Annotated in this window: 59 protein-coding genes, 1 tRNA gene, 1 pseudogene and 1 riboswitch (1 of these 62 running past the window's edge); of the genes and pseudogenes, 32 read left to right on the top strand and 29 right to left on the bottom strand. The window is 57.4% G+C overall.

The genetic code is table 11. The annotated features are described in order from the left end of the window. From cobN to GOW16_RS17870, 4 genes are all read right to left on the bottom strand, one after another. Positions 1-1418, bottom strand: partial view of a cobaltochelatase subunit CobN gene (cobN, locus tag GOW16_RS17885; protein WP_170417646.1) — the start only. The gene continues 1876 nt to the left of window position 1, outside the view; the window shows 1418 of its 3294 coding nt (coding positions 1-1418); the start codon lies at positions 1416-1418; its stop codon lies beyond the left edge, outside the window. Positions 1419-1424: 6 nt separating this feature from the next. Continuing rightward, a complete protein-coding gene (gene cobW, locus GOW16_RS17880; RefSeq protein WP_170417643.1) occupies positions 1425-2480 on the bottom strand; it encodes a cobalamin biosynthesis protein CobW in 1056 nt (351 codons plus the stop codon). Further along, positions 2477-2866, bottom strand: coding sequence for a DUF1636 family protein (locus GOW16_RS17875; protein WP_170417640.1), 390 nt, complete (start codon positions 2864-2866; stop codon positions 2477-2479). Before GOW16_RS17875 ends, cobW begins: the two co-directional genes overlap by 4 nt. An 83-nt stretch (positions 2867-2949) precedes the next feature. Further along, positions 2950-3159, bottom strand: a riboswitch (cobalamin riboswitch). A 72-nt stretch (positions 3160-3231) separates the two neighbouring features. Then, complete coding sequence (locus GOW16_RS17870) at positions 3232-4116, bottom strand: LysR substrate-binding domain-containing protein (RefSeq protein ID WP_170417638.1); 885 nt, start codon at positions 4114-4116, stop codon at positions 3232-3234. 50 nt (positions 4117-4166) lie between these two features. Between GOW16_RS17870 and GOW16_RS17865 the strand changes: the two genes are divergently transcribed. After that, a complete protein-coding gene (locus tag GOW16_RS17865; RefSeq protein ID WP_368039934.1) occupies positions 4167-5186 on the top strand; it encodes an NAD(P)-dependent oxidoreductase in 1020 nt (339 codons plus the stop codon). A gap of 43 nt (positions 5187-5229) precedes the next feature. On the opposite strand, the gene GOW16_RS17860 is transcribed toward GOW16_RS17865, so the two are convergent. Next, a tRNA-Cys gene (locus GOW16_RS17860) sits at positions 5230-5303 on the bottom strand. Positions 5304-5530: 227 nt separating this feature from the next. On the opposite strand from GOW16_RS17860, the gene GOW16_RS17855 reads away from it, so the two are divergent. The 3 genes from GOW16_RS17855 to GOW16_RS17845 all read left to right on the top strand — a co-directional run bounded on the left by GOW16_RS17855 (position 5531) and on the right by GOW16_RS17845 (position 8537). Then, positions 5531-6184, top strand: coding sequence for a protein-L-isoaspartate O-methyltransferase family protein (locus GOW16_RS17855; RefSeq protein ID WP_170418001.1), 654 nt, complete (start codon positions 5531-5533; stop codon positions 6182-6184). A gap of 95 nt (positions 6185-6279) precedes the next feature. Further along, complete coding sequence (locus tag GOW16_RS17850) at positions 6280-7698, top strand: TolC family outer membrane protein (RefSeq protein WP_170417632.1); 1419 nt, start codon at positions 6280-6282, stop codon at positions 7696-7698. A 74-nt stretch (positions 7699-7772) separates the two neighbouring features. Then, positions 7773-8537 carry a hypothetical protein gene (locus GOW16_RS17845; RefSeq protein ID WP_170417628.1) on the top strand — a complete coding sequence of 255 codons (765 nt, stop codon included), beginning with the start codon at positions 7773-7775 and terminating at the stop codon, positions 8535-8537. 3 nt (positions 8538-8540) lie between these two features. Here GOW16_RS17845 and GOW16_RS17840 read toward each other — a convergent pair whose 3' ends face one another. Further along, on the bottom strand, positions 8541-10001 hold the full coding sequence (locus GOW16_RS17840; protein ID WP_170417625.1) for a cobyric acid synthase: 1461 nt from the start codon (positions 9999-10001) through the stop codon (positions 8541-8543). 60 nt (positions 10002-10061) lie between these two features. On the opposite strand from GOW16_RS17840, the gene GOW16_RS17835 reads away from it, so the two are divergent. Continuing rightward, positions 10062-10631, top strand: a complete 570-nt coding sequence (locus GOW16_RS17835) for a cobalamin biosynthesis protein CobQ (RefSeq protein WP_170417621.1) — start codon at positions 10062-10064, stop codon at positions 10629-10631. 67 nt (positions 10632-10698) lie between these two features. On the opposite strand, the gene GOW16_RS17830 is transcribed toward GOW16_RS17835, so the two are convergent. Beyond that, positions 10699-11019: a DUF6280 family protein gene (locus GOW16_RS17830; protein ID WP_008757056.1), complete on the bottom strand. Its 321-nt coding sequence runs from the start codon at positions 11017-11019 to the stop codon at positions 10699-10701. Between the two features lie 218 nt (positions 11020-11237). Here GOW16_RS17830 and efp point away from each other — a divergent pair, with 218 nt between their 5' ends. Next, positions 11238-11801, top strand: a complete 564-nt coding sequence (efp, locus tag GOW16_RS17825; RefSeq protein WP_170417618.1) for an elongation factor P — start codon at positions 11238-11240, stop codon at positions 11799-11801. Between the two features lie 58 nt (positions 11802-11859). On the opposite strand, the gene GOW16_RS17820 is transcribed toward efp, so the two are convergent. Together GOW16_RS17820 and ygfZ are read right to left on the bottom strand one after the other, a co-directional pair. Further along, positions 11860-12804, bottom strand: a complete 945-nt coding sequence (locus GOW16_RS17820; protein ID WP_170417616.1) for an ABC transporter transmembrane domain-containing protein — start codon at positions 12802-12804, stop codon at positions 11860-11862. A 106-nt stretch (positions 12805-12910) separates the two neighbouring features. Then, positions 12911-13648 carry a CAF17-like 4Fe-4S cluster assembly/insertion protein YgfZ gene (gene ygfZ, locus GOW16_RS17815; protein ID WP_170417613.1) on the bottom strand — a complete coding sequence of 246 codons (738 nt, stop codon included), beginning with the start codon at positions 13646-13648 and terminating at the stop codon, positions 12911-12913. Between the two features lie 74 nt (positions 13649-13722). On the opposite strand from ygfZ, the gene GOW16_RS17810 reads away from it, so the two are divergent. Further along, a complete protein-coding gene (locus GOW16_RS17810) occupies positions 13723-14397 on the top strand; it encodes a TIGR04283 family arsenosugar biosynthesis glycosyltransferase (RefSeq protein ID WP_170417610.1) in 675 nt (224 codons plus the stop codon). A gap of 7 nt (positions 14398-14404) precedes the next feature. Here GOW16_RS17810 and GOW16_RS23150 read toward each other — a convergent pair. Both GOW16_RS23150 and GOW16_RS17800 read right to left on the bottom strand, forming a co-directional pair. Then, positions 14405-15160 (bottom strand): annotated as a pseudogene (locus GOW16_RS23150) (hypothetical protein); the annotation flags it as partial. Positions 15161-15237: 77 nt separating this feature from the next. Beyond that, positions 15238-16125 carry a MurR/RpiR family transcriptional regulator gene (locus tag GOW16_RS17800; RefSeq protein WP_170417607.1) on the bottom strand — a complete coding sequence of 296 codons (888 nt, stop codon included), beginning with the start codon at positions 16123-16125 and terminating at the stop codon, positions 15238-15240. A gap of 136 nt (positions 16126-16261) precedes the next feature. Here GOW16_RS17800 and GOW16_RS17795 point away from each other — a divergent pair, with 136 nt between their 5' ends. From GOW16_RS17795 to GOW16_RS17750, 10 genes are all read left to right on the top strand, one after another. Beyond that, entirely contained in the window at positions 16262-17017 is a 756-nt protein-coding gene (locus GOW16_RS17795; RefSeq protein WP_217354667.1) for an N-formylglutamate amidohydrolase, read from the top strand. Continuing rightward, positions 17014-17598 (top strand): TRAP transporter small permease subunit, encoded by a 585-nt coding sequence (locus GOW16_RS17790; RefSeq protein WP_368039933.1) that lies wholly within the window; start codon positions 17014-17016, stop codon positions 17596-17598. Before GOW16_RS17795 ends, GOW16_RS17790 begins: the two co-directional genes overlap by 4 nt. After that, complete coding sequence (locus GOW16_RS17785; RefSeq protein WP_170417604.1) at positions 17595-18914, top strand: TRAP transporter large permease; 1320 nt, start codon at positions 17595-17597, stop codon at positions 18912-18914. Before GOW16_RS17790 ends, GOW16_RS17785 begins: the two co-directional genes overlap by 4 nt. A 50-nt stretch (positions 18915-18964) precedes the next feature. Next, complete coding sequence (locus GOW16_RS17780; RefSeq protein ID WP_170417601.1) at positions 18965-19999, top strand: TRAP transporter substrate-binding protein; 1035 nt, start codon at positions 18965-18967, stop codon at positions 19997-19999. 148 nt (positions 20000-20147) lie between these two features. Continuing rightward, complete coding sequence (locus GOW16_RS17775; RefSeq protein WP_170417598.1) at positions 20148-21833, top strand: Na/Pi cotransporter family protein; 1686 nt, start codon at positions 20148-20150, stop codon at positions 21831-21833. Between the two features lie 39 nt (positions 21834-21872). Further along, positions 21873-23234 carry a glutamine synthetase family protein gene (locus GOW16_RS17770; RefSeq protein ID WP_170417991.1) on the top strand — a complete coding sequence of 454 codons (1362 nt, stop codon included), beginning with the start codon at positions 21873-21875 and terminating at the stop codon, positions 23232-23234. A 94-nt stretch (positions 23235-23328) separates the two neighbouring features. Beyond that, positions 23329-24711 carry an aldehyde dehydrogenase family protein gene (locus GOW16_RS17765; RefSeq protein ID WP_170417595.1) on the top strand — a complete coding sequence of 461 codons (1383 nt, stop codon included), beginning with the start codon at positions 23329-23331 and terminating at the stop codon, positions 24709-24711. Positions 24712-24778: 67 nt separating this feature from the next. Further along, entirely contained in the window at positions 24779-25924 is a 1146-nt protein-coding gene (locus GOW16_RS17760; protein ID WP_170417592.1) for an iron-containing alcohol dehydrogenase, read from the top strand. 74 nt (positions 25925-25998) lie between these two features. Then, positions 25999-26838 (top strand): EamA family transporter, encoded by an 840-nt coding sequence (locus GOW16_RS17755; protein ID WP_170417589.1) that lies wholly within the window; start codon positions 25999-26001, stop codon positions 26836-26838. Positions 26839-26907: 69 nt separating this feature from the next. After that, positions 26908-27678 (top strand): alpha/beta hydrolase, encoded by a 771-nt coding sequence (locus GOW16_RS17750; protein ID WP_170417586.1) that lies wholly within the window; start codon positions 26908-26910, stop codon positions 27676-27678. Between the two features lie 18 nt (positions 27679-27696). On the opposite strand, the gene GOW16_RS17745 is transcribed toward GOW16_RS17750, so the two are convergent. From GOW16_RS17745 to GOW16_RS17730, 4 genes are all read right to left on the bottom strand, one after another. Further along, a complete protein-coding gene (locus GOW16_RS17745; RefSeq protein ID WP_170417583.1) occupies positions 27697-27978 on the bottom strand; it encodes a hypothetical protein in 282 nt (93 codons plus the stop codon). Positions 27979-28520: 542 nt separating this feature from the next. Then, positions 28521-28958: a hypothetical protein gene (locus tag GOW16_RS17740; protein ID WP_170417580.1), complete on the bottom strand. Its 438-nt coding sequence runs from the start codon at positions 28956-28958 to the stop codon at positions 28521-28523. Continuing rightward, positions 28955-30913 carry a DNA topoisomerase IV subunit B gene (gene parE / locus GOW16_RS17735; RefSeq protein WP_170417576.1) on the bottom strand — a complete coding sequence of 653 codons (1959 nt, stop codon included), beginning with the start codon at positions 30911-30913 and terminating at the stop codon, positions 28955-28957. Before parE ends, GOW16_RS17740 begins: the two co-directional genes overlap by 4 nt. 116 nt (positions 30914-31029) lie before the next feature. Then, the gene (locus tag GOW16_RS17730) at positions 31030-31872 is read right to left on the bottom strand and encodes an isocitrate lyase/PEP mutase family protein (RefSeq protein WP_170417573.1); all 843 of its coding nucleotides are present in this window, start codon (positions 31870-31872) and stop codon (positions 31030-31032) included. 211 nt (positions 31873-32083) lie between these two features. On the opposite strand from GOW16_RS17730, the gene GOW16_RS17725 reads away from it, so the two are divergent. Continuing rightward, positions 32084-32692, top strand: a complete 609-nt coding sequence (locus GOW16_RS17725; protein WP_170417570.1) for a carboxymuconolactone decarboxylase family protein — start codon at positions 32084-32086, stop codon at positions 32690-32692. A 6-nt stretch (positions 32693-32698) separates the two neighbouring features. Here the strand turns inward: GOW16_RS17725 and GOW16_RS17720 are convergent, their stop codons facing one another. Next, entirely contained in the window at positions 32699-33574 is an 876-nt protein-coding gene (locus tag GOW16_RS17720; RefSeq protein ID WP_170417567.1) for an alpha/beta fold hydrolase, read from the bottom strand. 126 nt (positions 33575-33700) lie between these two features. Here GOW16_RS17720 and ppk2 point away from each other — a divergent pair, with 126 nt between their 5' ends. Both ppk2 and GOW16_RS17710 read left to right on the top strand, forming a co-directional pair. Next, entirely contained in the window at positions 33701-34624 is a 924-nt protein-coding gene (ppk2, locus tag GOW16_RS17715; protein WP_254429838.1) for a polyphosphate kinase 2, read from the top strand. A gap of 123 nt (positions 34625-34747) precedes the next feature. Continuing rightward, positions 34748-36100 (top strand): MATE family efflux transporter, encoded by a 1353-nt coding sequence (locus GOW16_RS17710; RefSeq protein WP_254429837.1) that lies wholly within the window; start codon positions 34748-34750, stop codon positions 36098-36100. 11 nt (positions 36101-36111) lie between these two features. On the opposite strand, the gene GOW16_RS17705 is transcribed toward GOW16_RS17710, so the two are convergent. Both GOW16_RS17705 and GOW16_RS17700 read right to left on the bottom strand, forming a co-directional pair. Then, a complete protein-coding gene (locus tag GOW16_RS17705) occupies positions 36112-36513 on the bottom strand; it encodes a hypothetical protein (RefSeq protein WP_170417560.1) in 402 nt (133 codons plus the stop codon). A gap of 10 nt (positions 36514-36523) precedes the next feature. Continuing rightward, positions 36524-37726, bottom strand: coding sequence for a pyridoxal phosphate-dependent aminotransferase (locus GOW16_RS17700; protein WP_170417556.1), 1203 nt, complete (start codon positions 37724-37726; stop codon positions 36524-36526). A gap of 91 nt (positions 37727-37817) precedes the next feature. Between GOW16_RS17700 and GOW16_RS17695 the strand changes: the two genes are divergently transcribed. From GOW16_RS17695 to GOW16_RS17685, 3 genes are all read left to right on the top strand, one after another. Next, entirely contained in the window at positions 37818-38210 is a 393-nt protein-coding gene (locus tag GOW16_RS17695; RefSeq protein ID WP_170417553.1) for a helix-turn-helix domain-containing protein, read from the top strand. Further along, positions 38207-38464 (top strand): succinate dehydrogenase assembly factor 2, encoded by a 258-nt coding sequence (locus GOW16_RS17690; RefSeq protein ID WP_368039932.1) that lies wholly within the window; start codon positions 38207-38209, stop codon positions 38462-38464. Before GOW16_RS17695 ends, GOW16_RS17690 begins: the two co-directional genes overlap by 4 nt. A 78-nt stretch (positions 38465-38542) precedes the next feature. Then, entirely contained in the window at positions 38543-39040 is a 498-nt protein-coding gene (locus GOW16_RS17685; protein ID WP_170417549.1) for a MarR family winged helix-turn-helix transcriptional regulator, read from the top strand. Here GOW16_RS17685 and GOW16_RS17680 read toward each other — a convergent pair whose 3' ends face one another. From GOW16_RS17680 to GOW16_RS17670, 3 genes are read right to left on the bottom strand one after another with little or no spacing between them, the layout of a single operon-like run. Continuing rightward, positions 39041-39763 (bottom strand): DUF1194 domain-containing protein, encoded by a 723-nt coding sequence (locus tag GOW16_RS17680; protein WP_170417546.1) that lies wholly within the window; start codon positions 39761-39763, stop codon positions 39041-39043. It lies immediately after the preceding gene. Beyond that, on the bottom strand, positions 39760-40464 hold the full coding sequence (locus GOW16_RS17675) for a DUF1194 domain-containing protein (protein WP_170417543.1): 705 nt from the start codon (positions 40462-40464) through the stop codon (positions 39760-39762). Before GOW16_RS17675 ends, GOW16_RS17680 begins: the two co-directional genes overlap by 4 nt. After that, positions 40461-40889, bottom strand: a complete 429-nt coding sequence (locus GOW16_RS17670; protein ID WP_170417540.1) for a VOC family protein — start codon at positions 40887-40889, stop codon at positions 40461-40463. Before GOW16_RS17670 ends, GOW16_RS17675 begins: the two co-directional genes overlap by 4 nt. Positions 40890-41064: 175 nt before the next feature. Here GOW16_RS17670 and thyX point away from each other — a divergent pair, with 175 nt between their 5' ends. Further along, positions 41065-41976, top strand: a complete 912-nt coding sequence (gene thyX / locus GOW16_RS17665) for an FAD-dependent thymidylate synthase (RefSeq protein WP_170417536.1) — start codon at positions 41065-41067, stop codon at positions 41974-41976. Positions 41977-42202: 226 nt separating this feature from the next. Here the strand turns inward: thyX and GOW16_RS17660 are convergent, their stop codons facing one another. After that, entirely contained in the window at positions 42203-42409 is a 207-nt protein-coding gene (locus tag GOW16_RS17660) for a cold-shock protein (RefSeq protein ID WP_008758035.1), read from the bottom strand. 215 nt (positions 42410-42624) lie between these two features. Between GOW16_RS17660 and GOW16_RS17655 the strand changes: the two genes are divergently transcribed. Together GOW16_RS17655 and GOW16_RS17650 are read left to right on the top strand one after the other, a co-directional pair. Continuing rightward, a complete protein-coding gene (locus GOW16_RS17655; protein ID WP_170417986.1) occupies positions 42625-42942 on the top strand; it encodes an ArsC/Spx/MgsR family protein in 318 nt (105 codons plus the stop codon). 39 nt (positions 42943-42981) lie between these two features. Further along, positions 42982-43350, top strand: a complete 369-nt coding sequence (locus GOW16_RS17650; RefSeq protein ID WP_170417533.1) for a hypothetical protein — start codon at positions 42982-42984, stop codon at positions 43348-43350. Here GOW16_RS17650 and GOW16_RS17645 read toward each other — a convergent pair whose 3' ends face one another. The 5 genes from GOW16_RS17645 to thrS form a co-directional block, all read right to left on the bottom strand. Next, entirely contained in the window at positions 43351-43878 is a 528-nt protein-coding gene (locus GOW16_RS17645; RefSeq protein ID WP_170417530.1) for a DoxX family protein, read from the bottom strand. Continuing rightward, positions 43875-44636: an HvfC/BufC family peptide modification chaperone gene (locus tag GOW16_RS17640; RefSeq protein WP_170417527.1), complete on the bottom strand. Its 762-nt coding sequence runs from the start codon at positions 44634-44636 to the stop codon at positions 43875-43877. Before GOW16_RS17640 ends, GOW16_RS17645 begins: the two co-directional genes overlap by 4 nt. Beyond that, on the bottom strand, positions 44633-45490 hold the full coding sequence (gene bufB / locus GOW16_RS17635; RefSeq protein ID WP_170417524.1) for an MNIO family bufferin maturase: 858 nt from the start codon (positions 45488-45490) through the stop codon (positions 44633-44635). Before bufB ends, GOW16_RS17640 begins: the two co-directional genes overlap by 4 nt. Before the next feature lie 70 nt (positions 45491-45560). Then, positions 45561-45863 (bottom strand): BufA1 family periplasmic bufferin-type metallophore, encoded by a 303-nt coding sequence (locus GOW16_RS17630; protein ID WP_170417519.1) that lies wholly within the window; start codon positions 45861-45863, stop codon positions 45561-45563. A 222-nt stretch (positions 45864-46085) separates the two neighbouring features. Beyond that, positions 46086-48044: a threonine--tRNA ligase gene (thrS, locus tag GOW16_RS17625; RefSeq protein ID WP_170417517.1), complete on the bottom strand. Its 1959-nt coding sequence runs from the start codon at positions 48042-48044 to the stop codon at positions 46086-46088. Between the two features lie 195 nt (positions 48045-48239). Here thrS and GOW16_RS17620 point away from each other — a divergent pair, with 195 nt between their 5' ends. The 5 genes from GOW16_RS17620 to GOW16_RS17600 all read left to right on the top strand — a co-directional run bounded on the left by GOW16_RS17620 (position 48240) and on the right by GOW16_RS17600 (position 51842). After that, positions 48240-48989: an alpha/beta fold hydrolase gene (locus GOW16_RS17620; RefSeq protein WP_170417983.1), complete on the top strand. Its 750-nt coding sequence runs from the start codon at positions 48240-48242 to the stop codon at positions 48987-48989. Then, positions 48986-49981 (top strand): alpha/beta hydrolase, encoded by a 996-nt coding sequence (locus GOW16_RS17615; protein WP_170417514.1) that lies wholly within the window; start codon positions 48986-48988, stop codon positions 49979-49981. The genes GOW16_RS17620 and GOW16_RS17615 overlap by 4 nt, the downstream gene beginning before the upstream one ends. After that, the gene (locus GOW16_RS17610; RefSeq protein WP_170417511.1) at positions 49981-50409 is read left to right on the top strand and encodes a VOC family protein; all 429 of its coding nucleotides are present in this window, start codon (positions 49981-49983) and stop codon (positions 50407-50409) included. Before GOW16_RS17615 ends, GOW16_RS17610 begins: the two co-directional genes overlap by 1 nt. Positions 50410-50426: 17 nt before the next feature. Further along, positions 50427-51041, top strand: coding sequence for a hypothetical protein (locus GOW16_RS17605; protein ID WP_170417980.1), 615 nt, complete (start codon positions 50427-50429; stop codon positions 51039-51041). An 84-nt stretch (positions 51042-51125) separates the two neighbouring features. Beyond that, positions 51126-51842, top strand: coding sequence for an alpha/beta fold hydrolase (locus GOW16_RS17600; protein ID WP_170417508.1), 717 nt, complete (start codon positions 51126-51128; stop codon positions 51840-51842). On the opposite strand, the gene GOW16_RS17595 is transcribed toward GOW16_RS17600, so the two are convergent. Both GOW16_RS17595 and phaZ read right to left on the bottom strand, forming a co-directional pair. Beyond that, complete coding sequence (locus GOW16_RS17595; RefSeq protein WP_368039931.1) at positions 51833-52405, bottom strand: DUF6151 family protein; 573 nt, start codon at positions 52403-52405, stop codon at positions 51833-51835. The two genes, GOW16_RS17600 and GOW16_RS17595, sit on opposite strands and share 10 nt — an antisense overlap. 17 nt (positions 52406-52422) lie before the next feature. After that, a complete protein-coding gene (gene phaZ, locus GOW16_RS17590; RefSeq protein WP_170417502.1) occupies positions 52423-53694 on the bottom strand; it encodes a polyhydroxyalkanoate depolymerase in 1272 nt (423 codons plus the stop codon). A gap of 110 nt (positions 53695-53804) precedes the next feature. Between phaZ and GOW16_RS17585 the strand changes: the two genes are divergently transcribed. Then, positions 53805-55589 (top strand): PHA/PHB synthase family protein (locus GOW16_RS17585; RefSeq protein ID WP_170417499.1); only part of this gene is annotated, 1785 nt, incomplete at its 3' end.

The following is a 55589-nucleotide window of genomic DNA, read 5'->3' as shown; positions in this document are numbered from 1 at the left end:
GCGCCATCGGCGAACACCGGGTCATCCTCGGGGCTGCCCCAGACGGTTTTCAGATCTGAACGCAATTGCTCTGGCAAATCGGCAATTGCGGTGAGGTAATCGTGTAGCGGCCACGATATGCGGGCGTCCAGCAGAGTTTCGGCAATCGGCTCTGCGGGTGCAGTGTCATAGCCTTCACCCTGCAAATCGGACAACATCGCCTCGGTCGAGGCCAGTGCATCAAGGCCCACCGCATGGGCCATCTGCCAGTCCTTGCCGGGATAGGTGGACAGCACCAGTGCGGGCACCTGATCTGCTTTCGGACGGTCGTTCAGGTTCATCCAACCAGTTACACGGTCGATGATGGCCTCGATCCGTTCCGGTTCGGCCCGGTGGGCAAAACGGGAATACTCCAGATGCGGGTCACGCTTGCCCGGTTCCTTGAAAGAGGCGATGCCCGCAGAAATTCGCCCGTCCACTTCCGGTAGGACAACATGCATCGCCAGATCGGCGGGCGAAAGACCGCGTTCCGCCTCAGCCCAGGCTTTGCGGCGCGACGTGGCCAGCGCGATCTGGAACACCGGAACATTGGCTGCGTCCAACGGCGAGGTGCCCGAAGCCCCTTTGCCGGAAAAGGATGTGGCGTTGATGATGGCCGACGGGGCCAGCGCGACCATCTGCTCGCGCAGCCAATCGGCAGCAGCCGGGGCTTTAAGCGACGGTGCAAACAGGCCCGCCGCCTCATATCCACGAGATCGCAGGCTACGGATCAGGGTCGCGATTGGGGCGGTGTCGGCTGAGGTCAGATAGGCGCGGTAGAACGTCACAAGAATGCGCTTGGCGTCGCCCGTGAACGCCTTTTCCACCGGGATGACTCCGCGATCCGGACACCAAACGCCACAATCCGGCAGGGTCTTTGCGCCCATCACCGGCCCGGCGTAAAGCCCCGCAGCCAAGGCCATCTGCGCTAGTGCGGCCTGCGCCGCGACTTCTCCACCGGTGTCGCAGAGATGCGCGAGCCGCCGCAGCGTCGAGACGGGCAGGGTGGAGTAGTCGTCCAGCCGCGTATCCTCACGCCCATCCGCTGGTAAAACAGCAACTGCGATACCTTTGGATTGTGCCAACGCCAGAACCTGCTGCAACCCGTAGGGCCAGTAGGGCACACCACCGATCAAACGGATCAGAATGCCCTTGGCTCCCTCAAGCGTCTGCTCGACGTAAGTGTCGACGGACAACGGGTGTTTCAACGCTGTCAGATTGGCCAGTCGCATCGTCGGCATCCGCCCCTCGGCGCCGCCACCGCGATGCCATCCTGCCGCGAAAGCGCCAAGGTCACTGTCCGAGAAGGACAACACCACCAGATCCGCCGGGCTCTGGCCCAGATCCGTCGGGGTTTCGGTTTCTTCTAACCCGTGGCTTTCGCGAAAGACGACGTGCATGTGCGGTTACTCGGCTGCCTCGGCAACGCCCACGAGGATATCGCGGATGGCAGCTTCTTTGATGTCGTCATGCTCGGCAATAACCACCAGACGCGAGCGGCGCTCTTCACCCGGTTCCCATGGGCGGTCGTACTGATGACGCACGCGGGCACCGACTGCCTGCACTAACAGGCGCATGGGTTTGCCTTGAACGGCGGCATAGCCTTTGACGCGGAGGATGTTCAGCTCGTTGGCCAGACGTTCGATATTGGCGACCAATTCCGCCGGGTCGGTCTGTTCCGGCAGCTCGACGATGATGCTTTCAAAATCGTCATGCTCGTGGTCGTGGTGGCCGTCGTGATGGCTTGGACGGGCGTCCATGTCATCTTCGGCGGCTGCCTCAAGACCCAGCACAACGCGCACGTCCACGGCACCTTCGGCGACTTCGACGACGGGCAGGGGGCGGGGAGCTTCGGCTGCGATGACCTCTTTGGCCTTGGCGACACCTTCGGGACCGGCCAGATCGGGCTTGGTCAGCAGGATGATGTCGGCGCAGGAGATCTGGTCCTCAAACACCTCGGACAGAGGCGTTTCGTGGTCGATCGAGTCGTCGGCCAGGCGCTGGGCGTCCACGGCTTCGACATTAGGGGCGAAGCGACCGGCAGCAACGGCCTCGGCATCGGCCAGAGCAATCACGCCATCGACGGTGATTTTCGATCGGATATCGGGCCAGTCGAAGGCTTTCAACAGCGGTTTGGGCAGGGCCAGACCAGAGGTTTCGATCAGGATGTGATCGGGGCGCGGCTCCAGCGCCATCAGCGCTTCGATGGTCGGGATGAAGTCATCGGCCACCGTGCAGCAAATGCAGCCATTGGCCAGTTCCATGATGTTTTCCGCGGGGCAATCAGGGATCGCGCAGGATTTGAGGATATCGCCATCGACACCCACATCGCCAAATTCATTGACCACAACGGCCAAGCGCTTGCCCTGGGGGTTTTGCATCAGGTGCTTGACCAGCGTTGTTTTGCCCGAGCCCAGAAAGCCGGTGATCACGGTGACGGGAAGTTTTTCGAGATTGCTCATTTCAGGGCTCCAATCGGGGGAATGCGGGCCGCACAGTTTTTGCGGAAATGCTCGGGGCGTTCGCGCCATTTCACCAGACCGTCTTCGGCGGCGAGGTACTTGGTGACGCCTTCAACGATGGTCTCGACATGGTCGGCCTCGTCGAGGTTTTCATACACGAAGGTCCAGCGGGATGGGCCGCCACGCAAAACGATCGAACATCCCTGATCACAGTTCGACAGGCATTCCACCGGCTTCAGGTCTACGCCGTCAGGCAAGTCAGCCTGTTCCAGCGCCGTGTGCAGCAAAGTACCGGGTCGCTGGGCGTCATCTTCGATGGGCAAACCACGGCGGCACGTGGTGCAGACCAGCAATTCGACTGGTGTGGTCTCGGTCACGTCTCTCATCCCCCTCATCCTTTATATGGGGGACGGGGTTTCATGCGGGCCACGTGTGCGACATGGACCCGACACCGGAACACCCCGCCCGGTTTCAACTTCGGGTGCTGGCAGGTCTCCCGGCTTGCGGATGTCAGAGCGTTTGCCCTGTCGGATGTCCCGCCTTCCCGGCCTATCGGGCCAGTGGCTTTGGGCACCCTCTCCGGTCACGGTCGCGGGGGCGGCTGTGCTTGACGGAATAACCGCTGGCACATTCCCTTTTCATCCATCCGAAAATGGACACCAACGCATGCGACATGCGGCACGGGCAGGGGGCTTGTCAAGCACGAGCGCGGTTTGAAAACCTGTTACGTCAGAAAAGCGACCAGCCGTTGTCAGTCAGCGGCATCGGAGGCAAGCCGATCACGAAGCCAGGCGCAAAACAGCCCCGCTGCCGCAGAGGGTTGAGCGCCTCCGGGCTCGGCAACTAAATAGTGAGACTGCGCAAAAGGAATCGCCGGACCAGCAATTGCAATAGGTGCGCCCTGAGAAATCGCGTTTCGTGCGAACCGCTCAACTATCGTTGCGCAGCCCGCGCCTGCCATCACCAATTGCAACGCTGCGACCGACGTGTCGACTGAATGCCGTGAAGGCTGGTCGGCTGGGTGCATGTCATGAGCTTGAAAATAGCGCGCCCAGTTGTCCTCGTAACCAAGGATGTGGATCAACGGATGGTCGCGAAGAGCCATCAAGCTAGGCATCGGGCTGTCGGCAGAGCACACCGGCACCAACATCTCATCTGTCAGTTTTTCGGAAGTTACTCCGGGCCAGTCGCCGTACCCCATTCGAATTTCCACATCCACGTCGTTTGGTGCGGCACTGTCGTTCCAGATATGGGATACAAGGCGCACAGGGATGTCCGGGTGCTGCGCCGTGAATGCAGGCAGCTCGGCCGCAATCCAGTAGGTCGCCGTGGAAATTGCGGCCCGGATTGTCAGGGTTTGGCGCGACGCGGGGCCAAACAAGCTGTTGGTGGACAGCGCGATGTCTCCTAAGGCGCGCCGGACGGTCAAAGCGTAAGATTGCCCCAACTCGGTCAGTTCAAGTCGGCGCGCGTTTCTGGTGAACAGTTTTTGCCCAAGCTCGCCCTCAAGGGACCGGATATGCAGCGATACAGCGGTCTGGGTTAGGCCAAGCTCGCGAGCAGTTGTAGTGAAATTCAGATGCCGCGCTGCGGATTCGAAGCTGCGCAGCCAGGCGGGGTTGGGAAGTCGGTCCATTTATCACCAAAAATTTTAGGTCATAATTGGGCTTATTATTCGTTTCAGTTATGAAAACGCAACGCGGATACTCGTCGAAACGGCAACATGAATACATATTTCGGGAGATGGGAATGAAAGTTGGCTTTATCGGATTAGGCAATGTCGGGGCAAAGCTCTCAGGGTCGCTGTTGCGCAATGGCGTTGACCTGACTGTCCATGATCTAGATCCCGAACTTGTACAGGGCTTTGTGGCCAAAGGGGCCAAGGCAGCTGAAAGCCCGGCGCAACTGATGCGAGATTGCGAGGCCGTCATTACCTGCCTTCCGTCCCCTGCTGCTTCGGACGCGGTGATGCAGGAAATGCTGCCAGAGGTTGGTCCAGGCAAGATTTGGATGGAAATGTCAACGACCGACGAAGCCGAAGTTAAACGGTTGGGCGCCTTGGTAATCGAACGCGGTGGCGCGGCGGTTGATTGCCCGGTTTCTGGCGGCTGTCATCGGGCGGCAACGGGCAATATCTCGATATTTGCGGGATGCGATCGCGCGACGTTTGAACGGATTTTGCCCTTTTTGACCACAATGGGCCGGCGCATTCTGCACACGGGCGAGCTGGGCTCGGCTTCTGTTCTGAAAGTGTTGACCAACTACCTGGCCACCGCGAACCTGATTACCTGCGCCGAAGCACTTGTGACGGCCAAGGCGGCGGGGATGGACCTGAACACAACCTACGAGGCGATCAAGATTTCGTCGGGTACATCCTTTGTGCACGAAACTGAAAGCCAGGTGATCCTTAATGGGTCTCGCGATATCTCATTCACCATGGACCTTGTGAAAAAGGACATCGGTCTGTTTCAAGAGGTCGCCGACCGTGCTGGCGTACCGTTGGAGATCAACCCCGTGATGATCCAGATTTTTGAAGACGGAATCGCACGCTATGGCGAACGTGAGCTGTCGCCCAATATCATCCGGCGATTGGAGGACGCGACAGGTCTGGATATCAGCGCTCCCGGGTTCCCGCCCGAGATGCTGGACGATGAGCCGGAAGAAGCAGGATATGAGGTTGTCCCGAAAGGACGTGAGGCCGTGTGACGCACGGCCAGAGCAAAAAGAATGTTCAAATTCAGAAGGAGAGTGGAGGCGAGTACCGGAATCGAACCGGTGTACACGGATTTGCAATCCGCTGCGTCACCACTCCGCCAACTCGCCTTTTCAAGTAAAATCAAATACTTGCCGTGGTGTGACAGGCGTTTTAGCAGCTTTCGCCAGAAGCGTCCAGAGGGGTGAGCGCAAAATTCAGCACCGGTCGCCAAGTTCGTCATCGGTTGCGACGTTATATCTTGTGAAGATTGGAAAGTTTCCATGCCAGGGCCGTTGCTGGTTTTTTATGAATGTGGCAAAACTCATTCACCCAAGGGAACAGAATGAGCGATCCAATGACAGATTTCGCAGCCCGCCGCCGGACGATGGTAGATACCCAGATACGTCCTTCAGATGTCACGAAATTTCCCATCATCGACGCGATGCTGACCGTCAAGCGCGAGAATTTCGTGCCGGACGCACAGCGCGAGGCGGCCTATGTCGAAGGATTGATCGAGCTGGGTGACGGGCGCTGTATGTTGGAGCCGCGAACCCTGGCCAAGATGTTGGATATTTTGAACATCTCGAACGACGAGTTGGTTTTAGATATTGCTCCGGCCTTAGGATATTCAACCGCCGTCGCCGCGCGCATGGCACAGTTGGTTGTTGCCGTGGAGGAAGACGAAAACCTGGCGTCGGAATCTCAGTCTATCCTGATGGAAGCGGACGCCGACAACGCAATTGTACATGTTGGTCCTCTTGAACAGGGTGCGCCCGAACATGGACCCTACGACGTGATCGTTATCCAGGGTGGTGTGGAACAGGTTCCGGATGCATTGATCGCGCAACTTAAGGATCACGGGCGTATTGCTTGCCTGTTTGTCGAAGGTGCGCTGGGAACGGTCCGGATCGGCCACAAATCCGGTGATCGCGTGACGTGGCGGGACGCGTTTAATGCCAATGCACCGATTTTGCAGGCATTTTCCACGAATCGTGTATTTTCGCTATAGTTTGATGGCGGATTGTTCTGCCGCCTTGATTAGTTGAACACAAACGCGCAAACTGTCGGCAGAGCAGCGTAATTTTGATTTGAGAGGATTTCGTTATGAGTTCTATGGCGGGAGGAAAGCTGGTCAAGGCGCTGGCGCTGACTGCGGGGGTCGCACTTAGCTTTGTACCGGGACGGGCCGTTTGGGCCGACAATATAACCGACGCATTTATTGGCGCATACAATACCAGCGGGTTGCTAGAGCAGAACCGCGCATTGTTGCGCGCAGCGGACGAAGACGTGGCAATTGCGCTGTCGGCACTGCGGCCGATCATAAACTGGGCGGTGACAGTGACCCACGATTACACGCGAAGGGATATCGACAATGTCATAACCCGACCGGACCCGAACACCTTTTTCACAGGGCTAACACTCAGCCAATTGCTCTACGACGGTGGGGCTGCTGTTTTAGGTAAACAATCGGCTCAGGAAACGGTGCTGTCCACCAGACAGACCCTTATTGATATCGAACAGCAGGTGCTGTTCCGCGGTGCAAATGCCTATCTGGAGGTTCTTCTGCAGGAAGAAACCGTACAGATCCGTCTGAACAACGTCGATGTGTCGGCCGAAGAATTGCGCGCATCGCAAGACCGGTTCGATGTTGGCGAGGTAACGCGGACAGACGTAGCGCTTTCACAAGCGCAGCTTGCAAGCTCGCAAGCAGATCTGGCCGTTGCACGCGGTAACTTGGATACCGCTCAGGCCGAATACGTGAATGCCGTTGGCAAGTCTCCGGGGCGGACGGCTGGGCAACCAAGCCTGCCAAATCTGCCAAGCTCGGAAGCGCAAGCAGTTAGCTTTGCACAGCGTAACCATCCTGCCATTTTGTCGGCGCAACATCAGGTTCGCGCCTTCGACCTGATCGTAGCACAGCAGCGCGCTAATCTTGGCCCAAATGTCAGCTTGAATGCCGATGCGGGCATCACCGAAAGCTATGACAATGATGACAACATCGAGGATGCGACTGTTTCGCTGAACTTCACTCAGCCGATTTATGCGGGTGGTCGCCTGGCCGCAAGCGTACGTCGGGCCATGGCCACACGGGATGCGTCCCGCGCTAACTTGTTGAATGTGCAGAAGGACATCACCCAAGGTGTGACCGAAGCCTACGCTCGTTTCCAAGCCGCATCGGCAAGTCTGCGGGCTTCGACCGAGCGCGTACGTGCATCGCAGGTCGCGTTTGACGGTATCCGCGAAGAGGCCACTCTGGGCGCACGGACCACGCTGGACGTTCTGAACGCGCAGCAGGATTTGCTGGATGCGCAACTGGCCGAGGTCGCATCGCGCATCGAGCGTTCGCGCGCAGCGTACCAGCTGTTGCAGGCGCAGGGTCTGTTGACCGCCGAACGTCTGGGGCTGGCCGTGCAAATCTATGATCCGACGCTTTACTACAATCTGGTGAAGAAGGCTCCGGCTCAGATCAGCAAGCAGAGCCGGGACCTGGATCGCGTTCTCAAGGCGTTGCGCCGCGACTAAGGCGCAATTCTATCTGTTGTGACGCCCGGTTTGTTTGGCTACACTCAATCCTGAGGACAGAGCGGTAGAGAACAATGACGGATAAAGTCGTGAACGGCAGAGTAGAGGACGTGCTGTCTTCGATCAAACGGCTGGTCGGTGAAAAAGGTCAGCAAACCTCGGATACGTCTCCTTCAATCGCCCGCAAGCCCGGGCGATTGGTGCTTACTGATGCATTGAGAGTTGGCGGAACGTCCAGCATTCAGGATGGTCCAGAGAACGAAACCGAAGTCAAAGAAGGCTACACAGCCGACGCGTCGGTCAAGCCGATGCTTCTGCGCGCCTGCGACATCGTAAATCGTGAGGATCCTGCCAACAAAGAACCGGTCAAGCCCGAGCCGCCAAAGGACGCGACCAACAGCCTGAGCGCAAAGATCGAAGCCCTTGAAGCGGCGATTGCACGTACTGAGGATCAGTGGGAACCGGATGGCGACAGCGAAGACGAGTATTCCGGTACTCCGGCGAAAGCCCTTGAGTTCAGCGCGCGGAAGGAATTCGCGGAGACCGAAGAAAAGAAGGCAGAGCCGGCAAAGGATGAAGCCAAAGAGGCAGTGGCAACGACCAAGGCAACCTTTGTGCGTGACCCCGAGGTGACCACTGCTGAACCCGTCCGTCCTGCCGAAGCCGTCGCGGAAGAAAAGGCGATACCTGCCATAGACGAAGACGCGCTGCGCAAATTGATCGCAGAGGTTGTTCGCGAAGAGTTGCAGGGAGTTTTGGGTGAACGTATCACCCGCAACGTCCGCAAGATGGTCCGCCGGGAAATTTACAAAGCCTTGGCCGAGCAGACCCTCGAGTAACACTCAGCCCCGCCTTTGGGGTGTCTCGGCAAGCGCCAGCAGGCGGTCCAGATCCATATTCTGTTCCAGGTGGTCGGCTAACGCATTCAGCGTGTCTTCGACCCCATCTTCATAGGCCAGGTCAGAGGTCACGCCCAACTGCGACAGATAAGAGGCGCGGAACGCATCCGAGCTGAAGATACCGTGCAGGTAACTGCCGCGAATACGACCGGAGGCGTTCGCAGCGCCTTCTGGTCGCCCCTCAATTTCCAGCCACGCGCGTTTGCAATCCGGGCCCTGGGTCCGGCCCATGTGGATTTCGTAGCCCGATACTGGCTCTCCGCCGTCAATGGTGCGTGCCGATGTCAGCGTCACCTGTTTTTTCCCGGCCATGACGGTCTCAACATCCAGCAGGCCCAGCCCCTCAACGCTGCCGGGTCGTCCGTCGACCCCGTCCGGATCAGCGATCGTTTTCCCCAGCATCTGATAGCCACCGCATAGGCCCAAAACGTAGCCACCCCGGCGCACGTGCGCATAGAGGTCGATGTCCCAACCCTGAGCCCGAAAGTAGGCCAGATCCCCGATTGTGGATTTACTGCCGGGCATCAGAACCAGGTCGGCGTCGCCGGGCAGGGCGCGTCCTGCAGGCACGATCTCGACCGAGACGCCAGGCTCGGCGGACAACGGGTCAAGGTCGTCGAAATTCGCCATGCGTTCCAACTGCGGCACGACCACCTTGCAGGCTCCACCCGAGTGGGACCGGATATCCATCATATCCTCAGCTGGCAGCTTCCACGCATCATGAAACCAGGGAACGACGCCCAGACAGGGCCATCCAGTACGTGCAGCGATATCATCGCGGCCTTCGTCGAACAGCGACACATCCCCCTTGAACCGATTGACGGCAAAGCCTCGGATCATCTTAAGGTCACCCGCATCCAAGACCGCTTGGGTGCCCACGATCTGCGCAATGACACCGCCACGGTGTATGTCGCCAACCAGAACAACCGGCACGCCTGCAGCGCACGCAAATCCCATATTGGCGATGTCTCCCTTGCGGAGGTTGGTTTCGGCCGGGCTGCCCGCACCTTCGATCAGGACAAGATCGGCACCGCTGCAAAGGCGGTCAAAGCTTTCAAGCGCTGCGGCTAGCAGTTTGGATTTGTCTTTGCGGTAATCCCCCGCTTTCATCGTGCCAGCGCGTTGACCCTGCACGATGATCTGAGCGCCGGTATCGGTCTCGGGCTTTAGCAGGATTGGATTCATGTCCGTATGCGTCGGGCGTCGCGCCGCCAGCGCCTGCAATGCCTGCGCGCGTCCGATCTCTCCGCCATTTTCGGTGACGGCCGCATTGTTCGACATGTTCTGCGGTTTGAACGGCGCAACCCGCAGCCCGCGCCGTGTGAATGCGCGCGCCAGACCGGCCACAAGAACCGATTTCCCGACATTACTGCCGGTGCCCTGAATCATGATGGACCGAACCATGGCCTGTCTCCTATGTTGACGCGCAGATGACCTGATTTGCAGGCAAAGGAAAAGCCAAAGTTGAACACGCCAGCGCATCTTTTGATCGGAGCTGCCGCCTTTGCCCGCCCGGCCCATGGTCGCATCCTGTGGGTAGTCCTATTGGGGTCATTGCTTCCGGATCTCTCACTCTATGTGATGGCAGGTACATCCCTTTACGTGCTTGGGATACCGCCAAGCGTGGTCTTCAATCAGCTGTACTTTTCCGACAGCTGGCAGACCGTGTTTGCAATCGACAATTCCTTTGTCCTTTGGGGATTTGCTCTGCTGATCGGGTGGTGGCGAGAATGGCGGCTGGTAACCGTCGGAGCCTCTGCAGCGCTTTTGCACCTTTCGATGGATTTTCTGTTGCATGCAGGAGATGGGCGACCGCAGTTCTGGCCAATCAGCAACTGGGTGTTTCACAGCCCGTTCAGTTACTGGGACAGCGCGCATCACGCCTTATGGATCGCGCCCATTTCAGCCGTCCTCTGCGTCGCGTCATACGCTGTTCTGTGGCGTCGCGGCATGCCCATCTGGGCCAAAGCATTCTTTGCTATACTGTTAGCGGCCGAGCTATGGGTCGTGCGACAGTGGCTTTTGTTCTTTTGATGGGTGCCATAAGAAAAGCGCGCTCCCGGCGAGGGAGCGCGCTTTTTCATGCGATAGTCGCCTTGGATCAGGCGGCTTCTGCTTGTTGGGCGGCGTTACGACGTTCGCTTTCTTCGCGCGACAGCGCAACCGAGGTGCGAACACCGCGTCCAACGAACTCCATCAGTCCGCCGACAACCCGTTCATTCGGGTCGATACCCGCACAGGACAGAACTTCGCGGCCATCACGAGAGCGCGCCCAACGGGCGATCTGCTCCGGGCCATTGCCATACTTCTTGTCATCGGCAATAGCGTCATCCAGTGCTGCCAGTACCACGGCCGCGAAAAGTTTGCGTGCACGATTGCCTTGCTCGTTGTTAAAGGCAGTGCCGTCAACGAAATCTCTCATCTCGTTTTCCTTGTTGTTCTTGCTCTTGCATTTTCGGCGTGACGGTTCTTATGACCGATTAAGTGCGATTCGGATACACTTAAAATGCATAGTTGCGTTGCGTCATTTGCATAGCTTGCTGCAAGTGCAGCACTAGGTCTCGTTGTCTTGTCAGGTGTGTTCCCGCCAGATATAGGGACGGGAACTGACGCATCAACCGTTTGTGAAGGATTTTACTCATGCCCAAGATAAATGGGAACGAAATTCGCCCTGGAAATGTGCTTGAGCATAACGACGGGCTGTGGGCCGCGGTTAAAGTTGACCACGTAAAGCCCGGTAAAGGCGGCGCATTTGCGCAGGTCGAACTGCGCAACCTGCGCAATGGCTCGAAGTTGAACGAGCGGTTTCGCTCGGCGGACAAGGTAGAGCGCGTACGTCTTGAGCAGAAAGATCAGCAGTTCCTGTACGAATCCGACGGCATGCTGGTGTTCATGGATTCCGAGACCTATGAGCAGATCGAATTGCCCGCGGAGCTGCTGGGTGAGCGTCGCCCGTTTCTGCAGGACGGCATGACAATTGTTGTCGAATTTTATGAAAGCGAGGCTTTGAACGCCACGCTGCCGCAGAAAGTGACTTGCAAGATCGTTGAGACCGAGCCGGTGGTCAAAGGTCAGACCGCCGCGAATTCGTTCAAGCCGGCCATTCTGGACAACGGCGTCAAAGTCATGGTGCCGCCCTTTATCGGTCAGGATGAGATGATCGTGGTAAACACCGAAACCATGGACTATTCGGAACGCGCGTAACCCTGCGCTTGCCAGATCAATTATGAGCCGCGTGGACCTGTACCGCGCGGTTTTTTCGTCAGCTACGCCGATTTATTTGGCGATAGCGTTCCGGGTGAGGACCAAATAGTTCGAGCATCAGGTCATATTTGATGCGATTGGCGCTGACCTGCCTGTAAAAGGCGATCAGAAATGCCGTGGGGCCCTGAATGCGGCTCAGCCCGCTTGTGGCGGCGACCACGGTTCCGACATCAGTTTTTCCGTTCATAACCAAGTAGCCGCCCAACATCAGGACGCCGACTGTTCCGGCGCCGTTTATGACGCTCAGCAGAAACTTGGCTGATAGCTTCCAAATGAACATCTTGCGTCGGGTTTCATAGATATCGTCGAACTGTGCTTCAACCTCGCGTGCGATTTCATTGATCTGCTCGGCGTTCAGCTTGTCGGTGGCGCCGCGCAGGATCCGGACACGCTCGGCGACAAAGATGTTCACCTTGCGTTGAGAGATCAGCACGATGACGATCTGCGGCACGATCATCGAAAAAGCGATCATGCCCAGCCCCGGTTGGGTTGATGAGATATATCCGATCACACTGATCAATGTGCCGATCTGAACGACCGGATCCGAGAACGCGCCGCCTGCAAATTTCCCCAACTCTTCGGCCTCGGCTGAAATTGCCGTGGTCATTGTGCCCTTGCGCACCGCTTCACCCGAGACATTGATGTCTTCGGCACGCCGAAGCAGCCTTTGTCGGATCATGCGGATCAGATCTTCTCCTAGGGTCCCGGCGCGATATCCCAACAGCCACTTCAGGGCGAGGCTTAGCAGTATGACGGCCATCATACCTGCTCCCAATTGAATGAGCTTGTCGGTGCTGACATTTTCTGCGGTCAGGTGGTTGATGATATCGCGCTGAAACTCCAGCGGCACCGCAGCCAGACCCGCGATCGCAATGGATAGAACAATGAGAATGATCTGCCGTCCGGCGCTGGCCCGCCAGATCGCTCTGTATAACTTGAACATACGTGCATCCGGTTTGAAGAGTTCAAACCAGTGTGACAGTGCGCCTGAATATGTTCAAATCAAACGATTTCGGTCGGTTGGTGAGCCGTGCCGGTTCGGCAACATGTCAAGCGTCAAGCCGAATGGTGGCGTCTTCGGCCTGCATGTCGTCACCCGCGCGGTCCAGACGCAAATAGGCGATCCCGCGACCGCCTGATTGGGTGAACAATGTTCCTACCGGTTTTCCGCCCGAGGTAATCGGCGTGCCAACCGCTGCCGAACCGCTTACGCTGACGCTGCGCAGGCCTTTGCGAAGTTCAGTCTTGTGTTTCATGCGCGCAGTGACTTCTTGCCCGACATAACAGCCTTTCTTGAAGTCCACGCCATTCAACGCCTCGAACCCGGCCTCAAGGATGTAACTGTCGGGGGTCAATTCGATACCCGTTTCAGGGATGCAGTGACGTACACGGATCGCATCCCAATCGGTGCCGTCGTCGCTTTCGGGAGCCGTGGAATAGGACCGCCACCCCATGTCCGGGTGGCGCGGGTCGGGCAGGGCGCCTTCGGGCGCGGGGCCGGTTCCGCGCCGCAGGTTCAGCCCGCTGTTTTCGATACTGACATTTGCACGCAGCTTGTACATGCCGAGACGTTTCGCCAAGCCATCGGCCAGCTCTTCGGCGACATCCAGCAAAACCGAGTCCTCATCCCGTTTCAGAAAGAAGTCCGCCAGATACTTGCCCTGAGGGGTCAGTAAGGCGGCGTAGACCAGCCCATTGTCCAACGCAGATAGATCGTTCGTCACCAACCCCTGCAGAAAGCTGTCGGTGTCCGAGCCGCTCAGGCGCAAAATTCGGCGGTTGGGCATCTGAGTTGTCCTCGTCTTTTCCTCGGGCATCGTGATATAGGAGTTTCCGCTGCCATGACCAGAGGGTTTCCGCCGTGCCTGCGCCGATTAGCATCGTAATCCCGACCTTGAATTCGGCTGAAACCCTTCCCGCGACCCTTGGCGCGTTGATGGAGGGTCTGCATGCCGGACTGATCCGCGAGTTGATCGTTTCTGATGGCTGCTCGACAGATCAGACCCTTGAAATTGCAGATGAGGCCGGCGCTGAGATCGTCACCGGGCAAGCATCGCGCGGGGGGCAATTATGCCGTGGTTGCGATAGGGCCAAGGGCGACTGGCTACTTGTGCTGCACGCGGACACCATTCTGCAGGATGGTTGGAGCAGACCTGTTGGCGATCATTTGGAAACCGGCGAACCGGCAGCGTTTCGACTGGCGTTCCGGGCCGCAGGGTTTGCACCGACCTGGGTGGCGGGCTGGGCTAACCTGCGCAGTCGGCTGTTCGGGCTTCCTTATGGCGATCAGGGCCTGTTGGTGCCGCGCGTGATGTATCAAAAAGCCGGGGGCTTTCCCGACCAGCCGTTGATGGAGGACGTGGCCCTGGCCCGCAGTTTGCCGCGCATTGCCTTGCTGCCCAGCCGTGCTTTTACGAGCGCGGATCGTTATGAGCGGACGGGATGGATGCGTCGCGGGGCGCGGAACCTGTGGACTCTGTCCCGGTATTTTCTGGGGGCAGATCCTGAGAGGCTGGCGCAGGACTATCGGCGCTGAGCGATGCGCGCAATTCGACAACGGATTTGCCCAGACGGAAAGGCGCGGCGAAGCTGACAAGACATAGCGCGATGATCTGCAGCACAAGTATATGCGCGTTGTCTTGCAGGTACTCCCATTCGTCTTTCAGTTTGCCAACCTGCTCGACCAGGTCATCGTAGCTTTGTGCGAGGATCAGGTAGTCACCAGCAATTGCAGGAACCTTGCGACGCATATTGTCGATCGCGGCCTTTGTCATGTCATCCAGAGTGGTAAAGACAAGGAACTGGTCGATGTTGAACGCATCGGCCTTGGCGGCCATTGCCCGCATGTCGTCTTTTTCGTCTTTTGCCTGACGTCCAAAAAGAAATTGCAGGCCCTGCAGGGGGGCCACCTCATTCGTAACGGCGATAAACAGAGGCAGGTCCGCGTTGCTGGCGGTTGAAGCTGACAGGAATTCAACCTTGTCACAAAGAACAGCGGTGTCCGGATCAAAGGCGGGGTCGCAGAACCGCAGCCTGAACCGCGCGGCATCGCGGTCAAAGGCCAGTGTGGCGGCATAAGCGACGTCGATCTGACGATCAAGCCGCGAACTGTCCGAGGTGTAAAGCCCTGCCATGACCGCGACCAATGCACCGACGCCGCCCAACACCACCCAAACGAGATCCGCAAGTTTCCAGGCGCGATGCCCGGCCGGTTTGCGGAACAGAAAGGCCGTGCCAATTGACCCAATCAGAAAGAACAGGATCAAAAGCGGCAGTTGGTTGTCGGTCACAAAACTCATAACTTCAAAGTGACGGCCCGCCATGCGGCTGGCAACACTCATCACGCTCAGTTGTTCGCGCGGAAAGGGAAAAGGCGTTACGAACTGGTGCTTTGCCCGAACTTCCGGAACAGTTTGGTGCGATCAAAGGCTTGTTCCAGCTCGTCTGTACGCTCTTTGACCGAATCCCACAGCCTTTCCTGTACTTCGGCGATGACGCATTCCATTAAAACCAGAATGGCTGCCATGGAGTCCCACGCAGACGGAACGGAAATGCGCGCTGCAAAGGTGTGTTTGGCCAGCCGATGAATGGGTGAGCGCCACTGATCGGTGAACAGGACGATTTCGGCCTCGCGTTCGTGGCACAGCTGGCCGATCAGTAAAGATGCGTTTTCATAGCGGCGCACGTCCAGCGCCACCAGTACATCGTCTTTCCGCACGTCCAGCAAATCATGCGTCCACGACGCCGCAACCGGCAGCAACCGCACGTCGGGGCGGATCATCTGCAGATGCAGGTACAGGTACTGTGCGAATGTACCAGTGATGCGGCCACCGGTTATGAAAATGCGTCGGTTTGGATCACATAACAGGTTGCAGAAGCTGTCGAATTCTTTCGGGTCGACCTCATCAATGGTGCGTTTTTGATTGGCGAGTGTCTGTTGGGAATACCGGTTCAGGATGTGCTCTTCCGGCAGGTCGTTCTGCCAGAGGTCACGTTTGGCAACCGGTCCCAAGATCATCTCTTTCACTTCGCCGCGCAGGGCGGCCTGAAACTGCGGATAGCCGTGAAATCCGGTCTTTTGCAGCATCCGCGCGACCGTCGTGGTGGACACCGAGGCCGCGCTGGCCAGTTCGGTGATGCTGCCAAGGCCGGCCATGGGGTAGTCGTCCAGCAGAACACTGACCAGCTGCCGCTCAGACGGAGTCATCTTGTCTTTATGAGCCAGCAGCCTGTCCGTCACCCGCACTCGGTTTTCCTCCTGCATCTTTTCCACCTTAGTGTGAATAATTTTTCAGCAAGATCAAGAGTGGCGAAATTTCGACAGGAAAATTATTGACAGGCTAAGGTCTCATGTGGAAATTTTTCCATACACGTCTTTCTTGGAATCGCAGGGCAGTAACTTGGACTTCGGAGAAGTTGTTTGTACGGACTTGGTGGAAGGCCCCTTTTCGGTGGTGCTGGTCTGTGAACACGCGTCCAATCGCATACCGGATGCATTGGGGGACATGGGTTTATCCGCAGATGCCTTGCAAAGTCATATCGCTTGGGATCCGGGCGCATTGGCCGTTGCCAGGTTGATGGCCGAACGTATGACGGCCCCATTGGTGCACGGCGGTGTTTCAAGGCTGGTCTATGACTGCAATCGCCCGCCCGAAGCCGCCGGGGCGATGCCTTTGCGCAGTGAGAATTATCTGATCCCGGCAAACGCTGACATGTCCGAAATTGAGCGTCACAACAGGATCGAAGGCATCTATGAACCTTTCGCCAACGCTTTGTCCGAATTGATTTCCGACAATCGCTCCGGTCTTGAGGTTATGGTTACCATTCACAGCTTTACACCGGTGTATCATGGGCAAAAGCGCGACGTGGAACTGGGCGTGTTGCACGGGGTGGATGATCGCTTTGCGCAGGCGATGATGGAGTCAGTTCCGGCCGATACCCCCTTTGTGACCCGCATGAATGAGCCTTACTCGGCTGCGGACGGCGTGGCGCATACTCTGGATACACAGGCTTTGCCGACCGGTTTGCCGAACGTCATGATCGAAATTCGCAACGATCTGATCAGATCACCCCAACAACAGAGGGCGATGGCCGATTGTCTGGTGTCGTGGATCACGCGAACCCTTAATGGTTTTCAAGAAGGGGGCGCAGCGTGATCAAAGCGATGGCGTCATATGTGCGGATCGTCGATGCGGTCAATTACCGGATCGGACGGGTCATGATGTGGGGCCTGTTCGTGATGATGGGCATCCTGCTTTGGTCCTCGATCTCGAAAACCTTCTTTCTGCCATCGCTTTGGACGCTGGAAATGGCTCAGTTTGCGATGGTGACCTATTACATCATGGGTGGCCCGTATTCGATCCAGATGGGGTCGAACGTGCGGATGGACCTGTTTTATCACAACTGGAGCCCGCACCGGAAAGCCTGGTTCGATGCCTTCACGGTGCTGCTGCTGATCTTCTATCTGGGTGTGCTGTTCTATGGCGGACTTGGGTCCACAGCCTACAGCCTTGGCTATTGGGGCGATGAACCGGTTTCCTACTTCATCGGTTTGCTGACAGGCAGTGAGGAAATTGGGAGGTTGGAGCGGTCATCAACGGCGTGGCGGCCGTATATCTGGCCGGTCAAGGCCATCATGGTGTTCGGCTTCTTCCTGATGCTGCTGCAGGCGATATCGGAATTCTTCAAAGACATAGCCCGGATCAACGGGCAGGAAATCGGGGTCTCGCGGGCATGAGCCAGGAATATATCGCCATCTTCATGTTCGCATTGATGATGCTGATGCTGTTCACAGGTCAGCGTGTCTTTGGCGCGATTGGCGCCGTTGCGACTATTGCTGCGCTGGCGCTGTGGGGAACAGGCGGGCAGGACATCACGTTCTCGGCCGCGATGAAGCTGATGAAATGGTATCCGCTGCTGACGCTGCCGATGTTCATCTTCATGGGTTACGTGCTCAGCGAAAGCCGCCTTGCAGATGACCTTTACCGGATGTTCCACGTCTGGATGGGACCTGTAAATGGCGGTCTGGCCATCGGCACGATCGGCCTGATGGTGCTGGTCTCGGCCATGAACGGGTTGAGCGTCGCCGGCATGGCCATCGGCGCAACCATCGCGCTGCCCGAGCTTTTGCGGCGCGGGTACGACAAGACAATGGTGACCGGAGTAATTCAGGCCGGGTCCAGTTTGGGTATCCTCGTGCCGCCGTCGGTGGTTCTGGTTCTATACGCGATGATCGCGCGCCAACCGGTCGGGCAGCTTTGGCTGGCAGGGATCATTCCGGGCTTGCTGATGGCCGCGATGTTCATCCTGTATATCTGGATCCGCTGCCGCATTCAGCCCGAGCTTGGCCCCGCCATGGAAGACGCGCATGAGGTGCCACGGGCCGAGAAAATCCGGCTACTGGGGGCAGGGGCGCTGCCGCTGATCATCTTCGCCGCGATGATGGTTCCCTTTGTGAATGGCTGGACGTCGCTGGTCGAAAGCTCGGCCATCGGTGCGCTGACCGCTTTGGCCGTGTCCGTCATCAAACGGCGGATGACCTGGAAGATTTTTGAGGATTGCACCAAGCAGACGCTTGCCATTTCCTGCATGTTCATGTGGATCATTCTGGCCGCGCTGGGCTTTGGGGCCGTATTCGATGGTCTGGGCGCAGTGAAAGCCATCGACAACCTGTTCACGGACCAACTTGGCCTGTCGCCTTGGATGATCCTGATTCTGATGCAGCTAAGCTTTATCGTCATGGGTACGTTCTTGGACGACACGGCCATGCTGGTCATCGTCGCCCCGCTCTACGTGCCGCTGGTCGGCGCGCTGGGCTTTGATCTGATCTGGTACGGGGTGCTCTACACGATCACGACCCAGATCGCCTATATGACGCCGCCCTTCGGCTACAACCTGTTCCTGATGCGGGCGATGGCCCCGCCCGAGATCGGGTTGAAGGACATCTACACCTCGATCTTCCCTTTTGTCGGCGTGATGGTCCTGGCCCTGACAATCATCATGATTTTCCCGGAAATCGCCCTGTGGCTGCCCGGATATGTTTATGGAAACTAATAAGAATGCTCGGTGAACGGGCACAGAAACTTTAACGGAGAGGAATTGACATGACGACAAGACGTAAGTTTCTGAAAACCGCTGGGGTCGGCGTTGCAGCCGCACCGCTGGCGACGCCCGCACTGGCGCAGAACACGATTACATGGCGGATGCAGACCTATGCGGGTCCTGCGCTGGCCGAGCATGTGATTGATCCCGCGATCAAAATGTTCAACCAGATTGCCGGTGACCGGATGCAGATCGAACTGTTCTATGCCGATCAGCTGGTCCCGACGGGCGAATTGTTCCGCGCGATGCAGAAGGGCACCATCGACGCTGTGCAGTCGGATGATGACTCGATGGCGTCACCGACCGAAGTCACCGTTTTTGGCGGCTACTTCCCGTTTGCCTCGCGCTATTCGCTCGACGTGCCCGTTCTGTTCAACCAGTGGGGCCTGAACGAGATCTGGGACGAGGAATACTCGAAGGTCGGCGTCAAGCACATCAGCGCCGGTGCATGGGATCCGTGCCACTTTGCGACCAAAGACCCGATCAACTCGCTGGCGGATATGAAGGGCAAACGCATCTTCACATTCCCAACGGCGGGTCGCTTCCTGTCGCAGTTTGGTGTCGTGCCGGTCACCCTGCCATGGGAAGACATTGAAGTCGCGGTTCAAACGGGCGAGTTGGACGGTATCGCGTGGTCGGGCATCACCGAAGATTACACCGTTGGCTGGGCCGACGTGACTAACTACTTCCTGACTAACAACGTGTCGGGTGCATGGGCGGGTCACTTCTTTGCCAATATGGACCGCTGGAACGAACTGCCGGAAGACCTGCAGACCTTGTTCAAGGTCTGCTGTGACCAGTCGCACTATTATCGCCAGTGGTGGTATTGGGGCGGTGAGGCCAACCTGCGCGTCAACGGCACCAAGATGCAGCTGACCTCGATTCCGGACGAAGAATGGGCAACCGTCGAGGAAGCCGCTGTCAAGTTCTGGGATGAAATCGCAGCCGAGTCCGAGACCAAGGCCAAGGTTGTCGACATCTTCAAACGTTACAACGCCGAGATGCTCAAGGCCGGCCGGCCTTACCGTTACGGCTAAGAAACCCTTCTTCCCGACGCGAGGGGCACCCCTTGCGTCGGGATTGGACATCATTAAGCGACACCATTTATGCTCTCGTCTGTTCCAAGAATAGAAAAACGAAACCGGAAGCACATCTGTGCACACCGGTCAGACGAGGTTTGAACATATGGCTATCGCGAGCTTTTTGATTGAGATTTTTGCCGCAACTATGTTGCTGCTGTTTGCCGTGCGTCTGGTGCGCACCGGCATCGAACGGCGTTTTGGCGCGTTGTTCCAGTCGATCCTGACACGCCACTCCAACAGCTTTGTTGCAGGGGGGGCTGGCATGATTCTGGCCACTATCCTGCAAAGTTCGGCTGCCGTTACGGTCTTGCTGACAGGTTTCGCTGCGGCGGGGATGGTGACGTTTGGGATGGCGCTGGCAGGTGTGCTGGGTGCTGATCTGGGTGCCGCGCTGGTCATTCAGGTTCTGTCCTATGATCTGGGCTGGCTTCAGCCCGCGCTGCTGGCGTTGGGCGGCTGGCTGTACCTTAAGTCCGAAAGGTCGAATGTTCGGCTTATGGGGCGGATCGTTCTGGGTGTCGCCTTTATTCTGATTTCGCTTCAGTTCCTGCGCGAAGCAGTCGAGCCGATCCGCGAAAGCGCGTTCCTGCCCGCGATCGCAGGGTATCTTGAGACCGACTATTTCAGCGCCTTTATCGTTGGTGCGGTGCTGGCCTTTGTCATGCACAGCTCGGTTGCGACGATCCTGATGTGTGTTGCACTGGTTCAAATTGGCGCAATCCCTTTCACCGCAGGGCTGTCTCTGGTTTTGGGTGCAAATCTGGGCTCGGCTTTTATTCCGATCTGGTTGACCCGCGATATGACGGTGACCGCACGGCGTATTCCGCTGGCCAATCTGCTATTGCGGGGCACGGCAGCACTGGTGATGCTGATTGTTGTCAATGTCGGTGGATTGCACGAGGCGCTGATGGTGACCGGCCCGGCACAATCCCTGATTTTTGCGCATATCGGGTTCAACCTTGCGGTATTCCTGCTGGCGACCAGCTTTGTGAACCAATTGGAACAGCCGATGGCCGTTCTGATGGCGGAGCCCAAAGCCGAGGCCAATGCGCTGGATCAATTCTCGGATGCGCTGACGCCGTTGGGTGATCCCAGTGGTTCAAGGGCCAGCGTTGCAATGTCCTCTGTGCGCCACGAGCTGTTGCAGATGATTACGCAGGTCGAGCGTATGTTCCGCCCGGTGCTGGATATCTATGAACAAGACGACAGCGACGCGATTTCCGCACTTTGGCAACAGGACGAACGAGTCAACGCGCAACTGACCGAGATCCGTCGCTTTGTTGCGCGTATGCCGCGGCAGAACATGAGTAAGGCCCAAGTGAAAGCCGCGCGGGGTTTGGTTGAATATGCCATCCGTCTTGAGGCTGCGGGCGACGTCGTCTCGAACCGGATGACGCGCACGGCACAGATCAAACACACGGAACGCGCGGAGTTTTCAGCGCAAGGCTGGAAAGAGCTGAAGGATTTGCACGCGGCCATTCTGGAGAGCTTCTCGCTGGCGCGACACGTGCTGTTGGTGGACGACATGGATTGCGCGCGCCGGTTGGTGCTGGACAAGGCCGAGGTCAAGCGGATGTCACGCGACAGCCGTAAGGCGCACCTAAAACGGCTGGAGCGCGGTCAGACCGAGAGTTTCCAGTCCAGCGACCTGCACCTGGAAACCTTGCGGTCCATGCGGGATCTGCACGGGCATATCGCTGCCGTTGCGTACCCGATCCTCTACAAAAGCGGTCAGGTTCTGGAGACGCGTCTGGTGATGGAAATGGAAAAAGAAGCCAACGATGACTGATGGCGGGCACGTGAAAGCGAGTGACAGGGGAAACCAATGATGGGCAATGAAGCGATTTTGGCCGATCTGAAAGCCAAATTCGAAGCGGGCGAGGTCGACACCGTACTGGTTTGCATGGTGGACATGCAGGGCCGGCTGATGGGCAAGCGGTTTCACGCAGGTCATTTCGTGGCAGGTGCGTGGGAAGAAACCCATTGTTGCAATTACCTGCTGGCCACGGATCTGGAGATGGGCACGCCCGACGGCTATGCCTCGACCAGTTGGGAGCGGGGTTATGGCGATTATGTCATGAAGCCCGATCTGAGCACGCTGCGCCCGGTGCCGTGGCTGGAAGGCACGGCGATGGTGATGTGCGATGTGCTGGATCACCACACCCATGAAGAGGTTCCACACGCGCCTCGGTCCATTTTGAAGAAGCAGGTCAACCGGCTGAAAGCCATGGGCTATGATGCGATGTGCGCCACCGAGCTGGAGTTTTTCCTCTTTGAGAAGAGCTTTGATCAGATCCGCAAGGAAGGCTTCCGCGATCTGGAGCCGATCTCGGGCTATAACGAAGACTATCACATCCTCCAGACCACCAAGGAAGAGCATGTGATGCGCCCGATCCGCAACCACCTTTGGAATGCGGGGATTCCGGTTGAGAACTCGAAGGGTGAGGCCGAGACCGGGCAGGAAGAGCTGAACATCAAATACGCCCCGGCCATGGACACGGCCGAGTATCATTCGATCGCTAAGAACGCGGTGAAAGAGATCGCGTGGCAGCACGGTCACGCGGCGACGTTCCTGCCGAAATGGCATCACGATAAGGTGGGCAGTTCGTCTCACGTGCATCAGTCACTTTGGGCCGATGGAAAGCCTGCCTTCTATGACGCTGCGGATGAGTTGGGCATGTCAGCCTTGATGAAAAGCTACATGGCGGGTCTGCTGAAATACGCGGGCGACTATACCTATTTTATGGCGCCTTATATCAACAGCTACAAACGTTTCATGAAGGGCACCTTTGCGCCCACGCGGATCATCTGGTCGGTCGACAACCGCACTGCCGGGTTCCGCCTGTGCGGCTATGGCACCAAAGCGGTTCGGGTCGAATGCCGGATACCGGGTTCGGACATGAACCCTTACCTTGCAATGGCAGGAATGTTGGCAGCTGGAATTGCAGGTATAGAAGAGGGGCTGGAATTGCAGGCCCCCACCAAGGGCGATGTGTACCAGGGCGAAACTGGCATGATCCCTGGCAACCTGCGCGCGGCGCGGGATGCGTTGCACGGGTCAGAGATGCTGCGCGCGGCGATGGGAGACGACGTGGTCGATCACTATACTCGCGCAGCGGAAGTCGAGATCGAGGAATTCGAGCGTGTTGTGACCGATTGGGAAGTTGCACGGGGGTTTGAGCGGGCTTGAACGGCTAGAACGAGGGGCGCTGCCCCTCGCGCTCCCCGGGATATTTTTGGCCATATGAAGCAGAGATCCTGCTTTCAGTGAGAATGGAGTGAACATGGGCCAGATGTTGAAATGCATCTCGCCGATCGATGGATCGGTTTATGCGGAACGTGAGGTGCTGTCGCGTGAGGCTGCGTTTGAAGCCGCAGACCGCGCTCGAGCTGCACAAACTGAATGGGCATCGCGCCCGTTACAGGAACGGATTGATCTTGTGATGGCAGGCGTGGCTGCTGTCGGCGCGATGAATGACGAAATCGTGCCCGAACTGGCGCAAATGATGGGACGCCCGGTTCGCTATGGCGGTGAGTTTGGCGGCTTTAATGAGCGCGCCAGCCATATGGCCGAGATTGCGGAAGGCTCGCTGGCCGACATCGCGGTGGGCGAGGATGAGACCTTCAAGCGGTACATCAAGCGCATCCCGCATGGCGTCGTCTTTGTGGTGGCACCGTGGAACTATCCGTATATGACGGCGATCAATACGGTCGCACCAGCGCTGATTGCCGGGAACACGGTGATCCTGAAGCATGCCACGCAGACCCTGTTGGTCGGTGAGCGTATGGCGCGGGCTTTCCATTCGGCAGGTGTGCCTGAGGATGTGTTCCAGAACGTGTTCCTGAGCCATGACGTGACCAATGACCTGATCGCGGGCAATGCTATTGATTTCGTGAATTTCACCGGCTCGGTCGGCGGCGGCCAAGCGATGGAGCGCGCGGCGGCGGGCACCTTTACTGGTGTCGGCACGGAGTTGGGTGGCAAGGACCCTGGCTATGTCATGGACGACGCCGATCTGAATGCGGCTGTCGATACGCTGATCGACGGAGCGATGTTTAATTCGGGCCAGTGCTGTTGTGGGATCGAGCGAATTTACGTCCACGAAAGCCTTTATGACGACTTCGTCTCGAAGGCTGTTGAGGTCGTGAAAGGGTACAAGCTGGGCAATCCGCTGGATACAGAGACAACAATTGGACCGATGGCAAATGTGCGTTTCGCCGATGAAGTTCGCGCGCAGATCGCCGAGGCGGTTGAGGCCGGGGCAGTAGCCCATATCGACACATTTCCCGAGGATGATGGCGGGGCTTATCTGACACCGCAAATCCTGACCAACGTCACCCACGACATGCGGGTGATGCGGGATGAGAGCTTTGGTCCAGTGGTCGGCATCATGAAAGTGTCCTCGGACGAGGAGGCCATTGCCTTGATGAATGACAGTGAATTCGGCCTGACCGCCAGCCTCTGGACCCGCGATGTGGATCGGGCTGCGCGTGTTGGCGACCAGATCGAAACTGGCACCGTGTTCATGAACCGCGCCGACTATCTGGACCCCGGTCTCTGCTGGACCGGTTGCAAGAATACCGGGCGCGGCGGCGGTTTGTCCGTCATCGGCTATCACAATCTGACACGTCCCAAATCCTACCACCTGAAAAAGGTCACGGACTAAGGGCACCGGCCTGCCCGGTACAGACCCCCTCGGCCGGGCAGGCCTCAAATCACAAAGGAAACCTGACATGTCACTTGTTGGAAACTGGTCCTATCCGACCGCTATCAAATTTGGGGCAGGGCGCATCAAGGAACTGCCCGAGGCGTGCGCTGCCGCTGGTATAAAGAGACCATTGCTGGTCACAGACAAGGGCCTGGCCGACCTGCCAATCACCACAGCGACGCTGGACATCATGGATGCCGCGGGGTTGGGGCGTGGTTTGTTCAGCGATGTGGACCCGAACCCGAACGAAAAAAACCTTGAAGCAGGAGTCGCGGCCTACAACGCAGGCGGCCATGATGGTGTGATCGCCTTTGGCGGCGGCTCGGGGTTGGACCTTGGCAAAATGGTCGCTTTCATGGCGGGCCAGACGCGCCCCGTCTGGGATTTTGAGGATATTGGTGACTGGTGGACCCGTGCCGACGCGGACGTTATTGCGCCGATCATCGCTGTCCCGACCACAGCGGGGACAGGATCCGAGGTCGGGCGCGCGAGTGTCATCACCAATTCCGAGACCCACGCGAAGAAGATCATCTTCCACCCCAAGGTTTTGCCCACCGTGGTGATTTGTGACCCCGAACTGACGGTTGGGATGCCCAAGTTCATCACAGCGGGCACCGGGCTGGATGCCTTTGCCCATTGTGTCGAGGCGTTCTCCAGCCCTCACTACCACCCGATGAGCCAGGGCATCGCGCTGGAGGGTATGCGGCTGGTTAAGGAGTACCTGCCACGTGCTTATGCAGATGGCACCGATATAGAAGCCCGCGCGCAGATGATGAGCGCCGCAGCCATGGGGGCCACCGCTTTCCAGAAAGGCCTGGGCGCGATCCACGCCATGAGCCACCCCATCGGTGCGCACTTCAATACCCACCACGGCACCACCAACGCGGTCTGCATGCCTTCGGTTCTGGAGTTCAACGCCCCGGCGATTGCAGACCGATTCCAGTCGGCCGCAGCCTATCTGGGCATCAACGGTGGCTTTGACGGGGTCAGAGGTTTTGTTCAGGAGTTCAATGACTCGTTGGGTATCCCGGCCAAGTTGTCCGATCTGGGTGTGACCGAAGCGGCGATCCCGGAACTCGTGCGGGGTGCGATCATCGACCCGTCCTGCGGCGGTAACCCGATCGAGCTGACTGAGGACAACCTGACCACGCTCTTCAAGGCTGCATTGTGATCGGTCTCACACTGTGCGAGTAACGAAACCGGCCCGGTTCTCGGGCCGGTTTTTCCTGTGCGAAAGGTTGGGACGTGACCCCGTTTGTAATCGCCATCATTCTGACGGCCGCGCTGCTGCACGCAGTGTGGAACGCGATTGTCAAAACTGCGGCCGACCGGACCACGACACTTGGGCTGGTCGCGCTGGGCCATGTCATCCCTGCGATGGCGATGATCCTGCTGCTGCCGCTGCCCAGTGCTGAAAGTTTTCCTTATATCCTGATCTCAACTGTCGTGCATTTCGGGTACTACTTCATGCTGGGCAAAGCCTATCAGCATGGGGACTTAAGCGTCGTTTATCCAATCGCGCGCGGTATCGTGCCTGCTCTGGTCTCGCTCTGGGCTATGATACTGGTGGGCGAGGTGCTGCCGTTGCAAGCGTGGGGCGGAATAGCACTGATCGCGCTCGGTATTCAGCTCAGCAGTTGGAGCGCCCTGCGGTCCGGTGTCGGACGCTGGGCACTGGGATTTGCCTTGGGCACGGGCTTTTGCATCTCGATCTATTCGGTCGTGGACGGCATCGGTGTGCGGTTGTCGGGCAATACGCTCAGCTACTGGGCATGGGGGGCGTTTCTGCACCTGTTCATCGCCGGATTTGTCGGTGTCAAAAAACGGGACACCTTGGCCAACCTTCCTGCCAAAACGTGGATGATTGGTATTCTCGGCGGGTTGGTGTCGATGACCGCTTATGGCCTTGTTCTTTATGCCAAGAACTTCGCTCCGCTGGGTGCAGTTTCCGCGCTTAGGGAAACCTCTGTGATCTTTGCTGCGTTGATCGGGTTTATCTTCCTGCATGAAGGTAACTGGATGCGGCGGCTGGGTGCTGCGGTTCTGATGGCCATTGGTGTCGCCCTGATTGGCCTAGCCGTCTGATCGCGGCGGCCTTGCCGCTTACGCCCTTCGTCTCGCATAGTATTTGTGATTGGCGAGGGAGTGAATTTCATGACCAAAGAGATTGTACTGATCCACGGGGCGTTTGCCGGGCCGTGGTGCATGCAGGACTACGCGGGTTTCTTCCGGGACAGGGGCTGGACCGTACACACCCCCGCGTTGCGCTTTCATGGTGGGGACCCCAAGGCCGAACCCGACCCGGGCCTGACCGATACCAGCGTGATGGATTACGCAAATGACATCGCTGAATTCGTGCAGGGGTTAGACAGCAAACCGGTCATCCTTGGCCATGCCATCGCTGGTGTGGTGGCACAACAGGTGGCTTCACGCGGGCTGGCCAGTGCGATTGTTCTGATCAACCCGAATGCGCCGTGGGGGACGTTGCCCGAGACCGACGATGAACGCGCCATCCCGCGTGCGCTGATGGAAGGTGGAGCGTTCTGGAAACAGCCCATGCGGGTCGAGTTCGACCTGATGGCCCCCTTTGCGCTAAACAAGATGTCCGAGGCGCAGCAGCATGAGGTGTTCGACCAACTGGGGGCCGAAAGCGGCCGGGTGATGTTCGAGATGTTCTTCTGGATGTTCGACGATCACCACGCAATGAAGGTCGATATCGATAAAGTCGACTGCCCGGTGCTGATCGTTTCGGGCACCGAGGACCGCGCCGTGAACCCCGACACCTGCCGTGCGCTGGCCAAGCTATACGGAGAGCGCGCGACGTTTATGCCCGTGGAAAACCACGCGCATTTCCTGTTCATGGAACCCGGCTGGGAACATCCCGCCGGGCAGATCGCGGACTGGCTGGAGATGAAGGTGGGTTAGGCCACCCACCTTTTCAGGTCAGCGATTGACCTGAATACCGCTCTCCGGTTTCCACTTCATGACGCCGTCGCCGCCCTTGATACAGCGCAACAGGTGTTCTTCGCGCGCACTGGACGTTTCGGTCACGGTGTTGTTGCCAGAGATCACAACATAGGCGTCCACCGAAAAGGCCAAGCCGTTGTAATAGCAGAACCGTAACTCTGCCCCGACCGGAATAGGCGATGCGCCGATCAGCGACTGCTGCGCGCTTGCCTGACTGGCCAGCAAGGCGAAGGCCAGCCCGAGGGTTAGTGTCTTCATATTGTCCTCCCGTTCGAAAATTTGTTCGTTCAAATTGGGTCTTGGACGCTCGGATCCTCAGAATTTGTTCTTGGATGACAATTGCGCGCAAGTGTGAACGGGATCAACGGGTTAGGCAAGGGGGTGTTTGGTAGGGCGTTCCGATTGAAACATGCCATCGCGCAAAGTGGAGCATCTTACTAGCCTCAGAGCTTGCAAGTTCTGCACCCATTTTAGCGCTCACTGCTAAGGCCTTTGTTGCCGGTTGTGCAGTGTACTGGTAGCAACCTTAAGGAAGCGACCTATCTACTTTTAGGTATTGGCTTAGAACATCCAAAGTAAAAAATCTCGTATTACAGCTTGCGCAATGTCGATGGTAGGAATTGCTAGAAAGGTATATCCAACAAAACAGGCGATTAAAGAAACTCTTCGAGCCAGCCAACAGGAGTGCATTTGGGCAGTCCACCATTCACGTGCCATTAAGCGTGTGTATTCTCTGTTTTTTGGAACAAAATCTTCACTTTTTGAATATCTCGACGCTCGAGGAACTTGGTTTTTTACTACTAAGGGAAACTTACATACTCTCTTAGAAATGGCGTTCTATGTATCCAGTCTTCTCGCAAAACATCCGACTCAATTTTCGCAATCTCGGAAATCGAATAACTTGCGACAACTTGATCCGAAAAAACAATATCAGTTTTTGAACTGCTAAGCTCCTTTGGGGAAAAAAGCCTAAAAGTCGAATTGGCCACCAATACAAATAGGCTTCCAAAGAACGTAAATCGGAGTTTCGTTATGCCGGAAGAAAAAAAAGGCGATGTATCTTCTGGTGTTACCCCTGCAATTTCATCGAAGGAGATGGATTGAAGCAATGCGTCATTGAATAGAATTAAGTAACCTGCAATCGGTATGATCCCAACGACTTTGCTTAAGCCGTTGTTTGCAATCGTTTCGATGAAATCCCAGTGAAATACGCGCCACTCAGGTTTAGATGTATTCAAACATCCAACTCCTCCACGAACCGCGCGTTCTCCTGAATGTATTGGAACCGCAGTTCGGGTTTCTTGCCCATCAGGCGTTCGACCAGGTCGCCGGTCTCGCCGGGTTCGTCCTCGTCGATGGTGACCCGGATCAGTTTGCGGGACGCGGGGTCCATCGTGGTCTCTTTCAGGTCTTTGGCGTCCATCTCACCCAGACCCTTGAAGCGGGATACGTCGATCTTGCCCTTGCCGCCCAGACCTTTCTCAAGCCATTCATCCCGCTCGACCTCGTCCAGGCAATAAACGCGCTTGGCCCCTTGGGTCAGGCGGTAGAGGGGCGGGCAGGCGAGGTAGAGGTGGCCCGCGTCAATCATAGGGCGCATCTGGGTGAAGAAGAACGTCATCAGCAGCGCCGCGATATGCGCGCCGTCCACATCCGCGTCGGTCATGATGATGATCTTGTCATAGCGCAGGTCGTCGACGTTGAACTTGGTGCCCAGCCCCACACCCAGAGCTTGCGTCAGGTCGTTGATCTCGGCATTGGTGCCCAGTTTCGAACTGGCCGCGCCCAGCACGTTCAGGATCTTACCGCGCAGGGGCAAAAGGGCCTGCGTCTTGCGATTTCGGCCCATTTTTGCGGACCCGCCCGCAGAATCGCCCTCGACGATGAATAATTCGGTTCCGTCGCGTGTTGAACTAGAACAGTCCACCAACTTGCCGGGGAGACGCAGTTTCTTAGTGGCGGACTTGCGTTGTGTTTCCTTCTCGGCGCGTCGGCGCAGACGCTCCTCAGCCCGCAGGATGAGGAAGTCCAAAATCGCACCGGCGGATTTTGTGTCCGCGGCCAGCCAGTTATCGAAATGGTCGCGGACCGAATTCTCCACCAGCCGCTGCGCCTCGACCGTCGCTAGGCGATCTTTGGTCTGGCCCACAAATTCCGGTTCGCTGATGAAACATGACACCAGTGCACAGCCGCCGGTGATCAGGTCATCGCGGGTGATCTGACCGGCCTTCTTATTGTTGATCAGCTCGCCATAGGCCTTGATGCCCTTGAGGACCGCGGCCCAGAACCCGGCCACATGGGTTCCGCCTTCGGGAGTAGGGACCGTGTTACAGTAGGATTGGATGAACCCGTCGCGCGAGGGCGTCCAGTTGATCGCCCATTCGACCTTGCCGGGGGTGCCGAACTTTTCCCGAAAGTCCACGGTGCCGGCAAAGGGTTGCTCGGCATAGGTCGACGAGCCGTTCATCGTTTCCTTGAGGTAATCGGACAGGCCGCCGGGGAAGTGGAACGTGGCCTCGGTCGGGGTTTCGCCATCGTCGATGGCAGATTTCCAGCGAATCTCGACGCCCGAGAACAGGTAGGCCTTGGAACGGATGGATTTGAACAGGCGGGCGGGTTTGAACTTGTGATGGCCGAAGATGTCCGCGTCGGCGTGGAAGGTCACTGTGGTTCCGCGCCGGTTGGGAGCTGCGCCAACCTTTTCTACGGGACCCAGAGGGATACCACGAGAGAATCGCTGTTCAAAAAGCGTCTTGTCGCGCGCCACCTGGACGACCATTGAATCCGACAAGGCGTTCACAACCGACGCACCCACGCCATGCAGACCACCCGAAGTCTGGTAAGCTTTGCCCGAGAACTTACCGCCCGCGTGCAGGGTGCACAGAATGACCTCCAACGCCGATTTGTCGGGGAATTTGGGGTGCGGATCGATCGGAATGCCGCGCCCGTTATCGCGCACGGTCAGCGCGTAATCGGCGTGCAGTTCCACCTCGATCCGGTTGGCGTGGCCCGCAACCGCTTCGTCCATCGAGTTGTCGAGGATTTCAGCCACCATATGATGCAGCGCGCGTTCGTCCGTGCCGCCGATATACATGCCGGGGCGTTTGCGTACCGGTTCCAGCCCTTCAAGCACCTCGATCGAGGAGGCGTCATAAGTTGTGGTCGCTTCTGGCGTCAACAGATCGTCGGGCATGGGTGCTGCTCTTGTTTTTAGGTTTGCCCCATTATGGCAGGTGATGTGTGTCGGGGGAAGAGGGGCGCGAGGTATTGTGGGCTATTCAGAAATAACAAAACCGATCAGTGCGCGGTTCAATCCCGGCGACCCAATTTGTTCTGTGCCATGAGTTGACTGACTTCGCTGTCCGGAATGGCATTCGCAGCGTAGTCAAAGGTTCCATTCGTCATGACTTCCTGCGCCGCCGACCTTATCGCTGCCAATGCCGTGCGGGCAAAGGATCCGCCGACGCTGATGCGGCGTACGCCTGCTTTTGAAAGCTCTGAGACAGAATAAGTTGCGCCACTTAGGCCCATCACGACATTCACAGGCTTATCGACTTCTGCGCAAACGGTTCTGATCGCGTCCAGATCCGGAAGGCCCGGAGCATATAGCACATCTGCGCCAGCTTCTGAAAAGGCTTGCAGGCGCTTGATCGTATCTGCCAAATCCGGGTGTCCACATATGAAATTCTCAGCTCTGGCCGTCAGAAGAAATGGCAATTCCCGCGCCGCATCGGCGGCCGCTTGAATTCGGTCAATCGCGTGGGACATTTCATAGATTGGTGCGTCAGGATCCCCTGTTGCATCCTCGATCGACCCTCCGACGAGGCCACTTCGACATGCCATCTGGATTGTTTCAGCACAGGCATCCGGTGTGTTTCCGAAACCGTCCTCCAAATCCGCTGAAACCGGCAGGTTTGCCGCATCTGCAATCTCTGTTGCATTGTTAAGGATTTCATCGCGGCCAAGGGCGGCGAAGGAATCCCGTTTTCCTTTTGAAAACGCATATCCGGCGCTGGTGGTGGCCAACGCTTTGAAGCTGAGATTTGCCAACAGCAGCGCGGAACCCGCGTCCCACGCATTGGGCATGACAAAAGCCCCAGGAGAATTGTGGAGCGCCTTGAAGCGCTGAAATTTGGCAGTTTGCTCTGACATGGGCTTTCCAGTTTTAGGTCGCCATCACCATAGGAGCGGGGGAACGAAAAAGGAACATTTTTGTGTTATGGTTTTTCTCAACGTGTGCTGATCCAGACTGCTAATGTACTTCATCTAACAGATTTAAAACGATTTCGTTTTCGTCTCGTAACCGGTGCGAAACGCTTCTACACTCCGGTCAAAGCCAATTTGGACAGAAAACGAGGGTCGGATGAGCTGGATTGAAACCATTCCTTTTGAGGCAGCGACGGGCCGACTAAAAAAACTCTATGAACGCGTGACTGGCCCCGGAAACAACGTCGACAACATAATGATGGTGCACAGCCTTCGACCCCATTCGATGGAGGGGCACATGGCAATGTACAAGAATGTCCTGCACCATTCGGCCAACAAGGTGCCCAAATGGTTCCTAGAGGTTTTAGGGGTTTGGGTCAGCGCGCTGAACAAATGCAGCTATTGTGTTGAGCACCACTATAGCGGCCTGCAGCGTCTGTTGGGCGATCCCGAACGTAGTCGGGCAATTCGTGCGGCGATTGAAGCTGGGACACTGGAAGAAGCTCCGCTGGACACGGCCCAGATCGCGGCCATGCGTTATGCGCGCAAACTGACCGAGGCACCGGCAGAGATGGAACAGCAAGACGTGGAAGCTTTGCGCGCGGCTGGATGGGACGATGGTGAGATCCTCGAAATCAATCAGGTCAGCGCATATTTTTCTTATGCGAACCGGACCGTTTTGGGGCTGGGGTGTTCCACGGATGGTGACATCTTGGGCCTGTCGCCCAACAATTCGGATGACCCGGCAGACTGGGGGCACCGATAGCCGGATCTAGCCCGCGATCCAGCCCTTGATGGCTTGCGCCACCGCTTCGGGCTGCTGGTGGTGAAGCCAGTGATCCGCATTTGGAATGTCGATACGCGTCAGATCGGGGGCGAACTCTTCCAGCCCTTCGGTCGCTTCTGGCAGCAAGGCCTTGTCGTCCCTTCCCCACAACAGCAGGTGGGGGCAGCGCACCATCAACCTCTCTTTTGGCAGTTCTGGCAAGTCTGTGCGTGGGACGCCGGGCTTCGCAACCACCAACGGTGAGGCTCGGTACCAGTTCAACATGGCCTCCAGTCGCCCGGGCCGCGCCCATTCCGTACGATATTCCTGCATTTGCGTGTCTGACATCCAATCTGTTCCCATCCCGAAACGAAAGAACTGTTCGAGCTTGGCGAAATTGTCGGCTGACAAACGTTCTGCAGCGTCCGGTGCGCGCAGGGTATTTATGTATTGGGAAGCTTCGGATTGCGCGCCGCCGGCGGCCATGGCCCGTTGGAACGGTGCCGGGTGCACTCCGTTTGCGATGATCAACTGGGTCACTAGGTCGGGGCGGAACATGGCCAGCCCATATGCCACAGATGCCCCCCAATCGTGGCCGAGCACAGTAACCGGACGATTGAGACCTTCAATCAGCGTCGCCATGTCCGAAACCAGTTGCGATAGGGCATAGTGGCCAACTCCTTCCGGTGCCCAGCTTTGCCCGTACCCGCGTTGATCGGTGGCGATGCAATAAAAATCCGAGGACAGATGCGGGGCCAGATCCCGCCATGCGCCTCCGTATTCGGGAAACCCGTGCAGCATCAACACAGGCGGAAGGCCGGGGTTCCCCCAGCTGCGCTGCAAGAATCTCTGACCGTTAAGATCAACAAACTTGTTTTCCATAGGCAAAGCCCTTTGTTGCGCCCGAAACACACGCCCGGAAAGATGTAAAAGTTTGACACCAATCAAAGCGTGTTTTTTGCCCGACTGCTAGGCGTTTTCCCGGACAGTGAGACAAGGAGAGCCTGAATGGAAATTGTGCCGCCGATCGAGAAAACCCAAGAACCTGCCAACCTGTCGGCAATCGCCAATACAATATCATCGGAACCCAGCCCCGAAAGAATTCGCCAAGCTTTTGAAAGTGGCAAATACCCCTATGACCGCAAGATGGCGCGAAAAGCCTATGAGGCGGAAAAGGCGCAATTGCAGGCAGAACTGTTAAAGGTACAGCATTGGGCGCAGGAAACCGGTCAGCGGTTTGTCTTGCTGTTCGAGGGCAGAGATGCCGCAGGCAAGGGCGGAACAATCAAACGCTTCATGGAACACCTGAACCCGCGGCAAGCGCGTGTCGTTGCCCTGAACAAACCTACTTGGGAAGAGAAAGGGCAATGGTACTATCAGCGCTACATTCAGGAATTACCCACTGTTGGTGAGATGGTTTTCTACGACCGGTCCTGGTACAACCGCGCCGGTGTTGAACGGGTCATGGGCTTCTGCTCACCTAACGAATACCTCGAGTTCATGCGTCAAACGCCCGAGTTGGAGCGGATGTTGGTACGCTCTGGCATCCAGCTGTACAAATACTGGTTCTCGGTCACACAATCCGAACAACAACGCCGGTTCAAAAGCCGCGAAACTGATCCGTTGAAACAGTGGAAGCTGTCGCCGATCGATAAAGCCAGCCTGGATAAATGGGACGACTATACCGAGGCCAAGGAGGCGATGTTCTTCTATACCGATACCGCCGACGCCCCGTGGACTATCGTGAAATCGAACGACAAAAAACGTGCGCGCCTGAATTGCATGCGCCACTTTCTGTCCACGCTGGATTATTCGGACAAGAACCATGACGTTGTTGACACCCCCGATCCTTTGATCGTGGGGCAGGCACATCACGTGATCCAACACTCGGAACATATTCTGGGCACTTCACTACATCCCGAAACGGCGTGATACGCGTCCTTTGGACCTTCGGCGGATTTTGAATCCGCAGACGTAGTCTCAATGTGAAATTCCGTCGTTCGCCTCTTGCCCCGGCCTTGGGCCGGGCATAAGGCTGATGCGATGAACAAAGTGATGACATATCGCGCCCACTTCCGGGCCATTGCAGTACTGGGACTGCCGCTGATCGGCGGGCACCTGGCCCAGTTTGCAATCGGTCTGACGGATACGGTCATGTTGGGCTGGTACGGGGTTGAGGCGCTGGCTGCAGTGACTCTGGCCAGCAGTTATTTCTTTGTACTGTTTCTGTTTGGGGCCGGGTTCGGCCTCGCCGTCATGCCGATGGTTGCGACAGCGGCGGCCGAAGAAGACGAGACAAGCATTCGTCGTTCAACGCGCATGGGGCTGTGGCTGTCGCTGATCTATGCGGCGGTTATGATGCCAATGCTGTGGTGGTCGTACCCCATATTCATGTTGTTGAAACAGGACCCGCAGGTTGCTGAAACCGCGTCCCAATACCTCCGAGTCGCGGGCTGGGGCCTATTCCCTGCGCTTTTGGTCATGGTGCTGAAATCCTATCTGGCCGCGTTAGAGCGAACCCAGATTGTCTTGTGGATCACGGTCGCGGCAGCAATGATCAATGGGGTGACCAACTATGCCCTGATCTTCGGCAACTGGGGTGCCCCGGAATTGGGGGTGATGGGGGCGGCCATCGCTTCGGTCGTTACCCAGGCAGTGTCGCTGGTCCTTGTGGTGATTTACGCGGTACGCGCGCTGCCCGAACACAGCCTGTTCCAGCGGTTCTGGCGCCCAGACTGGGAGATGTTCCTGAGTGTCTTGCGCCTTGGAGTGCCGATAGGATTGACGACCTTGTCCGAGGTTAGCCTATTCGCAATGTCTGCGATCATGATGGGTTGGCTGGGGCAGGTTCCGCTGGCCGCACACGGGATTGCGCTGAACCTCGCATCTGCGACGTTCATGGTGCATCTGGGATTGTCCAACGCCGCGACGATCCGGGCCGGCAACGCGCTCGGTCGCAAGGACCGACCGCACCTTGAACGAGGTGCGATCGCGGTGACAGGAATGTCACTGGTGATCTCGGTCATGACTGTCATCCTGTTCCTGACCTGTGCCGAGCCGCTGATTTCGCTGTTTATGGAGCCAGATGACCCGCAGCGTTCCGAGATTCTGGTAATCGGCACCGGCCTGCTGGCGATGGCGGCATTGTTTCAGCTGGTGGATGGGGCGCAGGTCATTGCGCTTGGCCTTCTGCGCGGGCTGCAGGACGCAAAGATTCCAATGGTTATGGCCGCGCTCAGCTATTGGGGCGTGGGGATTACGTCCTCGTATTACTTTGGTTTTGTGCTGGGTATGGACGGAATCGGGGTCTGGCTGGGCCTTGTTCTGGGCCTGGCCTGCGCGGCGGTTCTGCTGATGGCACGTTTCTGGATGCGTTCAGTCCGTGAGGTTGGTGTGCCCGCCGAGTAAGTTGCGGCGGGTCACTGTTTACTGAACCGGTCTGCCTTTTTTCGTACCAGAACGGAGCGGAGATCGTGCATGGCCAGCAACAGCCGGTCAGTGACCTCTTCAAGCTGTTCGGGCGTCGCCTTGGATTGTGCCCATTGCGTGGTGAGATTCAGATAGTCGACTGCACGGTGAATGTCGTCGATGTCGCGCTGGGCCAGCAGCGCTTTGCGCTCCTCCATCCAACGGGCAATCTCTGCCTTATCGGCATCGGTCAAGGTGCGCTGGCCCTGCGGTTTCACTTCACCATTTCGGATGTTGATGACGGCAATCTGATCCATCTCGATCCGGCGCTGGCGGTTTTCGGTGTCGATCCTGAAAACCGCTGCGCCGTTTTCGCGAACGCGGAAATAGTATTCGGGCAGTTCTGACGTCATTTCTGCAAACTCAGGTCAATGATGCACAAAAGCGCTGGATGCGGGTGCAAGCTTCGGTCAGTGCCTCGTCCGAGGTTGCATAGCTGACCCGAAAGTTTGGTGACAAGCCAAAGGCCGCGCCGAAGACAACGGCCACGTCTACCTCTTCCAGCAAGGCGGTCGCAAAAGCCTCATCGGAGTCGATCACGGTGCCTGCAGGCGTGGTCTTGCCGATCAACCCGGCAATTGAGGGATAGACGTAGAACGCCCCCTCGGGCGTCGGGCAGCTGATGCCGTCGATGTCGTTCAACATGCGAACAACCAGATCACGGCGGCGTTTGAACGTTTCGTTGTTGGGGGCCAAGAAGGATTGCGTCCCGTTCAGCGCTTCAACTGCCGCCCACTGGCTGACCGAGCAGGGGTTCGAGGTCGACTGCGACTGAATCTTGCGCATCGCTGCGATGATTTCGACCGGCCCCGCCGCATAGCCGATGCGCCAGCCGGTCATGGCGTAGGCTTTTGATACACCGTTGCAGGTCAGCGTCCGGTCATAAAGTCGAGGCTCGACTTCAGCCGGGGTGCAGAATTCGAACCCGTCATAGGCCAGGTGTTCATACATGTCGTCGGACATGACCCAGACATGCGGATGGCGCATCAGAACATCGGTCAGTTCTTTCAGCTCTTCACGGCTGTAGCCTGCACCCGTAGGGTTCGACGGCGAGTTGAAGATAAGCCATTTAGTTTTTGGCGTGATTGCGGCCTCAAGCTGATCAGCGGTCAGCTTGAAATTGGTCTGGATCGACGTTTCCGCAATGACCGGAGTTCCCCCAGCCAACAGCACCATGTCAGGATAGGAAACCCAATACGGCGCAGGGATCACAACCTCATCACCCTCGTTCATCGTGGCCATCAGCGCATTGTACAAGGTTTGCTTGCCGCCGGTGCCGACTGAAATTTGTGCAGGTGTATAGTCCAAACCATGGTCACGCTTCATCTTGGCGCAGGCCGCTTGCTTCAACTCCGGGATGCCGTCAGGCGCGGTGTATTTGGTCTTACCAGCCGCGATGGCGGCAACCGCCGCGTCCTTGATGTTCTGCGGAGTGTCGAAATCGGGCTCACCTGCGCTGAGGCCGATGACATCGCGCCCGGCAGCTTTCAGCTCGGCCGCTTTTGCCGTGATCGCTATGGTGGGCGATGGCTTTACGCGTGACAGTGTCGCAGAAAGGAAACTCATGGTCGGCCTCGGTTTGTATGTTCAGCCTGACTGTCATAGGGTGCGCTCGAATGACGATCAAGCGATATGAGTTAAGGAATTGGAGACCCCGATGAACGACGAGAACGACTGGTTTGGGCCGGACGCAGCGACATTCGGGGACAGGCTGGCCGGGGCACGCGAAGCGGCCGGTATGACCCAGTCTCAGATGGCGCGGCGGCTTGGTGTCAAGAAGGCGACGATTGCAGCCTGGGAAAACGATCTGTCCGAGCCGCGCGCAAATCGCCTGTCCATGATGGCAGGTATGGTCAACGTTTCGATCATGTGGCTGCTGACCGGAGAGGGCGAGGGCATGGATGCCCCGATGGAAGCTGATGAGGGCGCGCCCGAACTGGCCGATATCGTGGCGGAACTGCGCTCAATCCGGGGTGAGATGCGCGCCAGCGCCGAGCGTGCGGCAAAGCTTGAGAAACGGCTGCGCCTGATGCTGGAGCAGGGCCAGTGAGCGAAACTCGGGACACCCGTATCAAGCGTCTGAAGATGCGATCCATGCGGCGTGGGATCAAAGAAATGGATCTGATCCTGTCGGCCTATGCTGATCGGAACCTGTCGGCAATGGAGCCATCGGGTCTGGACACCTATGATGCGCTGCTGCACGAAAACGATCAGGATCTTTATCAGTGGGTCACCGGGCAGGTGCAACCGCCCGAAACCTATGCCAGTCTGATATCGGACATCGCGCAAACATTTCAAAAATAACAGAAAATCCAGCTTAACCGATTTTTCGGGAATTCCATTCATCCTGCCTGAAACAGCGCGACTGAATCGGAGGGTCGGATGAGTATGGAAATGCAGGTCTCCGCGCCGGGAACCAAGGGGTTCATGACCAGCTACCTTGAGGCACTTGCCTTGGTGGAACGGCTGCACCGGTTGCTTTTGGACGTCATCAAGGATGAGTTTGAGCGTGTCGGCGTATTGGAAATCAACGCCGTGCAGGCCTTGCTTTTGTTCAATATAGGTGACCATGAAGTCACTGCCGGTGAACTGAAAAGCCGGGGCTACTATCAGGGCAGCAACGTCAGCTACAACCTGAAAAAGCTGGTCGAAATGGGGTACATGCATCACCAAAGGTGCGAGATCGACCGGCGATCTGTCAGGGTTCGTTTGACCCCACGTGGCCGCGAGATTCGCGATATCGTATCCGATCTGTTTTCTCGCCACGCTGATGGGCTGCAAAATCGCGGTGTGCTGGGTCTGGAAGGCATCGACGACATCACAACGTCGCTGCGGCGGGTCGAGCGGTATTGGACGGACCAAATTCGGTACATCTATTGATCAGGGGCGCAGGGTGTTTGTGGCGTCGGACAGGGTGAGCCCCTCTAACTCGCGTATCAGTTTTCGGGTCATCGCGTCTTCGTAAGCCTCAAAGCCCAAAGCGACTTCGACGAACGCTCCGGGTCCGAGAATGACCCAGGTGTTGTAATAGGCGGAAAGCTCACCGACCTGGACGTAACGTTTGTCACCGTGGCTGGGATCGTCGGCTCCGATCACCAGCCCGTTGATCGTGATGCCGGAGGCTTCCAGTGCGGCTTTTACCTCGCGGGGATGAGGCCCCAGATTGTGCTTTCCGTCCCCCGACAAATCCAATGTGCGTTTCCAGCAACTGGGTTGCTGCGACAGTAGTTGAGCACCGAACTGCATTGCCGACCCAACGGCCGTGCCGCGCGGCGCGTTGCCACGCGCAACGGATTTCAGAATGTCGCCGATCCGTTCGATATCTTGCGCCGTGCGAATCTCAGTCCAGTCTATCAACATGCGTTGATGGCGTGTCTCGCTCCATTCGTAGATCGCCAGCCACACGGGCGCGCCAGCGTCGGACAGGATCAATTGCACAACTTCAGGGCGCTGCAGGGCGGCAGCAAGACCGTCAGTTTGCAACCGATACTCGGCGCTGTCGACCGAGCCGGATACGTCCAGACCTAAAGCCAGCGCTTGCCGGCATTCCGACGCGGCAGAACTTGCAAACAGGGCAAAAACCGCTGTCAGCAGCCGGATCATCGATGCGCACTTTCCTGCAACTCACCGATCTGCAACCCCTTCAGCTCACGCTCAAGTTTGCGGCGCATCGCACGTTCAAAATCCTCGAACCCTTGCGCGATCTCAAGAAACGCGCCGGGACCGTGCAGAACGTTGTTCTCGAAGAACGGGATAAGGAACAGCTCTCCTTCAAAGTCAGCGGCGTTGATCACCAGCCCGTTGACCACGACGTTTTGAAAGGGAAAGTGCCGATATGCGGAATCCGGCCCGTAGCCGTCATTGTTCGAGCCATCGCCGGACAAGTCGATGGTGTTAAAAAGGCAGGGTGGCGCTTGCTGCATCAAGGTCGCGCCAAATGCCAGGGCATAGCCCATGGCCGTGGCTGAGCCGCTGTCCGAGCGAACGGATTGTTGCACTGTCGAGGCTGCGACCAACAGATCGGTCTCACTGTTGATCATAGTCCAGTTCAGAATAACGCGTTGGGTGGTGCGACCGCTCCACTCATACACGGCCAGCGCAACCGGTGCGGGCGAGGAAAAAAACGCTTCGACCACTTCTGGTGCGATCAATGCAGCCGCCAGGCCCTGCCGCTGCAAAACGTCTTCGTTCTCGTCAACGGAGGTTGAGATATCCATGGCGAGCGCCAGTGCAAGCCGGCAGGGCTCGGCTTGAACGGGGCTGGCCAGAACGGCCAGACCCAGCGATATCAGACAGCGGATCACCAGCTGCCGGTGCTTTCCATGCTGGCCCAGGGTTCAGCCGGTTCCAGCGCTTCGCCGTTTTGCAGCAGTTCGACCGAGATATTGTCCGGAGATCGCACAAACGCCATACGACCATCGCGCGGCGGGCGATTGATTACGACGCCGTTGTCCTGCAGGTGCTGACAAACTTCGTAGATGTTATCGACACCGTAGGCTAAGTGCCCGAAATGGCGGCTGTCGCTGGGCAGATTATCGTCGCCGTCCCAGTTGTGCGTCAGTTCGATAGGCCGATCCTCTTGTCCTGGGGGTGCCATGAAGATCAGCGAAAACCGGCCAGATTCGCTGTCATACCGGCGGGTTTCCTTCAGGCCTAGTAGTTCATAGAACGCCATCGACTTCTCCAGATCCTTCACGCGGACCATGGTGTGAAGATATCTCAGCCCCATTGCGGCTTCCTTTCTAGTCAGGTGATGTGCTGCAGCTTAGCGCGCAGGCCAAGCGTGTCGAGGGGCAGGGTGGACACAATTTGGAAATTGCGACGCTGGGTGTACATGTCGCGGTTCCGGTCAGGGATTTGTCGAGATATAGTGGTGGGCGACTCATTGCTGGAAAGGAACTTTCATGCCGCTGTCCTCTGACCAACTGGCCGAGATCGAAGCGCAACGGGCGCAATCGCATCCAACACGCCGCGTTGTGGCCGAGGGGATGGAAGACCACCTCTATACTGCGCACCAAGTGCTGGACCACGGCTTTGTACGCGTGATCGATTACATGGGGGATGACGCAGCAATTTGTCAGGCCGCGCGCGTATCTTACGGCAAGGGCACCAAGTCGGTGCAGAACGATGAGGGGCTGATCCGCTATCTCATGCGGCACTGGCACTCGACCCCGTTCGAGATGTGCGAGATTAAGTTGCACGTCAAACTGCCCGTCTTTGTGGCTCGGCAATGGATTCGTCACCGCACGGCAAACGTGAACGAATACTCGGCCCGCTATTCGATCCTGGATCGCGAGTTCTACATCCCTGCACCGGATCATGTCGCCGCCCAATCCGAGGTGAACAATCAGGGACGGGGCGATGCCCTGCAAGGGGAAGAGGCAGCCCGCGTTTTGGAGATGCTCAAGGCCGACAGCGCGCGGTGTTACGACAATTACGAAGCGATGATAAGTCAGGATGGTCAGCAGGGGCTGGCACGTGAACTGGCGCGCATGAACCTGCCTGCGAATATCTACACGCAGTGGTACTGGAAGGTCGACCTGCACAATTTGTTCCATTTCCTGCGCCTGCGGGCAGACCCGCACGCTCAGTATGAGATCCGTGTCTATGCCGACACCATGTGCAAGATCGTCGCTGATTGGGTGCCTTTCGCGTACAAGGCGTTCGAAGATTACCGTCTGGGCGCGGTCAACCTGTCGGCTCAGATGGTCGACAGCCTGCGCCGAATGCTGGCTGGCGAAACTGTGACGCAGGAAAACTCGGGAATGACGGCACGGGAATGGCGCGAGTTCGAAGCTGTCATTCGCGAGGGTTAAGACCGCGTAAATGCATTTCTGATGTCATGACACCGTTCGAGTGCCTCATGACATCAATCCTCAGTGCAATATGCGAATGCGCGGAATTAGCGGTGTTTTGCTAAAACAAACAGGCTCATGCCGATTCCAAAACCGACGCGAGGGTAAGGTTTTAAACCCTTGAAATGGACAACGGCCGGAAATTGGCCGTTGGCCTGCTTTTAGTACCCGCAGATGACGGGGAGTATTATAACGGCTTCAAATCAGCGGCCATTTGGCGGCCGTCGCGTCCGTCTTGCAGCTCGTACGAGACTTTCTGATTGTCAGCGAGCCCGGTCAAGCCGGACCGTTCTACGGCCGAGATATGAACAAAAACGTCCTTGCCACCTTCGTCAGGGGCAATAAACCCATAGCCTTTCGTGGTATTAAACCATTTCACGGTGCCAGTTGGCATTTCCCGTGTCTCCTTCTACTTGCACGTTGTCCCACAAATTGGTGGGGGCAGTCGTTGACGTAACCACAACGCATCACCGCTTCGCCCACACGACACGGCCCGAATTGTGTGTTTCGTCTTTTTCAACATTGCACGGTGAAGTAAAAAATCAAGAATTACCGGAGGAAGCAGGCAAAAATGCCAAAAATTCATACAACTACAGGAGCAGCCTCAAAATGCGTCTCTATGGCCTGAAGAATTGTGATACGTGCCGTAAGGCATTGAAAGAAATAGGTGAAATCGAGCTTGTGGACGTTCGGACGCAGGGCGTTCCTGATTCCGTGCTGACCAAGGCGTTTGAAACGTTCGGCGAAGCTTTGCTCAATACCCGATCAACAACCTGGCGTGGATTGAGCGCGGAACAACGCACGCAACCACCTTTGGAATTGCTGAAGGAGCACCCGACATTGATGAAGCGCCCCCTGATCGAAGATGAAGGTACGCTGTTGTTGGGCTGGACGGCAAAAACCAAGGCAAGTCTTGGCGTTGCCTGATCGGACGCTTATGTGTCTGACACAAAGAAGAGGGAATAAATGCGCAACGCATCAATGGTTTTGGGCATCATTGCAGGTTTGATCGGAATGATCGTCGGCTTTTTTGGTTATGGCTATGTGGCATTCATAGACCATTACGGCGAGATCGAGGGGCTGGCTGAACAGGTGGACAATGCACAGTTCATTCAGGCTGCCTCTATCATTGCGCCTTTGTTGGCAATCACCGGGGGCGCAATGGCGCATGCACGCGCCCTGATCGGTGGAATATTGCTGCTGCTCTCAGCTGCCGGGATGTATTTCGCGTTTGGTTTCGGCGTCTTTACGATGTTCCCGGTGGCCTTCGCTGCCGTGGCAGGCATCCTTGGGCTGGCCGCGGGAAAACCGGACGAGCCCAAGGCACATTTCTAGTTACTTGATGCGCAGGATCCGGTCGAGCGAGAGCGGACCTGCGCCGTTGATTACAATCACCAGCAGCAGGAACGTCCAAAGCGTGCGTTGATCCAGCACGTTCGGTGCTGCGGTGAAGTAATTACCCAGTGCCGCCCCGTGGCCGGTGACATCCACGATCGTCTGGACCCAGACGAAACCGATCATGCCCAATGCAGCAAACCGCGACAGAAGACCGATCAGAATCAACGCTGGCAGTAGAAACTCTGCCCATGTTCCTGCGACGGCAATAGCCCAATGGAAGATGCCCAATTGCGAACTGTCATAGCTGACCGCTTCCATTGCTTTAGGAAAGATCTGCACATAAGCCCCGTCCGACGGGAAAAGAAAGCCGAAAAAGCCGCTGCCAAGTTTGGTCGTGGCCGAATTCCAGTAGTAAACCAACAGGGTTGCCGCAAATACCAGTCGCGCCAGGGTCGGCGTCAACCAGCCAGAGGTCATTTCCAACCTTCCCAGGGTATTGTTGTGCAATGAGATCAGGGCAGTCATGTTGCCAGCCTTTCGATAGTCACAGAAGTTATTGCGCCGCCCTGCAAAAGCAGCGCCAGAGTGGCCCCAAGGTCAAATTCGGGGAAGTCGACAGAGGTTTTTTCGAACGCCTCGCCAATGGTAAGCCCGGCTTGAACCTGAGCGATCCAGTCCGCTCCGCCTTTTGGCAGCAAATGCGGGGCAGGATCGAATTCGGGCCGGGTGATCAGGACGTCTTCGGCCCCGGGCGCGGGTTTAGGCGCACCATCTTCGGAATTGAATCGCCAGATCGAATACAGCGGCCATTCCGAACGAAGAACCGTCATGGAGGGCGCAAATTCCAGTTTGGCCAAAACGATTTCTTCTGGTGGGACCGCCAGCGCATCCGGCGGTGCAGCTTGACTGTCCGCCGCGTGATAAGACCGGCGCAAAGCCAGTTCCAGGTGCGCAACGTCGGCGAGGTAGCCAAGATGAGACAGTTGCTCCATCCCGGCAAGGAACGCGGGAAATTCCTCACCATAGAACATCATCAATGGTGAAGAAGGGGGGTGTTTGCGCAGGAAAAGCCCGGAAAGCCCGTCCATGTTTTGCGGCCCCAAAAGCTTTGCGATCACAGGGAAGGCCTGATGCATCGCTTCGGTCAATGAAACCGCCACGTTGTTGCGATAAACGCTGAACCGCCGCCCGGCGGGGCGTTCCTCGGCATCCCACAGTCCTTCCGGAACAACCGCCGACGGGTCTAGCAGGGCTGCGCGGAATGTGGTTTGCGAAACGCTCATGCGGGAATGCGGTCCAGTGCCGCTTGCGCCCGGTCAGCTTCGGCCCGCAAAACGTGCCAGTCGGGTACGTCCGTATCCCATTCGATCAGAACAGGTTTTGGGCCGGAACGCTCCAACACGTAATCCAGCAACGCCCATACCGGATCGACGACCTCGCAACCGTGGCTGTCGATCAGCAGCGGACGCCCGTGGTCGTCTTCGTCCTCGTCATGACCGCCAAGGTGGATCTCATGAACATTGTCTAGCGGATAGGCATCGATGTAACTCTGCGGGGAAAAGTCCAGATTTGTGGCTGACACAAAGACGTTGTTCACGTCCAGCAAAAGCCCACATCCCGTTCGACGAGCGATTTCCCGCAGGAATTCAGGCTCAGACCAAGTGCTTTCCTCAAATGCCAAATAGCTGGAGGGGTTTTCCAGCAGCATTTGCCGCCCCACAGTATCCTGAACCTGATCGATATGCGCACAAACGGAGGCCAAAGTTTCGTCGGTATAGGGCAGGGGCAGAAGATCGTTCAGAAAGTGACTGTCGTGGGTGGACCATGCCAGATGTTCGGAAAAGCTGGCCGGGTTCAACCAACCAACAAGGTGTTTCAGGCGCGCCAGATGATCGGCATCCAAGGGGCCTTCTCCACCGATAGAAAGGCCGACGCCGTGGACCGAAATAGGGAATCTTTCGGAGAGGTGACGCAATTGCGCAAGCGGCCTGCCGCCATCGCCCATGTAGTTTTCGGCGTGGATCTCAAGCCAGCCGACCGGATGCGCATGCTCCAGAATCTGGTCGTAATGCTGGGGTTTATACCCGACGCCCGGAACTGCGGGCAGCCTGTTCGATCGAAGTGAACTATCCAGCATGTGCAAATCCTCCGGTCACGAAAAGAGGCGGGCGATAGGGCCCGCCCCTCCGATTCTCAGATGCTTGGGCTTATGCCGGCAGGTCGCGCTCCAGCGGCTCCAGCGAACCTTTGCGCGCGGTGCCGTTTGCCTCGGCGGGCAGTTCGATATCGGCGCAGGTTCCGGCGTCGACCAGAGTCCAGGCGTTGCCCTGATAGTCAACGGTCGAGGTGCCCGCGCAGGTGGTGCCGGGGCCTGCGGCACAGTCATTCTGACCGGCCAGCGAAACGCCATAGCATTTCTCTTTGGCTTGTGCGGATGCGGTTGTAGCGGCGCCGGATACGGCGGCTGCTACTGCACTTGCGATAACCAGGGTTTTTGCGGTGTTCGACATCTCGGTAATCCCTTTTGATGACTGCGTATGTCTTCTTGTGACAATGACAAAGGTAGTAGTTAAATCGGGGCAGGTGAATTCACGAGCCCGTGTCTCACAACCCCGTCAAAGAGCGTAATGCCCCCTTGAAGGTTAACAAACTGTTTTTGAAATGAAAATTAGAAAATGTTTCAATCCGGCCCCGAATTTGGGGCCGGATTTCCGGCAATTTGCTGCCGAATGTTACAGAAGGTCGGGCGGGGTCGCGGCCTCGGCCAGCTCTTTTGTTACAGCCTCAAGCGATTGAACCTGCGTCTGTTTTTCGCCAAGGCGGCGAACACTGACGGTGTTCTCTTCCACCTCGCGATGTCCGACGGCAAGAATGACCGGCACCTTGCCAACCGAATGTTCGCGGACCTTGTAGTTGATCTTCTCGTTGCGGGTGTCCGCCTCAGCACGCACGCCAGCGGCTTTGAGCGTTTCGACAACGTTCATGACATAGTCATCCGCCTCGGACGTGATCGAGGCGACGACAACCTGACGCGGAGCCAGCCAGAACGGAAGCTTACCAGCGTGCTCTTCGATGAGAATGCCGATGAAGCGTTCGAACGAACCCAAGGTCGCCCGGTGCAGCATGAACGGACGGTGCTTTGCGCCGTCCGCCCCGACAAAGCTTGCATCCAGACGTTCTGGCAGGTTGGGATCGACCTGCAGGGTGCCGCACTGCCACGTCCGGCCGATTGCATCGGTCAGAGTGAATTCCAGTTTGGGTCCGTAGAACGCGCCTTCGCCTTCCAGAACTTCATAGTCGTAACCGGCCGCTTTACAGGCATCACCCAGCGCCTTTTCGACCAGATCCCAACTTTCATCAGACCCGATCCGCTTTTCCGGGCGGGTCGACAGTTTGATCGTCCAGTCATGGAATCCGAGATCGGCATAGACCTTGGACAGGAAGGCAATGAACTTGGCGGTTTCAGATTCGATCTGGTCTTCGGCACAGAAAATGTGACCATCATCCTGCGTGAATCCGCGGACCCGCATGATCCCATGCAAAGCGCCCGAGGGTTCATAGCGCGCGCACGATCCAAACTCGGCCATCCGCAAGGGCAGGTCGCGATAGGATTTCAGGCCTTGATTGAACACTTGAACGTGGCAAGGGCAGTTCATCGGCTTCAGCGCGTTGATCGCCTTTTCGCGGGCATGCTCTTCGTCGACTTCAACGATGAACATATTCTCCTGATACTTGTCCCAGTGACCCGAGGCTTCCCACAACTTGCGGTCCACGACTTGCGGGGTGTTCACCTCGACATAGCCGTCCCGCTCCTGCATGCGACGCATATAGTCCTGCAAAGTGGTGTAGATTTTCCAGCCGTTCGGATGCCAGAAGATCTGGCCAGGGGCCTCTTCCTGCATGTGGAACAGGTTCATCTCGCGGCCCAGCTTGCGGTGGTCGCGTTTGGCGGCCTCTTCCAGCATATGCAGGTGCGCTTTCAGCTTTTCCTTGCCGGTGAAGGCCACGCCATAAATACGCTGCAGCATCGCACGCGAACTATCGCCACGCCAATAGGCGCCAGCAATGCTCATCAGCTTGAAGGCGTCGCCCGGCAGTTGGCCGGTATGCTGCAAATGCGGACCACGGCAGAGGTCCTGCCAGTGGCCGTGCCAGTACATGCGCAGAGGCTCGTCGCCCGGAATGGATTCGATCAGCTCGACCTTGTAAGGCTCGTTATTGGCCTTGTAGAACTCGATCGCGCGCTGACGGTCCCAGATTTCGGTGGTGACGGGGTCGCGCTTGTTGATGATCTCTTTCATCTTTTTTTCGATGAGACCGAGATCTTCGGGCGTGAACGGTTCCTCACGGTCAAAGTCATAATACCAGCCGTTGTCGATCACGGGGCCGATGGTGACTTTGGTCGCCGGCCAGATTTCCTGTACCGCACGTGCCATCACATGCGCCAGATCGTGACGGATCAACTCATTCGCCTGCTCTTCATCCTTCATGGTGTGGATGGCGATCTGCGCGTCAGATTCGATGGGCCACTGCAGGTCCCAGTGCTGGCCGTTCACGGTGGCGGAAATCGCCTTTTTGGCCAATGAGTTGGAGATATCGGCAGCGACCTGCGCGGGCGTTACGCCTGCGTCATAGGATCGTGCATTGCCATCGGGAAAAGTAAGAGAGACTGACTGTGAGTCCAGGGCCATTTCGGCTCTCCTCGTCGGTTTGGCGCCCACTGAACGCCCGGTTGCGGGTTATGTGTGTTCGATCCATTTGGCAGTTGCAACATGACCTGTCAAGCGTGGAACCGTACCCGATGTGACGCGACGAAAGGTCGAAATTCGGCAATTGCGACCCGGAGACAGCCGTGCATGATGATCGGCAAAGAGAAAGAGGGCGACATGGCAGCGACGGATTTTCTGAACACGGCGCAGGGGCGGCGGTTGGCGTATCACAAGAATGAGGGTACAGGACCAACCGTAGTGTTTCTAGGCGGGCTCAAGTCCGACATGGAAGGTACCAAGGCCGTGCATCTTGAGGCCTGGGCGAAGGCGCGCGGTCAGGCATTCCTGCGATTTGACTACTCTGGTCACGGCGAAAGCTCTGGCAAGTTCGAGGATGGGTGTATCGGCGACTGGCACGAGGACACTGTGGCTGCAGTGACGGAACTGACCGTTGGGCCTCTGATCATCGTTGGATCGTCAATGGGTGGTTGGCAGGCGCTTTTGCTGGCAAAAGCGATACCGGACCGGATTGCTGGCATGGTAACAATCGCCGCAGCACCAGATTTTACCGAGGACGGATATTGGGCATCGTTTTCTGACACCCAAAAACAGGTATTGGAAACCGAAGGGTATGTCGAACTGCCCTCGGATTACATGGAACCCTACATCATCACGAAGCGTATGATCGAAGATGGCAGACAGCAGTTGGTTCTGCGAGACGCAGTGACTCTGCCGTATCCGGTGCGTTTCCTGCAAGGAACCGCGGATACTGCCGTTTCCACTGCAACTGCTGTGCGATTGCTGGAACGTGCCGAAGGCCCTGACATGCGCCTGTTGTTGGTCAAAGATGCGGATCACCGCTTTTCTGATGGACCGTGCCTTGAGATTATCGAAAATGCTGTGCTTGAAGTGATGGCCGCGCAATGATCCGGGCGCTCGGCAGGTTCGTCGGTCGTGGTCTTCTGGTTCTGGTCGCGATTGGGGCTTTGATCTATTGGTTTGGTCCGCGCGAAGAAGTGAACCTTAACCCGACATTTGAGCCGCGCAAATTTGGCGAAGGGGTGCAGGTTTACTTCGAAAGCGTCGAGTCCGCTTTCGATGACATCACCCCCGGTGTCGAGAAGCGGGTTGTCTGGCAAGACGGCTTCAAAGAACGACGCACTCCGGTTTCCATCCTGTATGTGCACGGGTTTTCCGCCTCGTCCGAAGAAATTCGCCCAGTCCCTGATATGGTCGCTGACGCTCTTGGGGCCAATCTGGTCTACACCCGCTTGCAGGGCCATGGCCGGAGTGGAGGCGCGATGGCCGAAGGCACCGCGTCAGGTTGGATGCAAGATATGGCCGAAGGCTTGGCCGCCGCGCGTGCGGTTGGCGATCAGGTCGTGGTGATTTCGACCACGACCGGTGGAACGTTGGCCGCAGCTGCTGCACTGGACGACGCACTGATGGAAAACGTGGCGGGGTTGGTCTTTGTGTCCCCGAATTTCAGAGTAAACACGCCAGGCGCCTGGATACCCGGACTTCCGTGGGCGCGAACTTGGTTGCCAATGATTATGGGGGAAAACCGGGACGTATCGGGCCCGGACCCGGAAAAGAACAAATACTGGTCCTCGGTCTATCCGTGGGAAGCCGTTGTTCCGATGACCGTTTTGGTCGATGTTGTGTACGCGATGGACTTCTCGCAGGCGCGCGTCCCGGCTCTGTTCTGGTTCTCAGACGATGATCAGGTTGTGCGCCCGGACCTGACCCACAAGGTGGCCGAGGCCTGGGGCGGACCCGCACGCGTTCAGACGGTTACGATGGGACCGGGTGATGATCCGTCTTCCCACGTTATTGCTGGTCGCCTGATGTCGCCGGGACAGACGGATGCTGCGGTCGCAGGTATTCTGGCATGGTTGAAAGAGCAGGGGATCGAATGATGGAACAGCGCGTTAGCTTGATAACAATCGGAGTGGAAGACCCGGAAACCGCCGCCGCGTTCTATGAAAAGATCGGCTGGAAACGCGTCGACAGCCCGGATGGAGTGATTGCCTTTGACCTGATCGGGCAGACCCTGGGTCTCTACCCCTTGCCAGCACTGGCCGATGAAATCGGTGTAGACGTTGGTACCTTGGGTCGCGGGGCGCTGACGCTCAGCTATAACTGTCGGTCAAAGGAAGAGGTCGCGCAGGTTCTGAGAAAGGTTGAAGACGCCGGCGCTGAGGTTCTGAAACCGGCATCGGACGTGTTCTGGGGTGGGCACCACGGTTACTTTCGCGCCCCCGAAGGCACCATCTGGGAGGTGGCGTTCAATCCGTTCTCACCGCTTTCGCCTGAAGGCGCGTTTCGTTGGAACGGGTACGGGTGATGCGCAAGCCGGGCAGCATGTGGAGCCTTGAAACGCTTGGTCGCGTACGCTTGTCACGGCACTTTTTCATGCGGGATTTCCTGTATTCCGAAATTGGTAACTTCCATGAAAAGCAAAACCTTCCCGATAATCCCGAACTTGCCATCGAAACCGGTCGGGCGTTTTGCCAGACCCTGCTCGACCCGTTAGAGGAAACGTTCGGGCGGGTCGCGGTCCGGTCCGGCTACCGGTCGCGGTCGTTGAACCAATACGGCAATGAAAATCGATTGAACTGCGCCCGAAATGACAATCCGCTGGAGTGTCATATCTGGGACTGGGGCACTGGCGATTACCGGGTAGCGGGGGCGTCGATTGTTGTCCCGTGGTTTGCGGATCGCTACGCGGACGGCCGGGATTGGCGCGATCTTGCGTGGTGGATGCATGATCATCTGGATTATTCCGAGATTTGGTTCTTTCCAAAGCTCTGCGCATTCAATCTGGTATGGCGGCCAAATCCCCACAGACGTATCGACAGCTACATTGCCCCGCGCGGGTGCCTGTTACGGGCGGGCGAAAACCCGGACGAAGACCTGAAGGCCCGTCAAAAGCGCTATGCGGATTTCCCCAAATTTCGGGGCATTGCCTATCCGTGAAGTTTAACTTGCCCGCGTCAGAAAAACCTCTCATCCTGCTATAAAACGAAGCCGCCGAAGAAGCTGAGATGAAGGAGGTCGCGATTGATCGAGCCGTTGGTTCTACTGCCCGGATTGATGTGCGATGCCAGAGTATTCGCCCCTCAGATCGACCACTTTTCCCGTCAGCGCGCGGTCACGGTTGCACCGGTTTCGTTGGGCGAACGGATTGAAGAGATCGCCTCGGGCCTTTTGGATCAACTGCCACATCGTTTCGCGCTGGCCGGGTTAAGCATGGGCGGCGTGGTCGCTCTGGAACTTGCTCGCCGCGCGCCCGATCGAATTTCGCGCCTGTGTCTGATGGCGACGGATGCGCAGGCCGACACGCCCCAGATCGCAGCGACGCGAGAAGAGCATATGGTCGGCGCAAAGGCCGGACGGCTTGAAGAGGTGATGCGCAAGATCATCGGTTCAGACACGCTGGCCCCGGGGCCAAGGCGCGTTCCCATTCTAAATGACGTGATAACGATGGCGCTGGATCAAGGACCGGACGTCTTTGAACGCCAGATGCGCGCTTTGCAGCGGCGCGCGGACCAGCAAGGAGCGCTGAGGATGATCAAGTGCCCCACGCTGGTGCTGTGTGGGGCGTGTGACCTGCTGACGCCTGTGCGCAAACACGCTTTCATGGCGGACCTGATCCCGGATGCCGAGCTTAAAGTGGTTGAGGATGCGGGGCATTTGCCAACTCTCGAAACCCCTCAGGTCGTCAATGAAGCGCTTGAGGCCTGGCTAAGCACACCTTCGCGGGTCTCTTACGGGTAAAGGGCTGCGCGTTCGGATTTGCTTAGAACCACAGGCTCGGCAACGGGGGCGAAGGTGTCTGGGTCGAAGAAGGGTGTGTTCTTCCAACTGCCTGATAGCCGCGATTTCGCGACGCGGGTCACTAGCCCATAAACAGCTGCCCCAATCTTTTTATGTGTCTGTTTGCCGTGGCCTGAGGGGATAAACCCGCGCGTGGTGATCGGCCCCAACCCATTTGGGTCGGGGATACGTTTCACGATAAAACCCGCGAATGGGAACTTCGGCGTTGTTGGTGTGGTCGCCAGCGGCGCATTGCAACAACTGGCATACCAGCGCAGCATCCCTTTCGGACTTAGCTGCATCAGCGCGAGATGCTCTGCGCCACCGTCAAAAACAATCTCTTCCGGAAGCATCTGCAGGATTTCTACAGGACCGGGGGCCGGATCGGGTTGCCCAAAGTACAACTGAGCCGCGCGGCAATCGTGACAGTAGCACACGACATGTGTGCCGTGTTTCACACCTGCGGCGCTGATCCGCCCATGTAAGGAACCGCAAGAGCAGGAAAAAGGCGTATCTTTGGCCACCTTCCTGCTCATCGTTTTCAGGCCACTTTGTTTTTGTTCGCCGCGCGACGCTGTGGTTTGCGCGTGTTGGCGTTCATGAAGTCAATCACAAGCGGCCGGATATTGTCGCGCCAGCTGCGCCCCGCGAAGATGCCGTAATGGCCGGCGCCGGGTTCAACATGGCTTGCCTTTTTGGTGTCCGGCAACCCAGTGCACAGATCAAGAGCGGCGATACACTGGCCTGGGGCCGAGATGTCATCGTTTGCGCCTTCGACTGATTTCACCGCGACATCGGTGATTTTGCCGATATCGACCTTGTGGCCTGCAACAACAAATTCATTGCGGGCGATCTCGCGGTTCTTGAAGACGCGCTCGACCGTAGACAGGTAAAACTCGGCTGGCATGTCCATAACGGCCAGGTATTCATCGTAGAACCTGTTATGGGCGTCGTGATCTGACGCTTCGCCCCGCATCACACGCTGGATCTGATCCGAGAAAGCCTTGGAGTGGCGATCCGCGTTCATTGACATAAACGATGTCAATTGCAACAGGCCAGGATACACCATACGGCCGACGCCTTTGTATTTGAAGCCGACGCGCTGGATCATTGTTTCCTCCAGCTGTCCCATGGTGACGCGGCGACCGAAATCGGTCACGTCGGTTGGGGTGGCGTCAGGGTCAACAGGGCCGCCGATCAGGGTCAGTGTACTGGGCTGCGCTTTGGGGTCGACCTCGGCCAGATAGGCGGTCGCGGCCAGGGTCAGGGGGGCAGGTTGGCAAACGGCAACAACATGCGTGTCCGGGCCCAACTCCTTCATAAAATCGACAAGATACAGCGTGTAATCCTCGACATCGAACTTGCCTTCGGAAACGGGAATATCACGCGCATTATGCCAGTCGGTTACGTAAACCTCACAATTGACCAGCAGGCTTTTAACGGTGGAACGCAGCAAAGTCGCGTAGTGGCCGGACATTGGTGCGACCAGCAGCACCTTACGGGGTTGTTCTTCGCGCCCATTGACGCGAATATGGATCAGGTCGCCAAATGGGCGCTCCATTACGGGAACAATATCAACAAGGTGGTCTTTGCCATCCTCACACGTGAACGTTCGAATACCCCAGTCCGGCTTTGCGATCATGCGCTGAAAGGTGCGTTCGGTCACTTCGCCCCAAGCAGCCATCATGCTGAATGCAGGGTTGGGTATCATGGAAAACAGTGGGTAAGACGCCATCGCACTGGCCGTTGCCCCCATCCATTGATTCGTGTTGCGCATGGTTTCCATAAGATCGTAGGTCATCATGTAGCGCATATAGGGGGCCTCCTGGCTGCCGGTGTGAGTGTCGGACCATTCGTCGCTTTGCTCCCCAAGCCCACGACGATTATTCTGCATAGCAGCGAGGTTAGGGGGGAATTGTTAAAATGACAACAAGTGAACACCAGACACCGGAGCTCACCCCTGAACATCTTGAGAGGCTTAAGGAAAATATGGACAAGGTTGAGGTCTTGTCCAAGCGATTGGTTGATGTGATGTCTGGAAAGAAGGGTCACAACCCTGCTTTGGACGGTCCGAATCAAGAGCTTTATGCAAAGGCAGCATCGGCCTATTGGGCTGAGGCAATGCAGAACCCGGCCAAGCTGTTGGAGCAGCAGATCGAGTTTTGGGGCCAGTCTGTTCTGAACTTCGCCGAGGCACAGCAGGCGCTGGTGGGTGGTGAGGCGGAAGACACAGCCTCTGCGCCCCGGGACAAGCGGTTTTCTAACCCGCTGTGGGACACCAATCCGTATTTCAAATTCATTCGCCAGCAATACGAGACCAACGCGCAGGCGATCTCGCTAGCAGTGGCCTCGGTTGACGACCTGGAAGTGAAGGATAAGCAGCGGCTGGCGTTTTTCTCGCAGCAGATCATCGACATGATGTCGCCGACGAACTTTCTGGCGACCAATCCGGATGCGCTGGAAAAGGCGGTCGAGACGGAAGGCCAGTCGTTGATCCAGGGTCTGGAAAACCTGGTGGCTGATCTCGAGGCCAATGACGGTGAGATGGTGGTGAAGCTGGCCGATGACAGCGCCTTTGAGGTTGGCGGCAATATTGCGACGACGCCCGGCGATGTGGTCTATCGCAACCGGCTGATGGAGCTGATCCAGTACAAACCGGCGACAGAGACGGTACATGAAACGCCACTGGTGCTGTTCCCGCCCTGGATCAACAAGTTCTACATTCTGGACCTCAAGGCGCAGAACAGCCTGATCAAATGGGTGACCGAGCAGGGCTATACCCTGTTCGTGGTCAGCTGGGTGAACGCTGATGAATCCCACGCCGATATCGGCATGGAGGACTATATCCAGGACGGTTTCCTGACCGCGATCGAAGAGGTCAAGGCGATCTGCAAGGTCAAACAGATCAACGCGGTCGGCTATTGCATCGCGGGCACGACGCTGAGCCTGACTCTGTCGCTGCTCAAACAGCGCGGCGACAAGTCGGTCAAATCGGCCACGTTCTTCACGGCCCTGACCGATTTTGGCGATCAGGGAGAGTTCACGCCCTTCCTGCAAAACGACTTTGTGGACGGTATCGAGGATCAGATCTCGGAGGATGGGGTTCTGAAAGCGTGGATCATCGGGCGCACCATGTCGTTTTTGCGCTCCAGGGACCTGATCTATGGACCCGCGATCCGCAGCTATATGATGGGTGAAACGCCGCCCGCGTTCGACCTGTTGTTCTGGAACGGGGACGGGGCCAATCTGCCCGGCCGCATGGCGGTCCAGTACCTGCGCGGCCTGTGTCAGCGCAATGACTTCGTCACCGATGGGTTCGAGCTGCTGGGGCATAAGCTGCATGTGCACGACGTGGACGTGCCCCTGATGGCCATCACCTGCGAGACGGATCACATCGCGGCGTGGAAGGCGTGCTATCGCGGGGTGCAACAGATGGGGTCGCGGTCGAAGACCTTCATCGTCTCGGAATCGGGGCATATTGCCGGCATCGTCAACCCGCCCAGCAAGAAGAAATACGGTCACTACACCAACACCGATTTGAAGGCGGACCCCGAGACCTGGTTGAAAGAGGCGACGTATCACGAAGGGTCCTGGTGGCCGCGGTGGGAAGCCTGGTTGAAGAAACGATCGGGCAAGCAAGTGCCCGCGCGCGCGACCGGCGATTCGGCCCATCCTGCATTGGCCCCGGCGCCCGGGACCTATGTGCGG

Source organism: Ruegeria atlantica (genome assembly GCF_013033965.1).
Classification (GTDB): domain Bacteria; phylum Pseudomonadota; class Alphaproteobacteria; order Rhodobacterales; family Rhodobacteraceae; genus Ruegeria; species Ruegeria atlantica_D.
The sequence above is the reverse complement of the archived record's forward strand: the minus strand, read 5'-3'. Positions and strand labels throughout refer to the sequence as shown.

Bases quoted from the DNA above. Each gene is read 5' to 3' on its own strand.
- thyX (WP_170417536.1), top strand. From the start codon at position 41,065: ATGCCGCTGTCCTCTGACCAACTGGCCGAGATCGAAGCGCAACGGGCG.
- GOW16_RS17820 (WP_170417616.1), bottom strand. From the start codon at position 12,804: ATGTTCAAGTTATACAGAGCGATCTGGCGGGCCAGCGCCGGACGGCAG.
- parE (WP_170417576.1), bottom strand. From the start codon at position 30,913: ATGCCCGACGATCTGTTGACGCCAGAAGCGACCACAACTTATGACGCC.
- bufB (WP_170417524.1), bottom strand. From the start codon at position 45,490: ATGCTGGATAGTTCACTTCGATCGAACAGGCTGCCCGCAGTTCCGGGC.
- GOW16_RS17645 (WP_170417530.1), bottom strand. From the start codon at position 43,878: ATGACTGCCCTGATCTCATTGCACAACAATACCCTGGGAAGGTTGGAA.
- cobW (WP_170417643.1), bottom strand. From the start codon at position 2,480: ATGAGCAATCTCGAAAAACTTCCCGTCACCGTGATCACCGGCTTTCTG.
- GOW16_RS17855 (WP_170418001.1), top strand. From the start codon at position 5,531: ATGACAGATTTCGCAGCCCGCCGCCGGACGATGGTAGATACCCAGATA.
- GOW16_RS17700 (WP_170417556.1), bottom strand. From the start codon at position 37,726: ATGAGTTTCCTTTCTGCGACACTGTCACGCGTAAAGCCATCGCCCACC.
- GOW16_RS17605 (WP_170417980.1), top strand. From the start codon at position 50,427: ATGTGGAGCCTTGAAACGCTTGGTCGCGTACGCTTGTCACGGCACTTT.
- GOW16_RS17685 (WP_170417549.1), top strand. From the start codon at position 38,543: ATGAGTATGGAAATGCAGGTCTCCGCGCCGGGAACCAAGGGGTTCATG.
- GOW16_RS17725 (WP_170417570.1), top strand. From the start codon at position 32,084: ATGAGCTGGATTGAAACCATTCCTTTTGAGGCAGCGACGGGCCGACTA.
- GOW16_RS17845 (WP_170417628.1), top strand. From the start codon at position 7,773: ATGACGGATAAAGTCGTGAACGGCAGAGTAGAGGACGTGCTGTCTTCG.
- GOW16_RS17670 (WP_170417540.1), bottom strand. From the start codon at position 40,889: ATGGGGCTGAGATATCTTCACACCATGGTCCGCGTGAAGGATCTGGAG.
- GOW16_RS17655 (WP_170417986.1), top strand. From the start codon at position 42,625: ATGCGTCTCTATGGCCTGAAGAATTGTGATACGTGCCGTAAGGCATTG.
- GOW16_RS17785 (WP_170417604.1), top strand. From the start codon at position 17,595: ATGAGCCAGGAATATATCGCCATCTTCATGTTCGCATTGATGATGCTG.
- GOW16_RS17780 (WP_170417601.1), top strand. From the start codon at position 18,965: ATGACGACAAGACGTAAGTTTCTGAAAACCGCTGGGGTCGGCGTTGCA.
- GOW16_RS17680 (WP_170417546.1), bottom strand. From the start codon at position 39,763: ATGATCCGGCTGCTGACAGCGGTTTTTGCCCTGTTTGCAAGTTCTGCC.
- GOW16_RS17760 (WP_170417592.1), top strand. From the start codon at position 24,779: ATGTCACTTGTTGGAAACTGGTCCTATCCGACCGCTATCAAATTTGGG.
- GOW16_RS17865 (WP_368039934.1), top strand. From the start codon at position 4,167: ATGAAAACGCAACGCGGATACTCGTCGAAACGGCAACATGAATACATA.
- GOW16_RS17830 (WP_008757056.1), bottom strand. From the start codon at position 11,019: ATGAGAGATTTCGTTGACGGCACTGCCTTTAACAACGAGCAAGGCAAT.
- GOW16_RS17630 (WP_170417519.1), bottom strand. From the start codon at position 45,863: ATGTCGAACACCGCAAAAACCCTGGTTATCGCAAGTGCAGTAGCAGCC.
- GOW16_RS17870 (WP_170417638.1), bottom strand. From the start codon at position 4,116: ATGGACCGACTTCCCAACCCCGCCTGGCTGCGCAGCTTCGAATCCGCA.
- GOW16_RS17850 (WP_170417632.1), top strand. From the start codon at position 6,280: ATGAGTTCTATGGCGGGAGGAAAGCTGGTCAAGGCGCTGGCGCTGACT.
- GOW16_RS17640 (WP_170417527.1), bottom strand. From the start codon at position 44,636: ATGAGCGTTTCGCAAACCACATTCCGCGCAGCCCTGCTAGACCCGTCG.
- GOW16_RS17750 (WP_170417586.1), top strand. From the start codon at position 26,908: ATGACCAAAGAGATTGTACTGATCCACGGGGCGTTTGCCGGGCCGTGG.
- GOW16_RS17745 (WP_170417583.1), bottom strand. From the start codon at position 27,978: ATGAAGACACTAACCCTCGGGCTGGCCTTCGCCTTGCTGGCCAGTCAG.
- ppk2 (WP_254429838.1), top strand. From the start codon at position 33,701: ATGGAAATTGTGCCGCCGATCGAGAAAACCCAAGAACCTGCCAACCTG.
- GOW16_RS17840 (WP_170417625.1), bottom strand. From the start codon at position 10,001: ATGGTTCGGTCCATCATGATTCAGGGCACCGGCAGTAATGTCGGGAAA.
- GOW16_RS17660 (WP_008758035.1), bottom strand. From the start codon at position 42,409: ATGCCAACTGGCACCGTGAAATGGTTTAATACCACGAAAGGCTATGGG.
- GOW16_RS17620 (WP_170417983.1), top strand. From the start codon at position 48,240: ATGGCAGCGACGGATTTTCTGAACACGGCGCAGGGGCGGCGGTTGGCG.
- GOW16_RS17615 (WP_170417514.1), top strand. From the start codon at position 48,986: ATGATCCGGGCGCTCGGCAGGTTCGTCGGTCGTGGTCTTCTGGTTCTG.
- GOW16_RS17720 (WP_170417567.1), bottom strand. From the start codon at position 33,574: ATGGAAAACAAGTTTGTTGATCTTAACGGTCAGAGATTCTTGCAGCGC.
- GOW16_RS17730 (WP_170417573.1), bottom strand. From the start codon at position 31,872: ATGTCAGAGCAAACTGCCAAATTTCAGCGCTTCAAGGCGCTCCACAAT.
- GOW16_RS17710 (WP_254429837.1), top strand. From the start codon at position 34,748: ATGACATATCGCGCCCACTTCCGGGCCATTGCAGTACTGGGACTGCCG.
- GOW16_RS17765 (WP_170417595.1), top strand. From the start codon at position 23,329: ATGGGCCAGATGTTGAAATGCATCTCGCCGATCGATGGATCGGTTTAT.
- ygfZ (WP_170417613.1), bottom strand. From the start codon at position 13,648: ATGCCCAACCGCCGAATTTTGCGCCTGAGCGGCTCGGACACCGACAGC.
- GOW16_RS17800 (WP_170417607.1), bottom strand. From the start codon at position 16,125: ATGCAGGAGGAAAACCGAGTGCGGGTGACGGACAGGCTGCTGGCTCAT.
- GOW16_RS17875 (WP_170417640.1), bottom strand. From the start codon at position 2,866: ATGAGAGACGTGACCGAGACCACACCAGTCGAATTGCTGGTCTGCACC.
- GOW16_RS17770 (WP_170417991.1), top strand. From the start codon at position 21,873: ATGGGCAATGAAGCGATTTTGGCCGATCTGAAAGCCAAATTCGAAGCG.
- GOW16_RS17610 (WP_170417511.1), top strand. From the start codon at position 49,981: ATGGAACAGCGCGTTAGCTTGATAACAATCGGAGTGGAAGACCCGGAA.
- GOW16_RS17705 (WP_170417560.1), bottom strand. From the start codon at position 36,513: ATGACGTCAGAACTGCCCGAATACTATTTCCGCGTTCGCGAAAACGGC.
- GOW16_RS17695 (WP_170417553.1), top strand. From the start codon at position 37,818: ATGAACGACGAGAACGACTGGTTTGGGCCGGACGCAGCGACATTCGGG.
- phaZ (WP_170417502.1), bottom strand. From the start codon at position 53,694: ATGCGCTACATGATGACCTACGATCTTATGGAAACCATGCGCAACACG.
- GOW16_RS17650 (WP_170417533.1), top strand. From the start codon at position 42,982: ATGCGCAACGCATCAATGGTTTTGGGCATCATTGCAGGTTTGATCGGA.
- thrS (WP_170417517.1), bottom strand. From the start codon at position 48,044: ATGGCCCTGGACTCACAGTCAGTCTCTCTTACTTTTCCCGATGGCAAT.
- efp (WP_170417618.1), top strand. From the start codon at position 11,238: ATGCCCAAGATAAATGGGAACGAAATTCGCCCTGGAAATGTGCTTGAG.
- GOW16_RS17775 (WP_170417598.1), top strand. From the start codon at position 20,148: ATGGCTATCGCGAGCTTTTTGATTGAGATTTTTGCCGCAACTATGTTG.